The sequence below is a fragment of the Vibrio mytili genome, assembly GCF_000830505.1.
Taxonomy (GTDB): Bacteria; Pseudomonadota; Gammaproteobacteria; order Enterobacterales; family Vibrionaceae; genus Vibrio; species Vibrio mytili.
The window spans coordinates 57,672-115,342 of the sequence record NZ_JXOK01000010.1 but is presented as its reverse complement, the minus strand read 5'-3'; the positions used below and the strand labels follow the sequence as shown (position 1 = coordinate 115,342).

Sequence of the window (57,671 nt, the reverse complement as noted above, 5' to 3'; positions counted from 1 at the left end):
TCTTGTTCCATCTCAGCCAACAACGCTTCATACGTCGCTAGGTTGGTTGCCGCTTCCTGCTGGTTAATTTTGCTGATGGCGAACCCCACGTGAACAAGCAGATGGTCGCCGACGGCAACTGGGTCACTGATGAGATGTGTGCTGATCTCTTTGCATACACCCAAGGTGTCCACTTTGGCAGTCATCCCGTCTTCATCGACAGACAACACGCGGGAAGGAATACATAAACACATGGTGTTCTCACTTATTGATAATGAAGCCACGACGCCATTCGTCGCCGTAGCGTTATTCTTTAGGTTCGACTAAATGTCATAAGCCAATTGATGCCAGAGCTGACCCGCGGCGATTCCGGAATCATTGACCGGAATGTGACTTCCGGTGATAAACGGACACGCCGAATCGGGGAACAACGCGTCGATGGCATCCAGCAAGCAGCGATTTTGAAACACGCCGCCACTCAACACCAACGGTAAGTTAGCGTGTTGCTGTGCAATATCGACCACTGCCTGTGCCAACGCGCTGATAAAGGCGTCGCTACATATACACGCCCAACGTTCGGACGATAATTCGTGTTGCGCCAAACATTGCTGTAACGCCGGTGCCCAATCGAGTTGCTGATCACACCAAGGCAATGCCAGTGCAAACTGGTGCTCGCCAGCTTGACGCGCGGCATTCTCCATTTGCAGCCCGCTTTCGCCTTCGTAATCCGGTGTCATCACCAAGCCCAATAGGCATGCCCACGCATCAAACAGACGACCAACCGAGCTACACAGCGGAGAACGTTCCGCGTTGCGCCACAAGTGAAACAGGTTTTGGAAATGCGACGCAGACCACGACGCAAACGCTGGCAGATTTAGCTGCTGGATCTGTTCTGGCGTCATGATTTCAAGCAATAAGGCGTACAGCACGCGTTCAGGTTCACGGATCGCTTGTTCGCCCCCAATCAAACGAAAAGGTCGAAGGTGCGCGATGCGTTCATAACTGAGTCGGTCTGCGATCATCACTTCACCGCCCCATACCGTCCCGTCATCGCCCGCGCCAGTGCCGTCAAAACTTACCCCCAGAACAGGACCATTGAGTTGTGATTCAGCCATCACGGCTAAAATATGCGCGTAATGGTGCTGTACTTGTAGCGCTGAATCGGTTTGCTCATTAACCCACTGGGTTGAAAAATAACCCGGATGAGCGTCCGACACCCAACGCTCGGTCGATGCTTGGTAAAGATCAGGAAAATAACCAGTCGCATCGATAAAACGTTGCTGCGTATCGAGATCGTTGATATCCCCCAGGTAAGGCGACAAAAACCATTGATTGCGCACCGCAAATGCAACGGTCGATTTTTGTTGTGCGCCCACTGCTAGCGTGGCCGGTGCGTGATTCTCTAACGGAAAACTCAGAGGTCCATAACCACGCGCCATACGCAGCACACGCATGCTGCCAGCGGCCAACTGCACTAAGCTGTCGTCACAGGCATGAATGATTGGGCGATTGTGATCGAGCACGCTGTCGAGGGATGCCCCAAACATCGCAAACACCTGCTGCGCTTCGGTCGCTAATGGTAACCCCGACACATTAGCGCTGGTCATCACCAACGGCGCAAAACAGCCACGCAGTTGCAACGCCTCGATCAACAATAGGTGTAGTGGCGTGTAGGCCAGCATCACACCCAGGCAATCGACATTTGGGGCGACGTTGTCAGCGACAGACGTTCTGCCTCATCAGCACGCTCAGCCTTGCGCATCAATACTATAGGACTGGCTTGCGATTTCAGCGTTTGCCACTCCAACGCTTCACCCTGAACGTAATGCTTGGCTTGCGTCACATCGCTCACCATTACGGCCAACGGCTTTCTGGCGCGATGTTTTAACTCACGCAACCTCGCAACCGCTTGGTAAGACGTGGCATCACACACCAAATGAAATCCGCCAAGGCCTTTAAGCGCAATGATACCACCTGCGATAAGTTGCTCGGCTGCACGTTCAATCGCTTGGTGTTCTTTGGCGATACGTGTTTGTTGCGGGCTAAACAGAGCAACCGATGGGCCGCAGTGCGCGCAACTCACCGGTTGTGCATGATAACGGCGATCCATTGGATTTTGGTACGCGCGCGCGCAATCTGGGCAAAGCTTAAAACCCTTCATCGAGGTTTGATGACGGTCATATGGCAAGGCTTTGATGATGGTGTAACGCGGACCACAATGAGTGCAGTTGATAAATGGGTAGTGATAAAAGCGCGAGTTAGGATCAAACAGTTCCCGACGACAGTCCATACAAATCGCTTGGTCGGGCGGAACACTGACGCTAATTTCATTGTCCCCACGGCTCGGTAAAATGCGGAATTCTGTAAAATCTGCCAATGCCAATGGACGTAATTCTATATTATCAACACGCGCTAAGGGCGGTGTCTTAATCAATAGTTCACGATAAAATGCGTCAAATTGGCGCTGTTCACCTTGGACGTCAATCCGTACGCCCCGAGCATCATTGATCACCCAGCCTTTCAACTGGTGCTCAATGGCCAGACCGTACACAAAGGGCCGAAAACCAACCCCTTGTACCTGTCCTTTAATTTCAATCAGACAACGCATCATCGCTTCTATCCATTATGAAAACAGGAATGCGCCACCCAGCAGAGCAATCACCGCACCTGCCAGTTGATTCAAACGTTTGCTGGCTGCAAAACGCATTACCATTTCGCCTAACACGATACCTACAATGTGCAGACTGGCGGTGACAACGATAAAGCCAGAGAAGTAGCTGATCGCTTGACTGTTGATTGGCATTTCTGCACCGTGCGCCATACCGTGAAACACCGCAAACGCCATGATCAGCGTCGTCGCCATTTTTTGTGGCATGTTCGTACCGCGAAACAGCATGACGCCCATCATTATCACACTCAGCGCGATGAAGGTTTCGACACCTGGAACCACAAGCTAGAAATACCCATCACGCCACCAATCACCATAAAGGCGACAAAACTTAGGGGCATTGTCCAGCGGTTTTTACCCCCAAACAACGCCGCTAACAGACCCACACCAATCATGACAGTCAGGTGATCCAAGCCCGTCAACGGATGCATAAAGCCGCTTTCAAGCCCATGACTACCAAGGTGACCCGGGTGGGCAAACACCATTGGTGAGAAAAGAAGGCATAGACTGACGATTGCTGTATTTTTTTTACTCATAACGAAAAGCTCTTAAAAAATGAACGAGAAAATAAAAACTAAAAAGAAGACTCATAACTCTCGATATGCTGGGAACCCAGCAGCCATAAGCCTTACGACTAAATAACTCAACATGGTTAACTAACATCACGTTGGGCAGTACCCTGATAACGTACGCGCTCAGCGTGCGCGTAAACATTGAGGCGACCTTCGCGGCAATAGCCGCATAAGGTCACATTAAGACGGTCCGCCAACTCGACCGCCATTGAAGTGGGGCCCGATAGCGCAAGCAAAATTTCAAAACCGCACGCCGCCACTTTTTGCACCATTTCAAAGCTAGCGCGACTGGTCACCAACACCGCTCCGCCCTTCACTTGCTGGCGGCTCGCCCATCCAAGCAGTTTATCCAGCGCAATGTGGCGACCGACATCTTCAAACAACGCTTGAACTTCACCATGTTCATCAAGATAAGAAGCAGCATGCGTGGTACCAGTGAGTTGGTTCAAACGTTGGTACCGATTTAGCGACTCTAGCGAATGATCTAAATAGTCAAAGCAAAATTGCGCGGTGGTAGGTAAAGGCACCAGGCAACGCGTGATCTGATTGAGTTGTTCCGTGCCGCAAATCCCACATCCAGTGACGCCAGCCATTGAGCGGCGGCGCTCTTTCAAACGTGCAACGCAGCGATTGGCTAATTCAATCGACACTGTGCAGCCTTGCTCGTTGTGTGTGACCTCAATGTCGTGAACATCGCGAGGATGGGCGATGATGCCTTCACTGAGCGAGAACCCCAGCGCGAACGCTTCTAAATCTCGTGGAGTGCCCATCATGACGGTATAGGCGATGCCGTTGTATTCGAGCGCAATCGGCGTCTCTTCAATCAAAATATCATCTTGGCTCCACTGCCCGCGAGCCCGCTGATATTTGACGATACTTCTTGTTGTCACTTCGGAATGACAGACCATATGTTGTTCTTCGTACACCGTTAATACCTTTATTTGTTGTCTGTCGATTGAGCCAACCGCAATAAACGCGGCTTAGCATGCAGCAAGATAATCCTTACTGCTAATCTCCATTTTTTGCATACGTGACAACAGCGTTGTCCGTTTCAGCCCAAGTTTCACTGCCGCGCCTCTTGGCCCAGCCACAATGCCATTACTCTCTTTCAACGCTTGAATGATCGCTTCGCGAGAGATCGTTTCATCGTTCTTGTTAATCGATGCCGCGCTGGATTCAAGCGTCGACACTTGGCCCGGCAAGGGTTGTCCCATACCCACCAGTTCATGCACAGGGACATTCAGCACTTCACCACGGGTTAAAATCACTGAGCGTTCGATAAAGTTTTTCAACTGACGTACGTTGCCCGGCCATTGATATTCAGTCATGCAGCGCATCGACTCTTGGCTGATCGCGCGGATGTCTTTACCCATTTTTTTCGAAATCAGGCGCGCAAAATGTTTTACCAATAACGGAATGTCTTCCGCTCGTTCACGTAGAGGCGGCAACCGAATTGGGAAAATATTCATGCGGTAATACAGGTCGCTACGAAATTGCTTATCTTCCACCCGCGCGACCAAATCGACGTTGGTGGCCACTACCAGACGCACGTCTACATGAATCAACTGATTGTGACCCACCCGCTCTATTTCATGCTCTTGCAAAACCCGCAGTAGCTTAGGTTGCAGCTCCAGCGACAAATCGCCAATTTCATCCAAAAACAGCGTGCTTTGGTCTGCTAATTCAAAGCGACCCACTCGATTTTTTATCGCACCCGTAAACGCTCCTCGTTCGTGCCCAAACAGTTCACTTTCAAACAAACCATCCGGAATCGCCGCACAGTTCATTTTGATCATTTGACGATTGCAGCGACGGCTCATCTTGTGAATCGCTTGAGCAATCAGCTCTTTACCTGTGCCGGTCTCCCCTTCGATTAACACGGTGCTGTCACAGCTCGCAACCATGGCGACCTGATCCAACACGTGACTCATCACTTCACTTTGGCTTATGATGTCGTCAAAAATCTGGTAATGCTCGTACGTATCATCAATGAGGATGTCGGTGCTCTTTGGTAGCATCTGCGCACTGTGCTGACTTTCGCGTAAACTGTGCATGCTGAGCGCTACACGTGCAGCAATCTGTTGCAGCAGCGCAATATCAATCTCTTGCAACTGCACTACATCGCGCAACATATAAGCGATCCTTCCCACCAATCCCGACGGAAAATTAATGGGACTAGAATTAAACATTCAATATCATCTTCAATATTGAAATCTGTATGTTCCGCGCGTAATTGTTCTAGATCATGGCCAGTGACAATTTTGGTCTCTGGATAATAAATATCGAGTACGCTTCCAGAAATATCATTAAAGAAAAAACACTGTGTTTGAATATCATTTCCAACAATTCGTCCATCACGCTGAATACAGCGACCATTGTCCATATCGATAATAGACAACTCTTTGATTTTAAAATAAGGATGTAAACAGCTGAGTAATGATGTTAATAGATTTTCTTTACTGTTCTGACTAATAACGGCATTGGTGACATCCACCAGAATATGGTAATTATCTCTCTCATCACTAATATGTCGCGTTAATGTATTTGCATGTTGATGATCCAATACATGCGTAATAAAAGAAACCAACATACTATTAAATAGTTTAAATTGATTTTCCCCCCCATCTAATTGATCAAATTTCGGGTTAATCAGCTCAATAGCACCCAGTTGTTTATCTAAGGTATCCAGTGGAATCTTGTAATAACTGCGCACATTCTGGTAAGCCGGATGCTGAGCCAGTTTAGGGTGTGAATAGTAAAAATCGACGCCGTCAAGTCGATAAACGTGCTCTTCGTAACTTTGATGATAGTTATCAATATTATGATGGTATATCACATCACTTTGAATTTGCTGATTTGCATCAAGAAAATAAACGATTGCTTCACCTAGTCGTTCATCATTTAGAATGATATTTATTCTCTCTACATGTAAAAATTCGCACTCTTTTCCGTGAAGAAAAGTGAGCAGATCAGATATACCATGAATTAGCAGCATAGCCTTGGAAAATGCGGTTAATTCTTTCGCTGTTTTATTCATAATAGTAACAATAAATTATAGCCCTTCGTATTTGTCATCATTATAAACTCGGACGAAGGGCTATTGATTACCTAATTAAGCAAACTCAACTTGCGACTTTAATCGCGCTTTCATGTTGCTATATTCAGTTTGTACATAATTTTCAGCCCAAGCTTGATCGTCAATCTTTTCAACTTTCACGGCGCAATATTTAAACTCCGGCGTGCTTGAGATCGGATCCACGTGTTCAATAGTCAGCTCGTTACAGGCACCTATCCACCATTGGTAGGTCATGTACACCACACCTTTATTGGTACGCTCACTACAACTTGCACGAGAAATGACTTTGCCTCGGCGCGATGAAATCCAAACAAGTTGTTGATCTTTTATGCCTAATTTCTCTGCATCTTGCGGGTTCATCTGAACGTATCCTGGTTCATCAGCCAACGCTGACAATGCAGAACAGTTACCTGTCATTGAACGACAAGAGTAGTGGCCAACTTCACGCACGGTTGATAGTACCAATGGGTACTCTTCATCCGGTTGTTCTAGCGGCGCGCGCCACTCTGCTGCAATAAACTTCGCTTTACCTGATGGCGTAGAGAATTTATTGCCTTCAAACAAGAACGGTGTACCTGGGTGATCTTCGGTTGGACAAGGCCATTGTACCGACTTTAGATCCTCCATTTTCTCGTAAGTTGCCCCGGCGTAAAGCGGTGCTAATGAACGCAACTCATCCCAAATTTCTTGGGTATTATTGTAGTGCATTGGGTAACCCATGCGAGTCGCCAACAGACTGAAGATTTCCCAGTCAGGTTTCACGCCTTCTGGCGGGGTTACCGCTTTGTAGAAGCGCTGGAAACCACGGTCAGCGCTTGAGTACACACCTTCATGTTCGCCCCAACTGGTGGCTGGGAAGACCACATCGGCCATTTCAACCGTTTTGGTCATGAAGATGTCTTGTGCAATCACCAGTTCCATATTACGTAGCGTGTTACGCATTGCGTTCAGATCCGCTTCTGTCTGCGCAGGATCTTCACCGAAGATGTAGAAGGCTTTGCATTCGCCATCTTCTACTTTGTGTCCCACTTCAGTCAGGCGATAACCTGGCTTTGATGACAGTGATACGCCCCACGCTTTTTCAAATTTTGCACGTATCGCATCATCGGTCACATCCTGATAGCCTGGATATTGGTGAGGCAACATACCTAAGTCACAGGTACCTTGTACGTTGTTCTGACCACGTACCGGACCACAACCCACTCCACGACGTCCCCAGTTGCCGGTTAAGGTTGCTAGACCTGCCAAACCGCGAACAACGTCTACCGCTTGGCCGTATTGGGTCACACCCATGCCCCAAAGAATCATGGACTCTGGCGCTGTAGCATAAGTACGAGCCGCTAAACGAATCGATGCTGCGTCGAGACCAGTAATCGTTTCCACGGTTTCTGGCGCATAATTTTTAACGATGTCGTAAAACGCGTCGAACCCTTCTGTGTACTGTTTAACAAATGCCTTGTCGTACAGGTTTTCTTCGATAATGGTGTAAGCCAGTGCGTTCACCAGCGCCATGTTCGAACCGTTCTTCAGTGGTAACCACTGATCCGCAATACGCGCAGATTCGATCTTACGCGGATCACAAACGATGACTTTGGCACCATTCGCACGTGCTTTGATAATATGTCTTGCTACAACTGGGTGAGAATCCGCTGCGTTGTAACCGAAAATGAGCAAACATTTTGTTTCTTGAATTTCGGGAATGGCATTGCTCATAGCTCCATTACCTACTGTTGACTCCAGACCGGAGACTGATGGCGCGTGTCACACCCTAGCGCAGTGATCGACGTTATTGGTCCCAATGACCGCACGCGCCAACTTTTGCATAACAAAGTTAGCTTCGTTACCTGGTCCTCGAGCCGAACCCGTTGTCATGATGGCATCTGGGCCATATTTACTTTTAATTTCCATTAGCTTTTCAGCGGCGAAATCTAGTGCTTCATCCCAAGAGACCGCCTCCAATTTCGCGTCTTTAGTACGACGGATCATGGGTTTTTTAAGACGAGGAGTCAGCAAATTAGTATCGTTTAGGAAATCCCAACCGTAATAACCTTTCAGGCACAGTTGACCTTCATTAGTCCGGCCATCGGCCGGTTCTGCACCCACTACTTTGTTATTCTCAACAAGTAGCTTTAGTTTGCACCCCGTACCGCAGTACGGACAAACCACAATGGATTTTTTCATAGTTACCTTCTTAACTATTTCAAGAAATCAGACAGTAACAATCGCGATACGACTGGCAGCCGCTTCACGTTTGCTTTGACTGGTTTGATGAATTTCCTCTGGTTCAATCAGAGAAATCGCACCTGTCGGGCAAACTTCCACACACGCGGGGCCATTGGCGCGGTGAGAACATAAATCACATTTAATCGCTTGTGATTTAGGGACTTTTCGTGCGAACAAAGCACTACGTGATGTGTCTTCAACCATGGTTGTAACAACATTCATTGCTCCGTAAGGACAGGCAATGGCACAGGTTTTACAACCAATACATCGTGATTGAATTACTTTAATGTAACCGTCCTCGTGGACAATCGCGTTGTTAGGACACACTTGAGCACAAGGCGCATCGTCACATTGACGACACATCACCGGCGTGGTGACATGAGCATTTTTAATAACCTCGAATCGAGGTAGAAAACTCTCACGATCTTGCAGTGTCCCGATATCTTCATCTTGATGTGAAATCGCACAAGCCACTTCACACGTGCGACAACCAATACATTTATTAGCGTCCGCAAAGACAAATCGATTCATGGGATATCCTTCTGTGTCGATAGAACCGAGTCAACCACTCGACTCCTTATAAGCACAAGATGTGCCAATATGAAAAATAACAACAAAAATAATTTAACTTGTTGTTTTTAAATTACTAAAAATCCAAACCCAGTAAGAAAGATATTGAATAATTGCGGTGATTAAACTTATAGCTCAACAACGCCGACACTTGTGTCGACGGCTTCCGTCACAAGTGTCGACACTCAGAAAAATCACCGGTTAGCAGCTCTCGTAGCCTCCGTCTCCTTCCCATTCAGGAAGACGACGATGCAACTCAGTCACGGCATCGGTAACCATCTCGGTCATCGGAAAGGAGAACGCCACTATTGCAGGCTGAATGCCGACAAACTTGACTTCTGGGACGAACGTTTTCAGCTCATCAATCAGGAAATTGAGCGGTAAGCTGTGCGTTGATACCATGAACATATCAGCGATGGTATCGGACTCAATGATGCGCACTTCACCCGCCTTCTCTCCAAAATCGGCGGCATCCACAACTAATACGCGTTGTGGTTGAATTTTGCGAATCAAATGCAAGCTATCTTCTGGCATGGTGCCGCCTTCTATTACGCTCCATCCCACCGGTTCTCACGACACAGTTGCGCCAACAACGGGCCTGCGCCGTCATCCCCCATCATGTTGTTGCCAACGGTTAATAGTAGATTTTGGCTCATGCTCCACCCCGAATCATTAAGTACATGGTAGGCTCGTTATAGATCGCGTTCAAAATGGCGATCATGCCTTGCGTCAATTGTTGGCTTTTTTCTGATTGCGTAGCACTATCGATGCGGTCAAGCGCAATCGCCAGCATGTGTATGTGCTCGGGGAACACAGTGATCTCGCCAAACATCAGAAAACCTTTCAACTTGCGGTACGCTTCGCTGCTTTCATCAAGGCCGGAGATCCAAGTAAGATACTCTTGACCTGAACACTGCATTTCAGATTTCAGGCAATCGACAATGCCGAGATGATGGCCAATGGTCAGGCTGTAATACATGATCTGCTTCGCTTCCTCTGGTACATCGTATTTGTTGTCGACAAATTTACGGCTCAGACGGTAGAAGTAGACCTGACTATCCACATGACGTGATTCACTGACAGCCATGGCAAACCCCTTTCGGTTGATCGTTTCCGGTGATCTGCAGCATCACCGAACGCATCACGCTATTGACAATGTCGCTCAGGCGTGGGTCGTCATGTTCACCCAAGTAATGGCTAACATTGCTGTCGACATTGTCGCTCGTACTGTTTGCCAGTACATCCAGCAGTTCGTTGGCGATGCGTTTACCTTGACGGTAACCAGCCAACAGACGCGTTTCACGTTCCACTAACACACGAATATCCATCGGTATGCCAGTATGACGCAATGTGGCAGGAGTGGATTGCACATCATGTTGTTTGGCATGCATTTTTTGCTCAAGAAGACCAAGTGCGACCGCAAACCCGTAAAGCGTCGCCGCAGGCGTTGGAGGACAACCGGGAATATAAACATCGACAGGTACGATTTTGTCTGTCCCGCCCCACACGCAGTACAGGTCGTGGAAAATACCGCCGTCACAACCGCAAGCGCCGTAAGAGACCACGATTTTTGGATCCGGCGCCGCTTCATACGCACGTAGCGCAGGAGCGCGCATGGCACGCGTCACAGCACCAGTAAACAGCAGAATGTCGGCATGACGTGGCGACGCCACTACTTTGATACCAAAGCGTTCAGTATCGTATACCGGTGTGGTCGCGGCGAAGATTTCGATTTCGCAAGCGTTGCAACCGCCGCAGTCCACGCGGTAAACGTAAGCAGAACGTTTAATTTGGTTGATCAGCGTTTGTTTCAGTTTCTCATGCTGCGGAGAAACTTCGGCTGGCACGGCGGTGGTGTGTTTTTCACCAGAGAGTTGCTTGATACCTTTCACATATCCTCCGGGGTCATCAGGATTAAATCATTAGGACTGGTCATGTAGCGGTGTGTCGCCAGATTGGTGCCGTCCAACATGTTGTCTTCTCGGCGGCACGCCGGACAGGTTTCTAATTGACGGCGACGCATTGCTAACGCTTCACCGCGCAAGCCTGCTTGTTCCAGTGAATCCACTACGTAGTTGAGCAGTTTCTTCGCCACAAACGGACGACTGCAGCACGTGCAATTGGCCAACTCGAATTCTGCCCTTTCGTACAAATCTTCTTTTTTGGTCACGGCCAATTCGAACGCTTTGGAGAGTTCGATCGCGTGGGTTGGACACACCTCTTCACAGCGGCCGCAGTAAATGCATCGCGCCAGCGACAACTCCCAACAGCGGGTGCTGTTCTGCTCATCGTTTTCCATGATCAAGCATTTGCCGGACAGGCGCGCGTACACGCGCCGCACGAGATACATTGGCTCGCATTCAGCTCCGGTTTACCGCGAAAATCCTCGGCAACTTCAAATGGCGCAAAGGGATATTTCGCCGTAACGTCACCGGTTTTGAGAATGGTTTTGAGTAGTTTAATCATGACAGCCTCACAGTCCTTTCAGCGGCGAATTTTTGCGGCTCACGCTGTATTGTTCGATGGCTTTGTAGGGTACAGTTTGGCTGCGTTTTTTCTTGGTATCCACGATGGTCACACGGTCAGTACAAGAGTAACAAGGGTCCAAACTACCAATGATCAGCGGTGCATCGGCTACGGTATTACCACGCAACATGTAACGCAGCGTTGGCCAGTTGGCGTAAGTGGCCGCGCGGCAGCGCCAGCGAAATAGTTTTTGGTTATCGCCAGTCATACTCCAATGAACATTTTCGCCACGTGGCGCTTCGGTAAAGCCCAGCGCAAATTTGTTCGGTGTGTATTCGAAATCTTCCGTCAGGATTGCGCCAGCTGGCAGGCTATCCAAGCCATATTCAATGATGTTAAGAGAATCTAACACTTCTCGAATACGCACGATCACACGGGATTGGACGTCGCCGTTACCCATGTGTTGCAGTTCGATTGGCACATTCGCGTACGCTTCTAGCGATTGACCATGCACAACCCGTACATCACGCTCAAAACCGCTACCGCGGATCAGCGGACCAACTGGGCTGAAATCGCGCGCAATGTCTTTTGCCAACACGCCCACGCCTACCAAACGGCTATCAATGTTCGGTGTCGATAACAGCACTTCCACCAACTCTTGGAATGAATGGCGTACTTCACGTACCATCGCGATGCCTTTTTCGCGTTGCGTTTTCAAAAAGTCACGACGCACGCCACCGATTAGGTTCATGCCGTAAGTTTTACGTGCACCAGTCAATAGCTCAGCCAGCTCCATGGTTTTTTCGCGCACTCGGAAAAATTGCATGAAGCCCGAGTCAAAGCCCACAAAGTGGCTCGACAAACCAATGTTCAATAGGTGACTGTGCAGACGTTCCACTTCCAGCAAAATGGTACGAATCATTTTCGCGCGTAGTGGCACTTGTACATTCAGTGAGTTCTCAACGGTATTGGCGTACCCGACGCTGTGGGTGAAACCACAAATGCCGCACACTCGGTCTGCCAAGAAGCCCACTTCGTGATAACCCATGCGCGTTTCCGCCAGTTTTTCCATACCACGGTGAACGTAGAACATGCGGTAATCGGCATCCACGATATCTTCACCATCCACGAAAAGACGGAAGTGTCCAGGCTCATCAGAAGTAATGTGCATTGGGCCAACTGGTACGATGCGGTTTGAATCGTCTCCGCGCTCATTGATGAACGGATAAGTTTCAGTGTCTGTCGTTGGTTGTGGACGCTGACGGTAATCCATCGCATCTTTGCGCAGTGGGTGCAAATTTTCTGGCCAGTCATCGGGGAGGATCAAACGACGTTCATCAGGCAAGCCTACCGGGCGAAGACCATACATATCGCGAATTTCACGTTCGCCCCATACCGCTGCGGGAATGGTTGGCGTGATCGAAATAAACTCTTGGCTGTTGGCATCCACCAGCACTTTGACAGTAATCCAGCATTTCTCAACGCCTTCCATCGACAGCGCGTGGTACACTGCGAAGTGTCCATTAATACTTCGTTCGTCGTTACCAAACGACACGGTCAACCAGCCGCCTTGATCGTAGTAAAGCCATTGCATCACTTCGACCAACGAGGTCATTTTCACTGTAATGGTCACTTGGGTGTTGGTCTGCCACTCTTCCTCAAGGATGGCATTCGGGAACTTTTGCACCAACCCCGCCAGATAGTGTTTGCCTGTTTTAACCAAGGCATCGTTTTGTGTATTCATTATCATCATCTGTTACCAACCAAAAATAAAAAAGACCAACGCAAGAGCGGTGCCGCCAATTACGGGGAACACAGTTCGATGCATGTTGAGAAAGCGAATTCGCGCCATGCAGTTTTCGACGATGCCAGCTAACAAGAACACGACGAACAGTTTCACCAACAGGAGCAACGCAGCGCTCCATAGCTCAGCACCACCTAGATTCGCCGCGCGACCCCAAGGAATGAAAATGGCCAAAAACAGCTGCGCCACGACCAGTTGTTTCAAGCCCAAGCCCAGCTTTACCATCGCCAGACCCGCACCGGAATATTCCGTTGCAGGACCCTCTTGCAATTCTTGTTCAGCTTCAGCGCTGTCAAACGGCAGTTTGCCCATTTCCACAAACACCGCAAACGCGCACGCAATGCCTGCAAACAAGTAAGTAACAGGACGCACCCACTCGCCGCTTTGCACGACATGGCTGATCACACCCAGGTCGGTCGATCCTGCGCCCAGTGCCATTATGAAAATCGCGAGGATAAAGATCGGTTCAATCAAAATGCCCAGCGTTAACTCTCGGCTACTGCCCATACCGGCAAACATGCTGTTAGAGTCAATGCCCGACAATGAGAAGAAAAAACGGCCAATCGCCAACAGGTAGATGTCGGTGATCAGATCGCCCGACATAGGAAATGGCGACATGCTGGTGAAGGTTGGCAGCGACATACAGATCAGTAACAAGCTAGTTAGTAGCACCCATGGCATCATCCAAAACACAAAGCTGGCGTTGGCCGGCGCCACCGATTGGCGGCGTAACAACTTACCGATATCGCGATAGTCCTGCAGAATGCCAGGACCACGGCGAGAGTGAATTCTGGCTCGAATAACACGAGAAAAACCAGTCGCCAGCGGTGCCAAACATAACATCAGCAACGCTTGGAACACTGCAAAGATCACCCAGTTCAAGCTGGGAATTTCTAGTGAATACATTTAAATAACTCCAGAAATTAACGGGAAAAAGATCGTGCAAAGTACAACAAGGCCAATCCAGAACACCATGGTTCTGCGATACACCCCACGCGAGATTTCTTCCCCCACAGTCGGTTGTGAGCGTAAGAAACGCTCCGTCAAAGTGCGGTTAGGTCGAGATTGATAGATATAGCGGAACATGTGACGCATCGGCTGAGTGATGCCACCCGCAGAGACCGTCATTTTTTGTTCGTATTGGTAACCACACGCCCAAGGGTCACCTTGTTGTCGGTTAGCTAAGCGTTCACGTTTGTGGAAAGCCAGAATCGCCGTTGGCACCAACAGCAACAGTGTCAGTGCGCACAAAATCAGCGGCGTTGATAGGAGCGCCTGCATGTTGCTGGCAGGGAACAACGACATACCTTGCGCTACAGTGACTTCGCCCGTTTGTAGTGTTGCGCTGGCAATATCAGCGATGTACGGTGCAATCCATGGTGAAGCAATGCCCAACACCACACACAGCACAGATAGGCCAATGGTCGCATTCACCATCGCGTTGCCCACTTCGGTAGCACTTTCCGCAACTTCAGATTTCGGCGCGCCACCGAAACAGATGCCGTACACTTTGACAAAACACATGCACGCCAGTGCGCCGGTCAATGCCAGCATCACTGCACCAAACGGACCAAAGATTAGATGCGCCACACTACCTGTTTGGCTGATGGAAAATAAAGATTGGTAAATAAACCATTCACTGACAAAGCCGTTTAGCGGTGGCAGCGCAGAAATCGCCATGCTACCAATTAAAAAAGTCAGCGCGGTTTTGGGCATGCGTTTCGCCAAACCGCCCATTTTTTCCATGTCTTTGGTGTGCAGGCGGTAAACTAACGATCCCGACCCCAAACATAACAAGCCTTTGAACACTGCGTGGTTGAGCAAGTGATACAGCGCGCCCAGCAAGCCCAGCACTGCTATCACCATGTGATCGGTCGCAATGCCCATCATACTCACGCCCACGCCCATCAGGATGATCCCAATATTTTCAACGGAATGGTACGCCAACAGTTGTTTAATGTTGTGTTCAGCCAGCGCAAACATCACGCCCAAAACGGAAGACAGCGCACCAAAGATCAGCACGACCAAACCCCACCACCATTGAGTGGCACCAAGGAAAACAATGGCCACTTTCAACAAACCGTAAACGCCCAGTTTCACCATTACGCATGACATCAGCGTTGCACAATGTGACGGCGCCAATGGGTACGCTTTAGGCAGCCATTCGTGGAAGAAAATGCCAGCGGATTTAATGCCAAAACCAATTAACGCCAATACAAAGGTCAACGACGCTAATTCACCTTGAGGTGGTGTGGCAATCCAATCGCTAAACATCAGGCTGTTAGCGTGGTAAGCCAAAATTGCAAAGGTAGCGACGATAAACACGTTCGCCACATGGTCCATGACCAAGTAATGTAAACCTGCTTTACGGTGTGCAGCAGTGTTTCCTTGAATCACCAAAGCAAACGAGCTGATTGAGATGATTTCAACAATAATTAAGAACGCGATCGCTTGATTGGCTGCAACTAACGCAGTCATCGCACCAGCAAATAGGTTAAATAATACTGTAATGGAACCAGCACCTTTGCCTAGGTACTCATCAAGATAATTCATCGCGTATCCCGCTGCGGCGATGGAAACAATCGCAATCACCAGCAGCAACAACGCAGATAATTTATCCAATACAAATACATCGTAAAACAAGCTAAATTCGAGCGTATGACCCATCGGATGGACGATCACAGCCACAGCAGAAATCAGACTCAATATGCCCGCAAACATACTGATCACACTGGATAAACGCAGGTTTTCCCGCTCATGATTACGAGAGAACATGGCCACAAACGCCGCAGCGATATAACCACACAGCGATAACGCGGTAAGTACAAGAGGATTCATGGTTACGACTCCATTTTGACAACAGCGGAGACACTAGAGGCCGCTTCACGTTTCGCATCACGCGCTTGCAAAGCACTCGCTTCGTCCACCAGCACGATCGCGCCTGTTGGACACACTTCTATACACGCAGGGCCTTTATCGCGGAATCCGCACAAGTCACACTTCACGGCGATGCTTTTCACGCCCGGTTCCCAAGCCAAAAGATCATGGCCAAAGTTTTTTGGATTTGAAGTACAAGGATTACTAGAACGCGGCGTCGAAGGGATAAAGGTTTCGTAGCTATTTGACATCGCAACGGGGCGACTGCCATCTAGCGCGATCGCGCCAAACGGACACGCTACAGCACATAAGGTACAACCTATGCACAATGTTTCCTGTAAGAGGATGCGATCCTCTTCTTTTTTGATCGCGTTAACCGGACAAACCGTCGCACAAGGTGCGTCTTCACAATGTCGACACATAATCGGCGCAGTCGCGTCGTTATGCTTGACTACGGTTAAACGAGGATGACTTTGCAACCCTTGTTTCTTATGCACATCTGAACATGCTGCCATGCACGTTTGACAGCCAATGCATTTTGTTGGGTCGGCAACCACAAAGCTTTTCATAGTATACCCTGGTTGTTAATAGTACCCCTATTAAGCATAAAATATGCCAGGATAAAAAATCAAATTTAAACCATTTAAAAACAACAAGTTAACTAAAAGCAAAGTCTTATATTGTTCTCTATTTAAACGCATTATTTGGTGTCGACATCTCCCTCGACACTCCCAGTCGACACTTGTGACGACACGCACATTTTTCCGTCCAAAAAAATAAAACGGCAGAGGGGTTACCTCTGCGTTTTACTGTCCATGTTAATGTTATTTTATGATACGATTTAGCTTATTCTTCGGCGGATTTTAGGATTATTCGAACCTCATCATCTCGGCGGAACCAACCATCTTTTTCCATTCGATTCACAAACGGGATGAGGTATTTACGACTCAAATTCACGCGCTGTTTTATCTCTTGCAATGTAACTCGTTCGTAGGTTGATTGTCGCCAATAGCTTGGTTAACCAGCGCACGATACACGCCCATATCGAAGTAGATTTGCTCATCAATCGCAGTAATGTATTTCTGATGAGCGAGCTGCCGAAGCCACTTTTTATCATGACCAAGCGAAACTTTATTGAGCTCCAAACCCGCTTGTCCGGCTTCACGCGTAAGACGCAAAATGGTTTGCGCCACTTCGGGTAATTCATCTTCGCTTTGCCCGCTGCCTAACTGCCACTTAGCGTAACTGTAAAAAATACGTTCTTGCTGTTTTAGCTGTTGAGTCAGCACCTGCACGATTTCTGGTTCGATTTGCAGTGAACTCGACAGTTCACCCGGCCCCATCGCACGACCTTCAGACAATAGCTGAATGACGCGCGCTTGTGCCTCAGCCAGCCATTGCGGATCAAACACATATTGGCCTTCGACCACGCCTTGCGTCGCCGATTCACCACACAATAACTCAACCGAATAGTAGCCTTGCAGCTGCAGCAGCATATCCAGTTGCGCATGCGCCGTGAGCGTCTCGGGCAAGGTAGACAACGCTTGGTAGATCGCACGTTTACGCGCTTTCGCAATAAACGATGTCCACACCACATCCGCTTGAGCCAGCAATCCATGACCGCTGCTTTGAATAATCGCCAAACGCTGACCAAAGAACATCGGACGTGGCTCACGAAACAGCAAGCGCGCCAACTGGGTGTTGGGCAAAGGAATGCACTGCGCAAGGCCATGCCAGGTGCCCACCGCTACTTCCACTTCAGTTGCACGGGATAGACTCACATCGCTATAGCGATCGTTGAGCCGTACGATGCATGAGTCAGTGAGCGTCACAGGAGCCGAAGGCGCGCACAGCAAGTCACCTCGCTGCACCTGTTTTCGGCTTAAGCCTTTGATATTGAGCGCTACTCGACAAGTCGCCGTGACGTCGTTCACTTGTTGGTGATAACACTGAATCGAACGGATAGCGCCCACCGTGCCACAACTAGGGCTCAGTAATTTATCGCCAATGCTTACGGTGCCTTGGGCCAGAGTTCCGGTCACAATCGTGCCGACGCCATTGGCCACAAAAACGCGATCCACATACAGCAGCGGCGTGGCCGCATCACCCGGCATCACATCAGACAACTCAACTCGCGCAACCATCTCCAGCAAGGTTTGGCGCAATTTATCGACGTTGTGTCCCGTTAGCGCGCTGACGCACACCACTTCGGGCACGATGCCGGTAATGTCCATGATGCTTTCTAATGCTGACTCTTCAACTTCCGCCAGCACTTGATCACTGACGAGATCGCTTTTATTGATACACACCACGATGTCTTTAACGCCCATCGCGCGCGCCAATCGCATGTGAGCAAAGGTCATTGGCATGCATCCTTCAGTGGCGGAAATCACCAACAACAGAATATTGATATGCCAAACACCGGCCACCATGTTGCGCACATAACGCTCATGCCCCGGCACGTCGATGATGCCGATGGTGCGACCTTGTTCGTCCTCGAAATGTGCAAAGCCCAAATCCTGAGTCATACCCAGTTCTTGTTCATGCGGGCGAGCGGTCATCATGCCAGTCAGCGCTTTCACTAATGTGGTTTTACCGTGATCGACGTGCCCCGCCAAGCCAATCACCGTCTGTGGTAAGGTATTAACGCCGCTCATGAAAAGTCACCACGATCTAACTGGTGAAAAAAGGTATCCAAGCGGTCGACAAACGCAGCTTGATCTTCCTCAAGTACCGTGGTGAGATTCAGCACTACTTGATTATTGTGCAGATAACCTAAAATAGCGGGCGAACCAAGACGCAAATGGTCGAGCAGCGCTTGCGGTTTAAGCGGCGTGTTGAGCACTAAGCCGCATCCAGGGTACGTTTGAGCTGGTATGGTTCCACCGCCAACTTGGGTCGACAATTCGACAAATGTCACCCAATGATGCCAACGCTGCGCAAGCCCCTCACACCATTGACGTATATTCGACAAGTTGGCAAGCGTACGCTCTGCGATGCCCTGTCCGGAGGTTTCTTGATTGAGCTTGCGAACCAACAGCTCTTCTATCAGCGACAAAATGATGCGTCCACAACGAAATGCCCGCATCATCGGGTTACGACCCAAACGTTGGATGAGTTCGTCCCTGCCTGCGATCAGACCTGCTTGTGGACCGCCCAGAATTTTGTCCCCCGAAAAACAGACCAAATCCGCACCCATGTCTAAATAGGACGCCAGTTGCGTCTCATCCGGCGCAAAGCTTTCGTTCGACATACCTGACCCCTGATCAATCACCAAACTAACATGACTTGGCAAGCGACGTTTCACCTCGCGAATGTCGGGGGATTCTGTAAATCCACCGATAAAAAAGTTCGATTGATGCACCATCAAAACCAACGCCGTATCTTCGGTAATCGCGTTAATGTAGTCATCAGCCGTGGTAACGTTCGTCGTTCCCACTTCAACCAGTTTGCAGCCCGATAACATCAGAATATCAGGGATACGAAAGCCGCCACCGATTTGAACTTGCTCACCTCTAGATACAATCACCTCTTTGCCTTTCGCTAACTCCAGTAGCACCAAATACACCGACGCGGCATTGTTATTCACTAATAGTACGTTCTCTGCACCAAGCCAACTTCTTACTAAAGTAGGCAGTAGCCCATTTCGACCACCACGCTTGCCGTTTTCCAGCGTAATTTCCAAGTTGGTGTAACCAGTATTCACATCCGAGACCGCTTCCCATACGTTGGTGTGTAACGGAGAGCGGCCCAAATTAGTGTGTAGAACAATGCCGGTGGCATTAATGACTCGATGCTGGCGTTGCAATGTCACGCGCTCACAACGCTTTATAATGCGTAGATTGACATCAATGTCCTGAGTCCCTTTTTCCTTAAAATCTTCCGAACGACGAATGCTCTCAAGCTCAGTTCGAATAATATCGGTGACAACAGGACGGCTCAGTAGACCGATAAAAGGGGCAAGAATAGAGAGTTGTAGTAGTTGTTCGACTTGAGGAAGACGGTAATTGATGCGAGGAGCACTCACCTCTGAACGCTGCGGTGGCTGGGGTGATTGTGAGTTCAAAATGATTCCTTGTTATCTTATCAATGCAACAAGGTCACTACGAAGGCGATTGATATAGTGACAAAATTGGCGGAAGAGGCAGGAATCGAACCTACCAAAGCCTGTGCGGCTCACTTTGGTTTTGAAGACCAAGAGGGCCACCAGACCCCATCTCATTCCACAACGTTGTATAACAGTAAGTACATTCTTACACCAATTTCTTGATGCAAATCACTATTTATTAAGTTAATTCAATTTTTTTTAAATCTTTCAACTATTTTTGCATTTTATGCAAACGGTTAAATAGCGATTGCCAAATGTAGAGGTCGGAAAACGGTCATCAAGAACAATGCAAGTATTTGGAGTTTCGTTCTAGGTAATCACATTTTAGTACCAACAATAAAATGTTAAGATGTCCTCACCGATGCTGCTGTGGCAACAAGTGAATAGCAAAACACTCTGGTACCCTATGATGTTATTTGAATTTTTGGTACCCCACTTGATACCCCACCAGCTTAACCATAAAAACTAAAGGCATATTTTTCAAATGGTTAATAACTCAATCCAGTGGTTTCCGGGTCACATGCATAAAGCTCGTAAAGAGATCGAAGAAGCAATTCCACAAGTGGATGTGATCATTGAAGTACTGGATGCACGTATTCCTTTCAGCAGCGAAAACCCTTTGATCTCTCAAATTCGTGGCGATAAGCCCGTCGTCAAAGTATTAAATAAGCGTGACCTAGCTGATCCCGAGTTAACGCAACTATGGATCGAGCACCTTGAACAAGAGCAGCATGTCAAAGCAATGGCAATTACGACGTCAGAGCCTCAAGAAGTGCATAAGATCATGGAACTTTGTCGTAAACTTGCGCCGCATCGCGAAGAGATCGGTAAAAATATTCGTACCATGATCATGGGCATTCCAAACGTTGGGAAATCAACCATTATCAACACGCTTGCGGGTCGCACGATAGCCGTGACCGGGAACCAACCAGCAGTCACACGTCGTCAACAACGCATCAACTTGCAAAATGGCATCGTATTGTCTGATACGCCTGGAATTTTGTGGCCAAAGGTAGAAAATCCACATAGTGGTTTCCGCCTTGCAGCCACTGGTGCCGTAAAAGATACAGCGATGGAATATGACGAAGTGGCGTTCTATACCATTGAGTATTTAGCAGCAGAATATCCAGAAAAGATCAAAGACCGTTACCAAATTGAAGAGCTGCCAGAATCAGACATTGAAATTATGGAAGAAATTGGCCGTCGTCGTGGTGCATTGCGAGCAGGTGGCCGAGTCGACCTACACAAAGTATCCGAAATTCTTTTGCACGAGCTTCGTCAAGGTACACTAGGTCAAATTACCCTTGAACGTCCGGAAATGATCACACAAGAGTTGATCGAGGTTGAAGTGGAAACTGCTCGTAAAGAAGAAGAAAAAGCCAAGCGTAAAGAAGAGCGACGTAAACGTTATTTGCGTAATAAACGTTAACCAGTCTTTTTCTCAAAGGAACGGATAAAACGGCCAAGGCGCGGCAAAAATGTTCGCGCCTTTTTAGGCCTGTTTGTTCATGATTGATATTCATTCATAACCAATTTGATATTTTGTCGTAAAGACGATTCTTATCGGCCGGCTTTACAATAAAATCAGACATCCCCGACGCATTCACTTTATCCAAAGTCGGTGAAGAGCAATCTCCCGTATGAGCGATGATGGGAACACAAGAGTATGGCTTTTCAGAGTATCTGATCTGTTTTGATGCCTCTAGTCCATCCATGACCGGCATCTCCAGATCCATGAGTATCAAGTCGACTGACTCTGATTTTAACCAGTCCAGCGCTTGTCGCCCATTTGCTTTCTGAATCACGTCAAAGCCTAATTTTTCTAACAGTATAGCGGTATATTTTCGTACAGACTCATTATCATCCACCACCATAATACGACGTTTATCTGACATTTCTGACGGTAACACCTTACCGCTATACAATGAGTAATTAGGTTTGAACAGAAGTTGATCCATTACCTTTTCTGCGTCTGATAACCAGTGACGTGTTTTTATCCATATAGGTTGAAATCCATCCCTTTGGTTACTTTGGATGGTATTCCTGTCATATAGATAGACAATTCGAGCTTCGGTAAACGAGAATAAAACCACAATTCGAGCGAGCTCGTCACCTTGATCATCCAAACCGTCAATATCGAGATAAATTAAGTCAAACTCAAACTCATGTTCTTGCTTTTTAAGAACATCACGCGCATCAATCAGAGTCAACGAGAACCCCATTGCACGGCTCATTTCAACCATTTTATCAACCAGAGAACCTTGCTTGCTAACGAGTAACACTGTTTTTAACTTCGTTAATTCCGCTTTAATGTTCGTAACAGTATTAGAGTTTATCGGTGGGAATCTAAGTGTAAATTGAGACCAGGCGCCATGCTCGGACTGACACATGATATCGCCGCCAAAAGAACGCATCACTCGTTTACAAAATGGTAAACCGAGCCCATGTCGACCACGCTTTCCGGTAGTATAAAAGTCTTGAAAGACCTTTTCGATAACATCAGGACATATTCCCGACCCATTATCTGAGACAACAATTTGATTCACAAAATCATCGCTGTAGAGCGTTACTTGGATATGTAGTCCATCCGCTCGGCAATGTTGATAAGCGTTCTTAAACAAATTGTATAATGCATATTTAAGTAGCGTAGCACTACCTAAGAACTCAAAATCACGACGGACGTCCAGTGATATCACCTCTCGGTCTGTATGCCGATTGGCGCAAAAACTTGTAATTGCGTCTTCCACCACAAATTGAGCAGAGTGCCTTTTGAACGTAGAGCGAGATACGCGGTTTTCATCAATGGACGTCAAAAGTAGATCAATGGTCTCATTTCCTGAATGGATGAGCTTCATCGCGTCTTCACTCACTTCACGCAGTAAATTAATGTCGTCAACCGACATCATCACCGACGCTTTACTCGCGTTTTTTGTTGTCGGCAGCACGGATTGGATCACATCGATGGACGTACATAACGCACTGAGTGGATTGCGCATTTCATGTGCGATTCCTGCACCAAACGACTTTGCCAATGACACTTTGGCTTCATGCTCTATCTGGTTTCTAAAATAAAACAAATTGCCGAATATATAGATAAACACAAAAATGGGGATATGCGCCCATTCTATCGTTATGTCGAGTTTAAACCCGTTCGCTAACCATGCAAATAACGTCGCCAACGACAATCCTATGATGGTCTGGGCAAACATCACCCTAGTCACATGCGTCAATAATATCTGGAGAAAAATGGCGCTCATGAACGACATGACCCAAACGTTCGACCAATCATTCATTAGCAGCATATAAAAGAAGAAACAAGGCAAACACAAAGTAACGGTTACTAAATAGTAGATGTGCGCATACCGACGCAACCAGGTAGGAAACCGATTCCTGAAGATAATTCCAGCAAACAGCATTGAGCATAATAACCGTAATGGCAGGTTCTCGTAGCTTTGGGGGAATAAAAATTCCCATACCCAGTAGTAAAAGGGAAAACCGACCAACCCCATCCAGCCGACAATCGTTAGATTTGGCTCTGCATGTTGGTAGACTTTGCGTATCGCATCCATAAAAACTTACCACTTACTCCATGCCATCATATGAATTGATGAGCAACGGCTTATCATATTAACCTTATTGTTTGGGGTGGATTATATACCCAAATAACGTGAAGATGCAGAGTTGACAATTAAGGGCTTCATTACCCTTGTTTAAAACCTAAGATCTCTAAAAACCGAAAAGAGTAGCTAACGCTACTCTTTGTGAATGGTGAAAGTGCAATTAATCGTATACTACGAATAAATCACATGCTCTTCGATACCACTGACCAGTGATTCTGCATTTGGCCATAGGAACACTTTTTCCATGACCTCTGAACCGCCAGGAGCATGCCAAATTCGTTCTTGGCATTCCTGACCTCCTATATGTCTATAGAATTCAATAGCAGATGTGTTTTGTGAAACGACTTCAAGATACAACCCAGTATCTTTAAAATAATGTTGTACCCACTCAGCAACCGCAAGTAGCAGTTGTTTGCCAGTGCCACGTCCGCGATAGCTTTCGTCGACATGAAGCGACTCAATGAATGTACCACGCTCGAAATCGTGATTACCAAACACACACACGAAGCCAATCAGCAACCCACCCTCTTCGGCAAGCACGATATGTTGATTGAAAGGAGGGTTTGTGAGTCGAGTTTGCCAAATTAGTTGCTTGTCGTCAGCGGCCTGCTGATCTAGATACTCGTCGCTAAGAATTCCCCGATAATCTCGCTTCCAATTATCAGAGTGCAACTGCGCGATGCGCTCGTAGTCCTTATATTCTGCTAGTCGTAAATCCATTACGCATTCCTATTTAGTTATATCTTCTGCTTCTCTACACAGCATTGGCACTTTAAACCATATGTTCTGTAAATTTATGGCTAATTTTCCATTTTTAACGCCAAAGCCATGGTTTAATACTACCGATTATTTAATTAAAAGCAAAACCTCCGAATGATATTCCGATAGAAGTCAACAATACGTAAAGACAAAACCAAAATGACTTCAAGATTCTAAAATGAGTACTTTTCTACACCATTATCCAATCGTTACATAATACGAAACCAGACCAAATTTTCAGCATATAAAACCCGAGCGCAAACGATTGGCAAGATAAAAAGTCACCATTAAGGCCATTATTAAAAGTTATAATTTGTTTTAGATCATGCTAGTGCCAGATTGGTCTCGTGCCACAAGAAAGAATTCTGTACATTCCGTGTCATAATCTGAAACAGTTTTTTTCTTTTCTTTCATAACATCTGGAGACTTTATGTTAGAGCTATTAATTGGCTTGGTGGTAACCATCGCGGTTGGCTACTTCATTGTCAAAGGTTACAAGGCAGCAGGCGTTCTGCTAACTGCTGGTATTTCCTTATTACTACTAACTGGCGTTTTGGGCCATCAAGTTTTACCTGAACAGATCACCTCAACAGGCAGTATGGTGACGGATTCACTAGAATACGTGAAGTACATGCTTCAGTATCGCGGTGGTGGCTTAGGTATGCAAATCATGCTGCTATGTGGCTTTGCATCTTACATGACACACATCGGTGCAAATAACGTTGTCGTAAAACAGTTCTCAAAACCACTTTCTGTGATCAAGTCTCCCTACGTTTTACTAGTAGCTGCCTATATTGTTGCATGTTTGATGTCTCTAGCAGTAAGTTCAGCAACTGGTTTGGGTGTACTGTTAATGGCCACTCTATTCCCTATGATGGTAGCCATGGGTATTTCTCGTCCAGCAGCCGCAGCCGTGTGTGCATCACCTGCAGCAATCATTCTATCTCCTACGTCGGGAGATGTTGTTATTGCGGCAGAAAAGTCAGGTCTTGCTCTGGATGTTTTTGCTGTACAAACCGTACTTCCTGTTTCAATTAGCGCAATTATCGTCATGGCGGCAGCGGCTTTCTTCTGGAACAAATACCTAGATAAGAAACAAAATACGCCAATGGAAAAAATCGACGTTTCAGATATTGAAGCCGACGCACCCGCTTTCTACGCCGTGCTACCATTTTTGCCAATCTTCGGTGTTTTCTTATTCAATGGCCGTACGATTCCTGGTATCACGCTAGATATTTACACTATCGTTGTGCTTTCTATCTTTATTGGTGCGTTGATTCACTATGTCGTGAATAAATTTGATGGTAAGAAGTCACTAGAAGACTTGGATGCATGTTATGTGGGTATGGCAGATGCGTTTAAAGGCGTGGTTATGCTATTGGTCGCAGCTGGTGTATTTGCTCAAGGTCTTATGTCTATCGGCGCGATCGATAACCTACTTCATCTTGCAGACCAAGCGGGTGCCGGCGGTGTAGCACTAATGTTGCTGTTGACAGGTTTGACAGTTGCTGCAGCTATCGCAACAGGTTCTGGTAACGCGCCTTTCTATGCATTCGTAGAACTCGCTCCATCGCTAGCAGCGAAAATGGGGCTAAACCCTGCGTTCCTGATTATCCCAATGCTACAAGCATCTAACTTAGGTCGTACAATCTCTCCTGTATCTGGCGTTATCGTGGCAACATCCGGTATGGCAAACATCAGTCCTTTCGAAGTGGTTAAACGTACTTCGGTTCCTGTGATTGCAGGTTTGATTACTGTTATCTTCGGCACAATGGTACTGGTACCAATGACGCTATAAATTACGATTTTAAAGTCGCAATAAAAAGGCCGATAAGTGAAAACTCATCGGCCTTTTTTGAATCCTGTCTCGTCCTGAAATGTGTTTACACATTTACTTGGCAGTACCAAAACACTATAGATTATTTATGCTGTTTTCATACATTTAGGTACTGGAGTTATGCTTTGACGGTAACTGAACCACAAGTAAGTGACCGCCAGAGAGAAAAAGAAGTACGATAAGGCAAACACAATCGGAGACGTAATCACTTCAGCAGACATCCCCCACATCACGCCAGCAACGGTAATGCCCAACTTGGATAACATACCGCAGATCAGTAAAAGCAGCGCTAGCTGAGGAAAACGCGAGCTACGGAAAGCAAAAAAGTAGCAACTTCCCACCGCCAAAGACGCCACAGATAAACCGAGCATAAAGGAATGGAAATGATCGGCAGATGCAACACCCGCAGATACAGAAGCCATGAGCAATAAGAACATTTTCATAAGTCACCTCACAACAAATTTAAAAAAGCATCCCTTCATAAATGAAAACTCATTTTCCACTCCATTCTCGCTATCTAATGTCCAATTTCAAGTGCATTTTTTGCTCATTTTGTAACCAAAATCGACATTCCTTTTCTGTAATTACAACTAGTTAACATCTCAAATTCAAGAACTCCTTTGCATCCAGTAGTTAGCGTTCAGATAGGCCACTTCCATAAATCTATTTACAGATAGTTAACACAAAAAATAGCGTGATTATTTTTACTTAAAGTGTGAATTGGACACGCCCCCGCCAGTAGTGGATTGCAGTTGAGGTTGCTAAAGCTATAAACAAAGTTGCTATAGAAAAGCCTTATTCATTAAACAGTGAATGCCCTATCAGAAACACTTACGTTTACATCTTCAATTATTTTTTAAAATCGCAGCCAAAAAGAGATTCCAATCACATCTTTATCGGTTATAATCCGCGCCCATTGCGTTATATGTTGAAAAACGCAAACTAATTTTTAATAAATGAGTCTTTAAATAAACTTCCTTTTTGATAAGGCGTCCCAACTTTTGCGGCACTTTTTGCGAAGAAGGCACACTTATCCTTATCGAAAGCGACAATTGAGAATAGAAATGAGCAAGATTGATAAAGCAATGCGCATCCTGATTGCAGGGTTCTGCATCAACCTCTGCCTAGGCATCCTATACGCTTGGAGTGTGTTCAATAAAGCCTTGGTCACAGAATCCGGATGGAGCGCAGCAGAAGCCTCTGCCCCTTACGCAACAGCAACAATCACCTTTTCTATTTGCCTTCTTGTTGCTGGTATTCTCCAAGATCGAATGGGACCTCGATTAATTCTCATCTTGGGCACGGTATTAACTGGTCTGGGGATGATCGCTTCTAGCTTTGTGAGCACGCCTATGATGCTCAACGTGACGTTTGGCGTCATCACAGGTGCGGGCATTGGCTTCGGTTACGCTTGTCTATCTCCTTCCGCAATGAAATGGTTCCACTCCTCTAAGAAAGGCATGGTCAATGGCATTATTGCCGCAGGCTTTGGCTTGGCGGCTATTTATCTTGCTCCTGTCACAGCGTCTTTAATTGACAGTATGGGTATACAAACCAGCTTCTTAGTTCTTGGTGTTGGTATTTTGGCAATTGCGGTACCTCTGGCTGCAACCATCAATAACCCACCTGCTGACTACACTCCAGCAGCGCCAAAATTAAAACCTGGCCAAGAACCGCAAGCCGTTAAAAGCAGCGAAGATTTGAGCTGGAAAGCCATGCTAAAAACGCCTCAGTTTTACTCGCTTTGGATCATGTACGCGTTTGCAGCGTCGGTTGGCCTAATGATCATCGGTAACATCACGACCATAGCAAGCGTGCAAGCGAATCTGCCAAACGCGGTCTACCTCGCCTCTATTTTAGCCGTATTCAATTCGGGCGGTCGTGTGGCTGCGGGTATACTTGCCGACAAGATTGGCGGTGTGCGGACGTTGTTGCTGGCATTTGTTCTGCAAGGAATCAACATGGTTCTGTTCGCAACCTTTGACTCAGAGTTTACGCTGATCATCGGTACCGCGATCGCAGCGGTCGGATACGGTACCCTGCTTGCCGTCTTCCCGACACTGACTGCGGAGTTTTACGGACTGAAAAACTACGGCACAAACTATGGTGTACTTTACACAGCATGGGGAATTGGTGGTGCGATTGGCGCTGCTGTTGTTGGCTTCTCCATGACTAACGGAAATGCGTACAGTCTCGCCTATACTATTTCAGCAGCAATGATGGCCGTTTGTATTGTACTCGCGCTGATCACCAAACCACTTTCAGACGCAAAAGTCGCTGAATTGAAAAACGCCTAAGCGTATTAAGTTAGTCTGCGTACGTATTGAGTTGACGTGAGTACGGATTGAACGTAAGTATTAGTCAGTAAGCACGTTGATTTGTTGAAGAAAAAGCTTACCCTAACAAGGATAAGCTTTTTTAATTTTTGACGTATCAGATTATGGAACAAACCATCGACCTCGCTCCGGATTATTATCTGGATAACTTTTTCAAACTCATCCACCACGCAACAACGTGGTATAGTGATTTACTCTCTGAAGAAGAACATCAATGGCTTTCCGAGTTTCGTCAGCTAGACAAGAAGTCGCAGTGCTTGTTGGTGCGCTTATTCAGTCGGAAAGGACGCTGGTTCCGTAGTGATAAGCTCAACTATCCGGAAATCCCTTCTATTACAAGCGCACTCTCTACACTCAATACGTCTGGGTTTATTGAGCTCAACCCCACTATGACTCACCAAGAGTTAGCGGCACAATTGCTCACGAAACCCGAAATCTTAACTCTCTTTCCTGAACAGCAAAAATCTTTAAAAAAAAATGACTTAGTAGAACGCTTACCAAATACTGAGTTCGAACAGTACGCGGTACTTCAATTCGACATCGTCAAGCTAAATTCAGCACACATGATTGATGTATTGTTGACCCTGTTTTTTGCCAATACACACCAAGATCTCAGTCAGTTCGTCCTTGATGATCTCGGTTTACATCAGTTCGAGACATACCAACTTAGCAAAGAATGTCGGTTCTTTGAATCTCGTTCTCAAGTCGATCTCCTCATTGAATTGAGCCAGATATCCGCTTTGTATTGGCAGTTCGATAGAAAAGAAAAAGCAAATCTCGATCTCCTTATCGCAGCCCTACCCGCGGCAACAGACCATGATTATGTCAATCGCAAACGTGAGCACATCATCAACGATATCGCTCGAGACTATGAACGTATCAATGAACTCAGTATTGCACTCACCCTTTTTGAACAAACCAAGCTAGCACCTAGCAGAGAACGTCGAGCGCGCATTTACGACAAGCTCGAACAAAACGATTTCTTTAGTGACACTGTCACCGAAATACTCACCACGCCATTGAATATTTCTGAGTTTGAAGTCGGACAGAAACTAGAACAACGCGTTAAACGTAAGCTAGGGGAAAAAGTCCCCAGAATACCCAAGCCAAAATGCAATGAGTATCACCTTGAACTGGATTTATCCCACCAGCGGGTCGAACTCGCTACCAAAACGTACTTTGAGCGCCTTGGGTGGACAGTATTCTACGCAGAAAATACATTACTCAACGCACTATTAGGGCTGACGATATGGGATGCTATTTTTGCCCCTATTGAAGGCGCCTTCATTAATGCTTATCAGCACCGCCCTCTAGATTTGTACCACTCGGATTTCGTAGATAAACGCAAGACATTGATTGATGAAGCAATGCAGCAATTGGTTCATGACCACACCACTCTACTCACTCGATATGACGACAAATACGGTATCAGTAATCCCTTAGTTCAATGGTCCTATGTGAGTAAAGAATTAGTGAGCATGTCACTCACGACTATTCCAATCTCACTGTTACTGTCACTGTTCAAAGTACAGTTGAGCGACCTAAAGTTGTATCGTAATGGAATGCCAGATCTGATTATGTTTAAAGATGAGCAATTTGAGTGGATTGAAGTGAAAGGGCCCGGCGATAAACTCCAAGACAATCAGTGGCGTTGGATAAAAGAATTTCATCGCTTAAACGTGCCCTTTTCTGTGTGTTATATCAATCACAAGGCATCGCGCTAGCTGGTTAGGAGTAAACCAGAAAAGTACGCAAATCATGTTACTGATCAATTGGGTATGCCAACATTCTCTTCTGCTTTGACTAAACTTTATGTATCAAACCATATAGTGGAGTCTACCCATGGCGCAAAGACAGTTGCAAGTTGTGGTGACAGGTGGTCCGGGTGGAGGAAAAACCACCGCATTGGATTTATTTCGTCGAGAGCTCAAAGACCAAATCGTCGTCGTTCCCGAAGCTGCGACTTTGCTGTTCTCTGGTGGTGTCATGAGGTCAGGTACCGAGCCAGCGACAAAAATGGTGCAAAAAACCATTTTCCAGCTACAAAAAAATTTAGAAGACATTCATAGAATTCAATATCCCGATCGGTTACTGGTGTGTGACCGAGGTTCGTTAGACGGTCTCGCATACTGGCCTAACTCAGAAGAAGACTTTTTCGAACAAGTCAATTCAACCTTCGAAACCGAAATGTCACGCTATGATGCCGTGATATTTTTTGAAACGGCAGCGTCTTCTGGGCAAGACATCAGCAGTAATAACCCAACTAGAAACGAGACGTTAGCACAGGCAGCGGATCTGGATAAAAAACTGCAAAAAATATGGTCAAGACATCCTCATTTTTACTTTGTTGGCAGTTCTGAGTCGTTTGTAAGAAAGATAATGTTTGGAATTATGACATTGGAAAACGTCATAAACCGTTACCCTGTTCCTTAAGGGCAGTGGTTTTTCGTCATGAAGCGTAATGTTAATCCTGAGCAGTATTATTAATCCCGAGCAGTATTGCTAATCACGGATAACCTCGGTCGTGAAGGTGTAAAGCTTGATATGGTTATGCCAATACGATTGCGGCCATCCACCCTTTTGCTTTAATGCAGTTACAAATTGCTCTGCTGTCGGCAATACTTCCCAAACCGAAGGCAAAAACACGGCATGGTGAAACTCGTCCTCGAGCAAAAGTCCATCTTTACTTGGACGAAGCTTCGCCAATAACGCGGGTTCACCCTCATTTTTCATCGGGATAAGATCAGACAGTATAGAAATATCCAAGCTCAAACCAGCACGATCCTCCGCAGAGAGGGGTAAAAAGCGCCGATCCCGAAATCCACTCGAGTAAGTGTTATGACATACGTTTAACCACAAAGGTTCGGTTGCCTCCAGGGATCCAATACAGCCCCGAAGTTGCCCATTTTGGTGTAATGTCACAAAGCACGCGGCAGGAACGAGTAACTGTGGCTCTGTGGGCTCTGGCGGCAACTGGAGCCCATGGCCTTGCAGCGCGTTATCCAGCACTCGCCAAGCCATTTCTAACAATGAGCGACGAGCTTGTTCATTTAACTTAATACAAGACAAAACTGGCATACCCAACCACTTGATCTAACGGTGAAGGCGCACGATTTTCATGGTGAGCCATCACGTCCCCGGAATTCGTGTACTCTACACAATCAATCAGCCACTGTTGCGTCTTAGCGTAGTCAAGCAGCCCATTAATCGCATGGCAACCACATGCTTGATTTGGGTGAATATGGCTATCAAACGCTAAAGCATGTTTGATGGTGTCCGCGTCAATATTGTTTGCCTCTTTATATGGGTGGTAATGGCTAAGGTCGCTGCTAACCACAATCAACGTGTCGGGATCTTGAACGATGGTTGCGAATATTTGGCTCACGTTACCGGGCTGAACTTGCCCGACTACGATCGGCAACAATGTGAAATCATCTAGGCAATATTGCAAAAAGGGGAGCTGAACTTCTAATGAGTGCTCCCAATGGTGCGCCCGATCCGACTCGATGACTAAGCCGAGTGACACCAGAGCATCCACACTCTGACGATCAATAGCAACCTCTCCCATCGGGGTAACAAACACATCGCTAGTTGGAACGGCACAACCATTAAGAGCAACACAATGGCTTGGACCGAGCAACACGACGTGTGAACACCGATGCTGGCTATGGCTTAGTATCCGATATGCCTTGGCTGCTACTTCTCCAGAATAAAAATAGCCTGCGTGAGGCACAATCAGTGCCTTTGGTGTCACAGAGAAAAGAGATTGCTGAGAAAAATAGCTGGCCAGTTGGCTTCTAAGCTCATTATCTGTTGCGGGATAAAATTTTCCAGCCACCGCGGGTTCTCGATATTTCATAACACACCTACAGTACCAACTATACTTTCAGTGTAGGTCATTCGAGGACGAATTCACTATGCGAACTACACCTCCGGATTATTTTCCAACTCAGTACTGGCACGCTCTTGCAGACGGCCGTGTTTGCTGCGATGTATGCCCACGCAAATGCACTCTTCGAGAAGGCAAGCGTGGAGCGTGTTTTGTTCGCATGCATAAGGAAGGAGAGATTGTACTCACCAGCTACGGTCGGTCGTCGGGTTTTTGTATTGATCCAATAGAAAAGAAGCCTCTCAACCATTTTTTCCCTGGCTCCAGTGTACTGAGCTTTGGTACCGCAGGGTGCAATCTAAGCTGCCAATTCTGCCAGAACTGGGATATCAGTAAATCTCGTGAGTTTGATACCTTATGTGACACAGCCATGCCAGAAGAATTAGCGAATACAGCACTCAAATATGGCTGTAAAAGTTTGGCCTTTACCTACAACGACCCCGTTGTATTTATGGAGTACGCTGTCGATACAGCAGTCGCGGCCCATGCACTGGGGTTAAAGAGCGTTGCAGTGAGTGCTGGTTATATATGTGATGAGCCAAGAGAAGCATTCTACCGACATATGGATGCGGCAAACATCGACTTAAAAGGGTTTACTGAGCACTTCTACCACAAAATTTGCCATGGTCACTTACAACCCGTGCTTGATACCTTACTGTACGTGAAGCATGAAACGGATGTTTGGTTGGAGCTCACCACGCTGCTCATTCCCGGTGAAAACGACAGTGATGAAGAGCTCAACGCCATGTGTCAGTGGGTATTTGACAACTTAGGACCCGATGTTCCTATGCATTTCAGCGCCTTTCACCCTGACTTCAAAATGCTTAATAAAGAAAGAACACCGTTAAGCACATTGCATCGAGCACGCCACATAGCATGCTCGCACGGCATACATTTTGTGTACTGTGGTAATGTTCATGATCCTGATTCTGACGCCACATACTGCCCAAATTGCGGTAGCCAAGTTATTGAGAGAGACTGGTATCAGCTTGGTGAGTATGCCCTGAATGAAGCCGGACAGTGCATACATTGTGGCCATAAAATTCCGGGACGATTCGCTAGCTCAAAAGAAAACTTTGGCGCTCGACGGATTCCCGTGTCGATACATCGTAGCTAACCACCCCTATGTCTGATTGGACCATACTGATTGAGATTATTTGGGTATAGTTGTCTAGCTTGTAGTATGTTAAAAATACACCAGAGATACCGTATCTCTTTAAAGGACAGCCTCTTTGTATATGAGTGAAAAGTAAATGCAGGCAACACCGCCATCAGCCACACAATCGACCCAACCTCCAATTAGAATCGGTTTTATTCTTCAGCCGCACTTCTCCTTAATGGCTTTCACTGCGGCGATGGATGTACTGATTACCGCAAATCTAGTGCATGAAACAGAATTGTTTCATATCCAAACTTTTGGTATTGATTCCCGTAAGGTGCTTAGCGATATCGGAATAGATATCGCAACCGATGCAACCGTTGCATCTTTGAATCTGCACAATAGGGGCGCTCTAGATTGGTTATTTGTTTGTGGAGGTTATCGTTGCAGCACTTCACCGTCTGCAGACTTGAGCGATTGTTTATCTTCTGCCCATAAGCAACAGGTCAGCTTAGGAAGCATTTGGAACGGAACAGTTGCCTTAGCACATGCGGGGGTAATTGAAGATAAGACTGCTTGTGCCGTCCACCCAAACAGCCACCAGTTCATCCATACCACATTTCCCACATTGTCCCTGTCGACACACACTTATGAGGTCACAAACCAGAGTGCAAGTTGCGCGGGTCCAAACAGTGCCATGGAAATGATGCTCACCATTATTGAAGATCAATTTGATAAGACATTAGTACGTGCGGTAAGAGAAATTCTAAGCTGCGATCAAGCCTCCGAAGGGAGACAGGCGATTTTGCACAGTAAGACGAGTAACAAGCGAACAATGGATGCGTTGGCTCGGCCAGAAGCGTTAGAAGACGCAATATCTCTGATGGAGGCGAATATTGAAGAACCCCTGACTCCAGATGAGCTCGCGCGTTTTTTAAATATGTCGCGAAGACAGTTAGAGCGGCTGTTCCAAACCCATTTAGACATTTCACCTTCACGGTATTATTTGAAGCTGCGTCTGCTGTTTGCCCATACCGAATTAGAAGAAAAAAGAGAGCCTATTATCCAGGTGGGCCTGAGCTGTGGCTTTGTCAGCAGCAGCCACTTTAGCAACTGTTTTAAAGACTATTTTGGTTATACGCCAAGTCAACTGCGTCAAAATATCAAGAATAATCCAGCGCACCATTTCTCTCGCAGCTAAAAGAACAGCAGTTACACTAAAAGAGCACGCACGCTAAAAGAGCTCAAGCCGTTAGTAAAACACAAACGCTGAGCAAAAAAGATGAAGGCACAGATCACTCTGTGCCTTCTTGGCTTATCCCCGATTAAAGAATTGATATCTAGGGTCTGTTGATGTTTCGTGGTTAAATTTCGTTCGAGATAAAAGCGTTTTAATCGCGGCGAGAGGTTTGTAGCCTAGTCATTCTAAGCAAAACACCTCTCAACAAAGAGTAAAACGCTTTTAGCCGAACCCTTCGGGCAGCGTTTGTGGCTCCTTTCTACTGCGTTATCGGCTTATCAGGTAGGGCAACTACATTTCAAAGCCTCTGCCTTGTATAAAGAACCCACAAACTGCTGCAAAAATCATCTCGAAACGTCAACAGACCCTAAGACGAGAGAAAGATATCAACACTCGATCACATTAACAGCTAAGCCACCTGTTGATGTTTCTTTGTATTTGTCTTGCATATCAAGACCAGTATCACGCATGGTTTTGATCACTTTATCAAGAGAGACGAAATGTTCTCCATCACCTCTCAACGCCATCTGAGCCGCGTTAATGGCTTTCATTGCAGCAATCGCATTACGTTCGATGCAAGGCACTTGTACTAGCCCACCAACTGGGTCACAAGTTAATCCAAGGTTATGTTCCAATCCGATTTCTGCCGCATTTTCGATTTGCAGTGGATTACCACCAAGCACAGCACAAACACCCGCTGCCGCCATCGCGCAAGCGGAGCCAACTTCCCCCTGACACCCTACTTCAGCGCCTGAGATAGAGGCATTTTTCTTACACAAAATACCAATGGCAGCCGCCGTCAGCAAAAAGTCGACGACTTGTTCGTCAGAGCAATCAGGGGTAAATTCTTTAAAATACATTAATACCGCTGGAATGATCCCAGCAGCTCCATTTGTAGGAGCCGTAACCATACGACCACCAGCGGCATTTTCTTCATTAACCGCTAATGCGTATAAGTTCACCCAATCCATACCACTTAACGTCGAGCTGATGACGTTTGGGTTTTGGCAATAAACCAAAGAATCGAATAATTTCTTTGCCCGCCTCTTCACATTGAGCCCACCAGGCAATACGCCTTCAGCACTCAGTCCATTGGAAATACAAGACTTCATCGCATGCCAAATAGTCAGCAAGCCATCTCTGATTTCTTGCTCTGTTCGCCATACTTTTTCGTTCTCCAACATCAATTCACTGATACTTAATTGATGTTGTTTGCACAACTCAAGCAGCTCTTCGCCACTATTAAAGTCATAAGGAAGTAACGCTTCCTCAGAAGTTAAACTCTCCGAATTGGCTTCTTTCTTATCGAGAATGAATCCACCACCTACCGAGAAGTAAATATTTCTATATAGCGTTTTACCTGCATCACCGATGGCTATTATTTCCATCGCATTTGGGTGATAAGGATGAACTTCACGTAAAAACTTCATGTCATTTTCCCAATCGAAGTGCACAAGTTTTTTACGTTTTAGCCACAGGTCACCACCTTGTTTTAACTCTTTGGTGATCACCGGTATCATCGTGGTATCAACAGTGTCAGGGAGCTCTCCCATCAGCCCTACCACCACTGCAGAATCAGTTCCATGGCCGATGCCTGTCGCGCTCAGTGACCCCATTAACTTGACGACAACTCGCTGCGTTTGATCGATAAGATCTAACTCATCAAGCTCATCAGAAAAACGTTTAGCTGCGACCATAGGTCCAACGGTATGAGAACTCGATGGCCCTACGCCAATTTTAAACAAATCAAAAACACTGATAGACATCCTTATCACTCCTATCAATGACTAAGAATAATAGTGCGAGTACCGGATAAAAATACCCGTTTCTCCACATGGTGTTTGACCGCATTAAACAAGGTAATACGCTCAACATCTTGGCCTTTTGCAATCAAGTCTTCTGGATAGTGGGCATGCCCTACTTCTTGAAGACCCTGTGAAATGATCGGTCCTTCATCCAAATCATTGTTCACATAATGAGCCGTCGCACCGACCATCTTCACGCCTTTTTCCCAAGCCTGATGATAAGGACGCGCACCTTTAAAGCCAGGCAACAACGAATGGTGAATGTTAATCGCACGTCCGCTTAATCGCTCGCATAACCACGGAGACAGAATTTGCATGTAACGAGCGAGAACAACCAATTCGATGTCATACTCTTCGAGTAGGCGAACGATTTCCGCTTCTTGATCCGCCTTCGTTTCGGGCGTAATCGGCAAATGATGGTAAGGAATGCCATGCCACTTAGCCAACTCTTCTAAATCTGGGTGATTTGAGATGATTACAGGAACTTCGACATTCAACTGTCCTGTACGAAAGCGATAAAGTAAATCGTTCAAACAGTGATCGTATTTTGAAACCAAAATTGCCATGCGCATGCGGTGTCCGGATGCGGTGAGGTTCCATTCCATCGCAAAATCTTTCGCTCTGACACCAAACTCTGAATCAAATTGCTGAGGGTCAAAATCAGGTTCAGCAGGAATAAACTCAATACGAATAAAAAACTGCCCCGTAGCGCGATCATCAAATGATTGAATCTCATTGATATAGTGACCAACACTCGCCAGATAGCGCGTAACAACGTCTACCGTACCAGCGACACTTGGACAATGTGCGGTAAGGATCCAAGTTTGAGTTGAATTTTCCATAGTTCCCTCTACTCATGGTGTAGCCGGTACTTACCGTACCGGCTCGATAACAACCTAGTTAGGTTCAGTTTGCTTTCAGTTAGCATTAGCCAGTTGGCTATTTAGCAACGTCTATTTAGCGATGGACAAACCAAACTCTAAACTTGCATCTTGAATCCACAGCCATAAGTAGTCTGCAAAGCTACGGCGGACAACCAGCTCGAACTTGTCTTCTTCCAAGCGACGAATGATCGCGCCACTTTTCGCAAAGATAGTGGAAACCACTTTACCGACTGGGAACTCGTCGAGATGGACATCAATCGGTGTTGACTTTTTAAGTACATCAACAGCATGAGCGCCGGATAACTCTAAAATTGTCGAGCCACCACTGCCGTTAACCAACGAATAATGCCCTTTTACTTGCTCACGGAACGCAGTTTCCACATCAAATGCGGCTAGACCAGGCACGGTAATAAGCCATTCATCCGGAGATAACCAACGTGCGGTATACTCACCTTTTGACGTTGATGTTAATGGCTCCAATGGCAGCGAGAAACCTAGAATAGAAGACACCGTATCGATAATATCTTTGTTTTCTGGATTACAACGCAAAGTTAGGTGTCCCATCAGCTTGACTTCTTTCAAAATCACACCTTGGCGATCCGGTGGCATGCTTGCCAGTTTATCGAGATCAGCGTGATGCAAAGGAGACTCACCAAAAATCTCACCACCAGGGATTTGGTTCATCAGATCAACCAATGGTTGTGCATTTTCTTGTTCAATCAAAGTTGTATCAGACATGTTGGCGCTCTCCCTTTGGATCCAAAAATACAGTGCTGCAAATTTCCGCTTCAATCACGCTACCATCCGCTTGTGGATAGAAGACCTTCTCTCCCATTCGGTCCAAGCCACCTTTAACAAAGCCCATTGCAATACTGCGATTTAGGTTTGCACTCCAGTAACTTGAAGTAATGTGACCAACCATTGGTACAGGAATCGGCGCATTCGGATCAATCACACCCTGTGAGCCTTCTGGGATGACAACATTAGGGTCAATTGTTTTAAGGCCAACCAGCTGTTTACGGTTTTCTCTTACACAATCTTCACGAGCCATACCACGCTTACCAATGAAGCTAAATGGTTTGCTGTTCGCAACACACCAACCCATACCTAGGTCGTACGGATGGACACTGCCATCGGTATCTTGACCAGCAATGATGAAACCTTTTTCTGCACGTAATATATGCATCGTTTCTGTGCCGTACGGCGTAAGATCGAATTTAGCGCCATGTTCGAACAGTTTTTTCCAAACATGTAAGCCGTAGTTAGCTTGCACATTGATTTCGAAAGACAGTTCACCTGTGAATGAAATTCGGAATATACGAGCTGGTACACCAGCAACCGTCGCTTGTTTCCAATCCATAAACGCAAAGTTTTCTTTGCTTAAGTCACAATCGGTCAGCTCTTGAAGCAGTTTGCGGCTGTTTGGTCCAGAAATTGTCGCGGTTGCCCAGTGATCCGTCACTGATGTGAAATACACTTCAAGCTCTGGCCACTCTGTTTGATGGTACAGTTCCAACCACTCAAGAACACGGGCTGCACCACCTGTTGTGGTTGTCATCAGGAAGTGGTTCTCTGCGAGACAAGACGTTACGCCATCGTCGAATACCATTCCGTCTTCGCCACACATTAAGCCGTAGCGACACTTACCGACTGCAAGTTTGGCCCAAGCATTACTGTAGATACGACCTAAGAATTCACGAGCGTCTTTACCTTGAATATCAATCTTACCGAGCGTTGAGGCATCAAGAATACCGACAGAATTACGTACCGCCAGACATTCACGATCCAGGGTCTGTTGCATGGTTTCGCCAGATTTAGGGAAGTACCATGGACGTTTCCATTGACCTACATCTTCAAACTCTGCGCCATTGTCTAAATGCCACTGGTGCATTGCAGTGTAACGCTTAGGATCGAACAGCTCTTGACAGTGACGTCCCGCTATTGCACCGAAAGTAACCGGCGTGTAGTTCGGACGGAAGATCGTTGTGCCTGTTTCAGGAATCGACTTATTCAACGCGTTCGCAGCGATTGCCATACCGTTGATGTTGCCTAGTTTACCTTGGTCAGTACCAAAGCCCATGGCGGTATAACGCTTAACATGCTCGATAGACTCAAAACCTTCACGACAAGCTAACTCGATACCTGCAGCGGTTACATCGTTTTGGAAATCAACAAATTGTTTTGGTGCTTTCGATGTCTTTTTCGGATGTGGAATATGGAACAATGCCATTGGTTTTGCTACCGAAACGTCATCAGTCGTTGGCAACGTAACATCCACTGCACTTAGGCCAAGCTCTTGAATCGCTTTGTTGCCCGCTTCGATACCCTCTTGCATTGCGCCTTTGGTTGTAAAGTTGCCATTGATTGCACCAGCGATAAGCTGCTTCTGCTTCGTTTCGCCTGGAACAAAACCAATCACTTCTTCGTTCCATACTGGGCGGCTGCCTGTATGACAAGAAAGGTGCACGGCTGGGCTGTAGCCACCAGACGTTGCAACAGTATCGACTTGTAATGTCTCGCTCGAACCTTCGACTTTCTTGCCGCTTGCATCAAGCTTATTGATACGTACACCAGTCACGCGCTTGCTGCCTGTTGCTTCAATAATCGCAGCGCCTTTGATGACACGAATCCCTGCTTTAATCACACGCTGAATGAGTTCGCTGTCTGCATTTACACGTGTATCCACAACCGCACTCACCGTACGTCCAGCTTCGTGCCAATCCAGCGCTGTCTGATAACCGCTGTCATTAGTTGTCATTACAGCAAGCTTTTCGCCCGGAACGACAGCGTAACGGTTAATGTACGTAGATACTGCACTACATAGCATGCTGCCTGGCAAATCATTGTTACCAAAGACAAGTGGACGCTCATGCGACCCTGAGGCCAATACAACCCACTTAGCTCGAACTCGGTGAAGACGCTGACGAGCAGTATGTTTTGGAGCTAAATCCATAATGTGATCAGTGCAACGCTCATGAATCGTCAAGAAGTTATGATCGTGGTAACCGTTCACGGTTGAACGTGGTAAAAGCATCACTTCTGGACATGATTTTAGCTCAGTGAGAACCTCTTTCACCCACTCTGTTGCAGGCTGATTATCAACTTTTTCCTTAGTGTTGAGTAGGTTACCACCCATCTCGCTCTGCTCATCGGCAAGAATAACGCGTGCACCACTGCGTGCAGCAGTCAATGCAGCCATTAAACCAGCAGGGCCGGCACCAACAACAAGTACATCGCAATGCTGGTTAAGGTTTTCGTAACGGTCTGGGTCGTTCTCTAATGGTGAACGGCCTAAGCCCGCAGCACTACGAATGTATTTTTCGTAGGTTTCCCACATGGATTTAGGGTACATAAAGGTTTTGTAGTAAAACCCTGGCGGCATCATCGAACCACCGACTTTACCGACCAGTCCCATGAAGTCGTTATCAACGTTCGGCCAGCCGTTAGTTGATTGACACACTAGCCCGTCATAGAGCTCTTGTTGAGTCGCACGGATGTTAGGAACTTGAGTTGCTTCTGTCGCACCAAGCTGGAAGATTGCATTCGGCTCTTCTGCCCCTGCCGCGATGATGCCGCGTGGACGGCTATATTTAAAACTACGACCAACAACATCCACGCCGTTTGCGAGTAGTGCTGAAGCCAGTGTGTCACCAGTGTGACCTTGGTATGACTTACCATTGAATTCAAAAGTGATCGACTTGGACTGATCGACTCGACTTTGTGATGAAATACGATTTACTTGTGTCATCCTTAACACTCCTTACTCTGCAGCCAGTGAAGGTTGCTCTCCGATCTTGTAGACTTCTTTAATTTCGTAAGTCTGTGTGTCGCGTGTCATATTAAAGAACTTGCGACACCCCGCTGAGTGCACCCACATCTCATGGTGAAGACCACGTGGGTTTTTACGGAAGAATAAGTATTGGCCCCATTCTTCATCAGTACAGCTGTCTGCATCTACCGGACGTGTAATGTGAGCCTGTCCTTTGGCATGAAATTCTTCTTCTTCGCGATACTCACAGCAGTGAGGGCAATAAATCAGAAACATAATTCTTCTCCTGTTAGTGCGCTACGCCCGCAGCACCGTGTTCATCGATCAATGCACCATTGTTGAAACGGAACATTGAGAAAGGTGCTGCAAGTTCGTGCATTTCACCTTTAGCCAAGCTCGCAGCAAATACATTGCCAGATCCAGGGGTTGCTTTAAATCCACCGGTACCCCAACCACAGTTGAAGAATAAGTTTTCAACTGGTGTTTTCGTCATAATCGGACATGCATCAGCAGTGGTGTCAACGATACCGCCCCATTGACGGTTCATGCGTACTCGAGAGAAAATTGGGAACATCTCAACGATCGCCTGTACCGTATGTTCGATAGTGGAATAAGAGCCACGTTGACCGTAACCGTTATAACCATCGATACCAGCACCAATAACCAAATCACCTTTGTCTGATTGACTCACGTAACCGTGTACGTGGTTTGACATGACGACCGTATCTAGAATTGGTTTAATTGGCTCAGATACCAACGCTTGCAGAGGGTGAGATTCCAATGGCATTTCAAAACCCGCCATTTTTGCTAACACGCCAGAGTTACCTGCAACCACACAACCTACTTTGTCAGCCTTGATTTCACCGTAGCGGTTCGTTTTCACACCAACAATAGCACCGTCTTCGATGATCATGTCGACCACTTCAGTTTGTTGGATAAGGTCAACACCCATGCTGTCAGCGCCACGAGCGAAGCCCCACGCTACCGCATCGTGTCGAGCGACCCCTGCGTTTGCCTGCCAAGATGCACCAAGAATTGGGTAACGAGTGTTCGCAGAACAGTCCATGTGCGGAACCAGTTCTTTTACTTGTTGTGTGTCAAGCACTTCACCTTGGATGCCATTTAGACGGTTCGCTGCAACGCGACGCTCGATGTCACGCATGTCTTGTAACGTGTGGCCTAAGTTGAGACAGCCACGTCGAGAGAACATCACGTTGTAGTTGAGGTCTTGTGACAAGCCATCCCACAACTTCAGTGAATGTTCATACAGAAATGCAGCTTCATCCCATAAATAGTTAGAACGAACGATGGTTGTATTACGAGCTGTATTACCGCCACCTAAATAACCTTTTTCAATAACCGCAACGTTAGTAATCCCGTGCTCTTTCGCTAGATAGTAAGCCGTCGCCAAACCGTGACCGCCACCACCAATGATGATCACATCATATTTCTTTTTCGGAGTAGGATTGCGCCAAACACTTTGCCAGTTTTCATGGTGAGATAATGAGTGTTTAAGTAGACCAAAACCAGAATAATGCTGCATTTGTCTGTTCCTTCATTTCAGCTAAAACAAAATATCTTCTGCTATTTTTAGTACGCAGGTGATTGTTAGTACCCAGGTTATTGGTATGCAGGGAAATCACGACAGAGTGACTTAACCTTGCCTCCTACTAGTTCAATCGTACTTGCTAGCGCTTGAGGGTCATCAAGTACATCAAGAATGTCGGCAATCCAACCAGCTAACATTTCACACTCAGACTCACCAAAGTTACGTGTAGTAATTACGGGCGTACCGATACGTAGGCCTGAAGTGACGAATGGCGATTGTGGATCATCCGGTACCGCATTTTTGTTCACGGTAATGCCAGCCAAACCCAGTGCTGCATCAGCTGCTTTACCCGTCAGTTTTTGGCGAATTAGCTAAGCAAAAATAGGTGGTTGTCTGTACCGCCAGAGACAACATCAAAACCACGCTCAATAAAGACTTTTGCCATTGCTTGTGCGTTAACCACGACTTGTTTCTGATATTCAGCAAATTCTGGCTCTAACGCCTCTTTAAACGCCACTGCTTTTGCTGCAATTACGTGCATCAGTGGGCCACCTTGACCACCAGGGAAAACAGCAGAATTGATCTTTTTCTCTAGCTCTGCGTCGCGAGAAACAATCAAACCACCGCGAGGACCGCGTAGAGTTTTATGAGTCGTTGTGGTTACGACATCCGCAAAAGGGACTGGGCTTGGGTAAACGCCTGCAGCAACCAAACCTGCGACGTGTGCCATATCAACAAATAGGTAAGCTCCAACTTTGTCGGCGATATCGCGGAAACGTTGCCAATCAACCACTCGAGAGTATGCCGAGAAACCAGCGACAATCATTTTTGGTTTGTGCTCTAGCGCCAATTGTTCTACTTGCTCGTAGTCAATTTCACCCGTTTCAGCATTTAGACCATACTGAACCGCGTTATAAATTTTTCCTGAAAAGTTAACATGGGAACCATGCGTCAAGTGACCACCGTGAGCAAGACTCATACCTAACACAGTGTCACCCGGTTCACATAAAGCCATGTAAACGGCAGCGTTTGCTTGAGAGCCAGAGTGTGGCTGTACGTTGGCATATTCCGCACCAAACAGCTGTTTTGCTCGTTCGATCGCCAGAACTTCCACATCATCAACGTATTTACAGCCGCCGTAGTAGCGTTTTGCTGGGTAGCCTTCCGCATACTTGTTGGTTAATTTTGTGCCTTGCGCTTGCATAACGCGAGGGCTGGTGTAGTTCTCAGACGCAATCAACTCGATGTGATCTTCTTGTCTCTCTTCTTCTTTTACAATCGCCGCCCACAACTCATTGTCGTACGTTTCGATATTTTGGTTTTTGTTAAACATATCTTCTCCTTGAAACTTATTTCCCTTGAAGGTTTACGGCACGACAACGAATTTAAATCGTTACGAATGAAACCTAATCGACAACTCAATAGTAATTAATTTGCAATATCGCGCTTGCGTAAATACGACAAAATCTGCGGATTTGCGACATCATTAAATTTATTATTAAACAAAAAAAAGCAGGCTTGCGCCCTGCTAAAATCCCGATATAAATCAATATCTAATACATTTAACAACATACCCAAACCTCATCAATATTACGAAGGTTTTTGGTATATTTATTACAAATCATTCTGCATTACATGCATTAATATTACAGAAGTTCATATTTCCAATGTAATTACATGACGGAAAGTTTAACACTCAATAACGACATTTCCGTTCGGTACACTACAGCAAGAAAGAATATATCCTTCAGCGACATCTTCATCGGTAATTCCTCCGTTATGACTCATTTCGACATCACCTTTTACTTTCTTCACTTTACATGTACCACAAATACCCATACCGCATGCTTTGGGTATTGTCAGCCCAGCTTTGGCGGCTGCGGCATGGACTGTTTCACCCGGAGCAACCTGGACTTGTTTGTCACTTTCGGTGAACATCACTTCGATAAGATCGCTATCCTGTAATAGATCCGCTTCTTCTGCTGCAATTTCTGCATCTTGAACCGCTTGTTCTTCTACCCCAGCAGGTGCTTCACCGAACGCTTCCTCATGGTAACGTTCCATGTTAAAACCAAGTTTCACCAAGATGTTTTTCACCGCGCGCATATACGGCGTTGGTCCACAACAGAAAATTTCGCGCTCATGCAAATCTGGGGTGATCATCAAAAGCTTAATATCATCTAAGTAACCGCGATATCCCGACCAATTTTGTCCGGATTCCAAACGCTCACAGATGAGATGAAGTTGGAAGTTCGCGATGCGCGAAGACATGAACTCCAGTTCGCGATGGAAGATGATGTCTCTTGGTGTACGCGCACTATGGACAAAGGTTACATCGACATCACTATTGGTGTCATAAATCCAGCGTGCCATTGACATCAGTGGCGTGACGCCGACTCCTCCTGACAACAAAAGTACCTTTTCAGAAGGGAAGTCAATACTATTGAAGTTCCCTACCGGTCCATGAACTGCAAGCTCGGAGCCTTCATCTAAATTATCGTGAATCCAGTTTGAGACAAAACCTCCTGGTACACGCTTCACGGTAATTGAAAAACTGTAAGGCACAGAAGGTGAGCTAGAGATAGTGTAAGAACGGAACACTTGTTCGCCTTCAATATCCAGTTCAAGCGTGACAAATTGTCCAGGTTTGAAGAAAAACATCGTCGGCTGATCGGCCATGAAACAAAATGTTTTGGTGTCCCAAGTCTCTTGAATGGTTTTTACGCAGCGAACAGCATGACGACCATTATCCCAAATTTGAGTTTCTACAGGTATAAAAGAGCCACTGGTGGCTAGAGAGTTAGTTGGGGTATTCATATCCGGCTTCTCCGCAACGGTTCATTTTCAAGCACTTCCAACATTGACCTAGTCGTTCTTGCTGGCACTGGTAGTATTGGGTTCCCTCCATGGGTTGTGCTTATTTTGATTAAAATGACCCTTGCTAATTGTCTATTAACGACACGGCCTTATCCAAAACAGTCACCTCAAATAAAATATATGATTCGGTGTCTTAAATAGGCATAGTCAGTGTCGCATTTAGACCACTTCTTAACCTACCAATAATGGCAGGATATCTCCGAGCCAGCCATCGACCTACTATTAGTAAGGCTGTTAGCCAAAACTAATAATAAGGCTGTTGTCCCAAACGCATGGAAGCCCCTAGTCGGGCATATCGTCCACATTTTCTGGAAGAAGATAGACAATGACACAAAACGATATTCTCAACATAAGCTACTCGAGCATCGAAGTCGCTCGAGAAGAAATGAAAAAAATGCTCAGTGAGCGACGTCCAGATTATTCACTACCGCGTCCACTGTACAATGACCCACTGCTGTTCAAAATTGATGTGGAAGAGATCTTCCAGAAAGAGTGGCTATTTGTCGGTATGACAAGTGAAGTGCCAACCAAAGGTGATTACTTTACGGTAGAAATCGCGCAGAACCCTGTGTTGATTGTCCGCGATGCCGAAGGCCAAGTGAACGCATTTCACAATGCTTGTCGTCACCGTGGCTCTCGTATTTGTTTAGAGCACAGAGGTAAAGTGGCCAACTTAGTTTGTCCTTATCACCAATGGACTTACGACACCAAAGGTAACTTATTGTTTGCCGGTACTGAAATGGGCGATGAGTTTGATATGCAAAAACATAAACTCAAACCAGTTCATTGTAAGACCGCTGGTGGCTTTATTTTTGTTTGCCTTGGTGACAATCCACCAGAATCAGACTTTGATGAGTTTCTCGCTACATTAGAAGAGTACATGGAACCGTACGACGTCGAAAACACCAAGATTGCCGTCGAGTCGAATATGTATGAAAAAGCTAACTGGAAGCTAGTTCTTGAAAACAACCGTGAATGTTATCACTGCAACGGTAGCCACCCTGAACTGCTCAATACGCTTCTGGAATGGGACGACACCAACGACCCTCGCGCAACAGAAGAATTCTTAAAATACTACGAACGTATGGCGGCGGAATGGGACGCAGAGTCGATCCCGCACGAACACAAAAAGTATGGCAGCAGAAACCGTCTTGTGCGTATGCCTCTGAAAGAAGGTAGCTCGGTCATGACGATCGATGGCGCACCGAGCTCTAAAAAGATGCTAGGTCGCATTAAAAACGACAAGTTGGGTTCACTACGTATTTTGCACCTGCCGAATTCTTGGAACCATATGCAAAGCGACCATTTTATCGTTTTCCGCGTGCTGCCAATCTCAGCTCAGGAATCTATGGTTACCACCAAATGGTTCGTTCACAAAGATGCGATTGAAGGCGTGGATTACGATCCTGAAAATCTTCGTCGTGTATGGGATGCAACTAACGAACAAGACCGTCGATTAGGTGAAGAGAACCAACGTGGGATCAACTCTCTCAGCTACGAACCTGGACCTTATTCGAAAACTTACGAGTTTGGTGTCATTGATTTCGTTAACTGGTACTCAGACAGAATTCAAGAAAAGCTGTAGTTAACGATCTATCGCTAACCATCTATCGTTAGCAATCTATCGTCAATAAACTGCAGCTCAGCAATGCTCCACACCCACCAAAGCCCTATCACTCTGATGATAGGGCTTTTTTCATCTCTCTGCAGTGAAACGGGACCACCGTAAGTTTTATCCCCAGAAGTGGAAAATTAAGAAAGCGCTAACGGATATCAAACAACCACACTTTTACTGTCATTCAGCGCAATTCATTTCGTTTTTTGCATACTTGAGCTCTATTAATACGAATCGATTACCATGTAGCGATTCTACACTGTTGCTTCTTTCGCTTGCAGTTGAACCTCTGACGACTCTTGTTGTGCTTCTTTGCCTTTTAGTTGCATCATTAACTGCTTCACCAAAATGGCGTAAATGAACATCATTGGCAGTCCCGCGACAACACATAACGATTTTATGGTATTTATGCCGCCGCCACTCAAAAAGACACTGAAACTGATCAGGGCTATGGCGCCAGCCACAATAGTTTGACCTTGTTATCGGGATCACCGCTCAACGAAAGCTGGTTAGTTGTGAGCATGGAAGTCGCCACACTTGCACTCGACATGGTCGTCAGCATTAAGAAAAACTGAATCACCAAGAAAACCGTAAGAATTACACCATTGGCTGGCAGCGTTTTAATGAGTGACACCACGGCAAAAGTCAGTCCACCGTCACTCATCCATTCCTGCACTGGGTATCCACCAATAAGCTGCGCCCAAATGGCATACCCACCAAAAATAGAAATAAAGAACGCGCAACCCAGAGAGCCCATCGAGATGGTGTACAAAATCACTTCGCGAATCGTTCGACCCCGTGATATGCGGGTGATAAATAACCCCATCATGATGAGGTACGCGTAGTACCAAAACCAGTAATATTGCGTCCAGCCCTGAGGGAAACCACTCTGCTGAACTGGGTCAGTCCAAAGTGACATACGGAAAAAGCTATCCAGCATGACTCCCAAAGAGTCCGTGAAATTGTTCAGAATAAATGGTGTGTTTGTCGTAAATAACACAAACAAGGCAAAACCAATCGCCGAAATTACAGTGTAGTCCGAGACCTTATTGATCCCTTTATTGAAACCCACCAACGTAACCACAAACAAAACCGCGACAAACAGGAAGATAATCCCGCCTTGCAGCATCAAAGTATTTTCAATACCCAATAACTCAGATACACCCGTACTTAACAACGTTACCGTTAAGGCAAGCGAACTCGCAAACGCCGCCAGGGTGCCAAAGATAGCAACCAGATCAATACACTTTGCCAGTATCGGGTTGTTCCCTACCACAGGCTCACAGAGCGTAGACAGCTTTAGTGTCCGTTTCTTTTGCACATAGAAAGCATAAGCAAATGGAATGGCAGGGAAGCAATAAATCGCCCAGCCAGTAATGCCCCAATGGAAAATAGAATATGTGACTGACCATGCTGCGGCAGCATAGCTGTTTGCTTCAGCAAATAAGGGAGGAGACTGTAAGTAATACATAGGCTCTCCAATCCCCCAATAGATCAACGAAGCGCCTACCCCGCAGTAAAGATCATCCCGCCGTAGGAGAAGTTTGAGTATTCAGGCTCGTCATCACTTAAACGGATATCACCGTATTTCGAAAACGCCAGCCAGAATAGAAAGCCCACTAAAGCTAAACTCGCTAACTGCACTAACCAACCAAACCAATGGTTTACGAAGGCCATTGCATTACCAGCCATTGCCTGAGATTGTTCAGGGAGCATGGAAGAAACGAACAATAAAAGGATCACTAACACTATCGCGGGGATAGTAAGGCCAAAATTAAGATTCTTCATCCGTATTCCCCCACTCTGCCAACACTTTTATGTGAGCGGGTTCAATACCACAGCACCCACCAATAATGGACGCTCCGAGTTGATGCCATGTTTTTGCAAACTCTAGATATTCTTGTGGTGAGAAGGTTCTCATCTCTTGAATGGTATCATTGGCTTGGTGACCACTTTTGATAGGTGCAAAGCTGTTAGCAAAAACGCCAATAGTCAGAGTTTTTCCTGTGCGATCAAGTATTTGGTTTACATCTTTAATGGCTTGCTCAATCACCTCAGGGACCGAACAGTTAAAGAAAACACCCGCCGCATTGGTATCTAAAAGTGCTTCAACGGCACTCGTCACCGGTTCTCCAGAACGAAGACACGACGCACTTTCCGCATCATCTTTTAAAGTGAATGAAATATAACAAGGCTTATCTGTTTTATCTAACACCGACGCGATCACCTCAGCTTCAGCAAGACTCGCTACCGTTTCGGCAAGCCAGACATCCACATATTGGTCTTGAGCATCAAACAACTCCGCACTGATTTCACGCGCTTTTTCGGCTTCAAACAGATCTGGGCGATATGAGCCAAAGGCTGGAGGAAGCGAACCTGCGACCCAGACTTCTTGCTGAGATTCTGCCGCCACTTCACGGGCAATCTTCGCAGCACTTTGCGCAAGTTCGAACCCACGCTCAGCATACAACTCATCTCCTAAATGAAAAGGGACACAGGCGTAGCTGTTGACAGTGATAATTTGTGCGCCTGCATCAATAAAACCTTGATGAGCTTGCTTCACAAACTGAGGAGATTCGATCAGTGCCTGAGCACTCCATAGTGGTTGAGAAAAAGGGGCGCCAATACGTTTGAGTTCGCGCCCCATGCCACCATCCAAAATTATTACCTTTGCCATTGTAGACTTCTGTACTGCTAAATAATCAGACTGCTATTGAATCACAATCTGCAATAAGCAAAAGTGATTCTTGCTCATTATCAACATGAAGAAAATTCATCTTAAGCCACTATCCGGAACGCAAAGCAGACTGCATCGAAAAAGACCTCCTAATCTTGTTCATGCACAGGACCTTAGCGTAAACGTCCCTTTTAAACATGATGAGCTTTTGCATGAAAAATGTGCCTTACTATTTTGGCTGTCAGATTGTTCATTAACGCTGCAATAATGATGAGTGCAATCCCTATCAGCTGATAGTTAGAAAATTTCTCATCAAAAAACAGGATCTGCCATACCGCCGTAAACAACAGATTGGTAAATATTAGCGATGCAAGCTGGGAATTGCTTTCTGCCAATGTGTATGCTTTTGAACGTAAGAGTTGATTGGCTACTACGCACAACGATAGTCCTGACAAACATACCCACACCAATGTGTTGTCTTTGGGGTGTAGCATTATCTGCATGTCCAGTTCAGGCAAGCCTGAGATAAACAACAACGGCAGTACGCTTATAGCGGCGATAAGAAATGTCCAACTATTAAGCACAGAAGGCTTCACGTCATCTTTGCTGGCACGAAACAAACTCACTTGTGAACCAGCACTAAAAAAGCCTGAGGCTAAACCGATCAAAAGTTCCGGCCGAAACTGAATACCTGAGACATCCCCAGTTAACATCAAAACGCCAACAAAAGTAGCCACTAAACTAAATTTCGTTTCAACCTTAATCCTTATCTTAAAAAGTAACTTTTCTAAAACGGCAATAAAGATCGGTCCCGTTGCAAAAAGTACCGAACTTTCCACCAGTGTGAGCGAATTCAATGATGCAATAAAGCAGAGTTGGCATGCAGCAATACAAAGTGCTCGAATCACAATTGGCTTGACTACTTTGCGAGACGGTAGTGGATGCTTTGCAGCCAGCACGATCGCAAACAGTAATAGTGCTGGAATGATTAAACGCAGAAACGTAAGAAGCTCCATACTCATCATTTCAGTTAGTTTTTTTAAAAGAAGACCTATCAACGACAGACTGAACGTTGAAGCAAGCATATAAGGTACAGCGTGGTTCTTAAACAAGATGATATCCTCCCTATTGGCAGGCTCATACTAGTTCAATGACAATGACGAAAAAAACGAATATATTTAAACAAACCTGTTAGAAAAGCTTACACATGAACAGAAGACCACCTTTGAAGTCTCTTTACGCGTTCGTCGCTGTTGCAGAGACCGGAAGTATGACCGAAGCCGCCAACTTACTTAGCGTAAGCCACTCGGCAATCAGCCAAGCGATAAAAAGTCTTGAGTCACTCATCGACCAACCATTGTTTCAACGCGTTGGCAGACATGTTCAGTTAAACGCCACTGGCCAGAAGTACTACAATGACATTGCCCCTGCATTGAAAACGATTGTCACTGCAACTGAAGCCGTAACTCATCAGCCTCAATCAAATCGAATTACACTTAATATGGTCAATTCACTGGCAATACATTGGTGGGTACCAAGAGTCGATAGCTTCCAACGTTACGCACCCGATGTGGATATTCGTCTCTCAAACTTAATCGGTTCTTTTGACCTAAACCAAGAAGGCATAGACGTTGCTATCATTCACGGGACAACTGACGAATGGGAAGACTACTATTGCGAAAAGCTCGGAGACGATGAACTGTTGCTAGTGTGCAATCCAGATTTATTGGATGACTTTCAGGAAGCTCCTTCCGCGGCTAAGTTATTACAACATTACCCCGCGATTTATGCGGAAAACCTTCGCAGAAAAGATGATTGGAATGTCTGGTGTCAGGGCAACTCACTCCCAGTCCCTAAGCAGCATAATTATTTGAGTTTTACCGCATCAATCCATGCGGTTCAGGCAGCAATTCGCAAATTGGGCGTTTTTGTCACGCACCGCCTATTCGTTCGCGATGAAATTAAACATGGCTTGCTAATAGAATTAGGAACTTCAGTTAAAAATCCTCACCAGGAATTTTTCTTTGTGTGCAAACCTGAGAAGCTTCGCAACAAAAATGTTCTCGCTCTAAAATCTTGGTTAAGCCGTGAGTTTAATGACGACGTTAGCCCTACTTGAGATAACCGTCAGCAACCAGGGTCTTGCTTTATCGCCATTACGCTAGAAATTGCAGCTGTCAATGAGTCAGTTGTGCGCCAACATGCGAGTTATCCGAAATCCGAAAATTGACTAAGGTAGGTAATTTACCAACAGAGCGACACCGAAACAAATCAGAACGACCCCCGCACTTCTTTCTATTATGTGTATACCTTGCTTTAGGTATGTTTGTACGCGAGGTTGTCCAATTGTGGTAGCAATCAATAAATTCCAAAGCAAAACGACAAGGAACATCCATACACCACAAGATATTTGCTGAGTTAGCGTAACTTCATTTCCTAGAATGACTGCCATAATACTCATATAAAACAATGCATTTTTTGGATTCAACAGTGCTGAATTGAGCCCCAATATCAGTTGATTCATCGCTGAGGGGACTTTCTTTTGTTCTGCATCCAAAAGAGAGTTATTTCTTTTACTTTTTAATAGCTTTGTACCAATCCACAAAAGGTAAATAGCCCCAAATATCTCAACCACTGAAAAGACGACTTGATTGTCACGAATACTCGTCCAACCCAGTATCGCTATCGCAATATAGATTGCATTTCCTAACGCAACACCAAGGCAGATATAACGACTTCCGTACAACCTGTGTCGAATTGAATGAGCTACAATTAGGAAAAAATCTTGCCCAGGACTCAATAACGCAACGAAATGCGCCAAGGCTAGCACTGGGAATGCGACGGGGAAAAGGGTTGAGAACAGCATTAATGGTTACCTATAATCAAATTGTTCTCAGACTATAGTTTTTTACGTTTACGAATTATTGTCGAAAATTGACGTAATCTGCTGATATTGTCTTGGTGTAGAAGCCGTATAGTTAACAAAAGCGCGATGAAGTTGGCTTTGATCTGAAAAGCCAACTTCAGTGGCAACATCAACGATGTTCATACCGCATTTCAATAAAAACTTTGCCTTTTCAACACGGTTGTTATTTAGAAATGACTTAGGGGTTATACCAAAACGGCTCTTGAAATTACGGATTAGTGATTCCTTTGGTCGCCCGAATTCTTGAGAAATAATGTCTAGTGAGGAAGGTTGGGCTATGTCCCTCAATAAGCGATTTCTCACCTTATAAGCCAATTCATAGTCGCTTTCTTGATTGCGTTGCGGAGAACAGTAATGACTCAACAGATTGAACAAATGACTATTTATTTCTGCAGCCAGCTCTTGAGACCCGCATTCTATTAGTCTGCAGATTAAACCTGATAAATGAGAGTCACTTTCTACGTCAGAGAGCAGGTTTTGGTCACAAGTAAATTGAGTAACCTTATATCCATATAAGGTTGACAGCACTTCACAGCACCACTCGTTATCGACATAAAGCATATGATAACTGCGAGGCTTACCGTCAACAGGATTGCAGGCATGAACCATATTAGGCTCGATGAGAACAATATCCCCCTCATGTAGGACAATCTGCTCCTTTGGCATAGATAAGCGAGTCACGCCCGCCTCAATGATCCCAATTGACAGTTCCGTGTGGCTGTGAGCTTTGTAACCCTGAACGCTGTTATATGTGGTGCGGATAGTCAGATGTGGAAGCGCTTTGTTGAGCCAAAAATGCTGATTAATGTCACGAACAGTATTACCCACAGTAATCTCCAAATTTAACAGTTCAGTTATCGTATTTCACAGGGTCACTTTGCGCAATGGTGGAAGTGCGAATAAAGATGCAAAAATGAAGTAAAGAGTTTCGTGACACAACGAACGCCTTTTGGTAAAAACCCATCAATATGTGATGTATGGGTTTGCGTAATGGAAGGTTAGGTTACTTTCTGATGTTAAAACCCTCACCCTGTTGTACAAACTCGTTTTTAGCCAAATTCAATTAATACTGTTTTGAGCAATTTAGTTAATTGCGTTATGCTTTAAGCCTTTATTAATAGTCTTATATTATATGGTTGAATCGGAATTTAATAATTTACTCGCAGAATCTATATCCTCTCTGAAATCACCGAGTTTTACGTCTAAGTTAATCGCTTTACTCGCTTCGATAGTCAGTCATGACTGTTCCGTGATCCTCGGTCTACGTAAAGGCAAACACCCTATTTACCTTTACGATTCTATTGAAAATAACCGTGAATTGCTTTTCGACCGATACCTCACTTCCGCATTTCAAGATGACCCATTCTACAAAATGCTCACCATTGATGAGCAACAAGGTGTTTTTTCACTAAAAGACGTAGTCAAACGAGATATGGATTATCAAACATACTGTAACCAATTTTACCTACAAACTGGATGGAAAGATGAAGTAAGTATTCTGATTAAAGTTGAATCAGATCGCTGGGTAGTTATCTATTTAGGTTGCACCCATACAAGCAATTCATTTTCGCGATCAAACGTTGAGACATTAAAATCATACTTCGCAATCATTCAATCACTATGTCAGCAACACTGGAAACAAACAGAATTCCTTCTTGCAGAACCGGTCTTTTCTCCTGAATCCTACTCAGAAAAAAGACGCGAGTTCATAGAGGATAGCCTTGATTCTTTTGGCAGAGATTTGCTTTCAACTAGAGAAAAGCAAGTCGTCCGTTTAATCTTACAAGGGCTTGATACTAAAGAAATAGCCAAACAGTTAAACATTACTGAAGGAACGGTAAAAAATCACCGAAAGCGTATCTATGCTCAACTACGGGTGGCATCCCTCAGTGAACTTTTCCAAATTTTCCTCAACCATATTATTACCCACTAAATTAACCTATTATCCCTTTAGGGATATATCGCACATCAGTTTCTATTCTTAATCTGTATATCACATTATTCATACAGATAAGACGCTATAGATGACATTCATTCAGGAACTACAGGCGCGCGGTTTGATTGCACAAGCCAGTGATTTAGACCAAATACAGCAACAACTTAACCAGCCTCAAACGGTTTACTGCGGTTTCGATCCTACCGCAGGCAGCCTTCATATTGGACATTTAGTTCCACTCATCATGCTCAAACGTTTTCAAGACGCTGGACATCAAGCCTTAGCGCTTATTGGTGGCGCGACGGGTATGATTGGCGACCCCAGTTTTAAAGCCGTCGAGCGCAGTTTGAATACTGAAGAAACTGTAGCTGGTTGGGTCAAAGATCTTACCGTTCAAATTGAGCAATTATTGAAACCTCATTTAAACCACCCCATGACCATCGTCAATAACGCCGACTGGATGAAAGATATTAATGTCGTTGATTTTTTCCGAGATGTCGGTAAGTATTTTTCGGTCAACAATATGATCAATCGTGAGTCGGTAAAGCAACGATTACAAAGGGCTGAACAAGGCATTTCATTTACAGAGTTTAGTTACAGCTTACTCCAGTCTTATGACTTTGCAGTGCTTAATCGAAACCATGGTTGCAGCTTACAAATTGGTGGCAATGACCAATGGGGGAATATCGTCAGCGGTATTGATTTAACACGTCGTCAGAATGGCGAACAAGTGTTTGGTTTAACCCTACCTTTGATAACTAAATCTGACGGTTCTAAATTTGGTAAAACAGAAGGTGGAGCAGTTTGGCTCGATTCGGAAAAAACATCGCCATATATGTTTTATCAGTTCTGGTTATCCACAGAGGATTCTGATGTTTATAACCTTCTTCGATACTACACATTCTTATCATGTGAGGAAATCGATCAGATAGAAGCTCTGGATAAGACCAATAAAGGTAAACCCAAGGCACAAAGAATTTTGGCACAAAATATGACTCGTTTTGTTCATGGCGAATCAGGGCTACTCAGCGCAGAGCGTATTACGCAAGCTTTGTTCACAGGCAGTGTCGACAATCTGAGTTCTAATGAACTCAAACAGCTAGAGTTAGATGGTATTCCAAGCATCGAAAGCACTCAGCAGGACATTGTAGAATTGTTGATCGAATCAGGATTAGCGAAATCAAAACGCATCGCCAGAGAGCTAATCGAAGATAGTGCGATTAGTGTAAATGGTGAAAAAATAGCACCTGACAACTCACAGTTAGGTTTTCCACTATTTGATCAATACTGGTTAATTCAACGCGGTAAGAAGCATTTTTGCTTAATTAAACGCATATAAAGTAGAAAATGTAGTGCGCTCAGCTCTATCGTATGAGGGTGGAACGCATTACTTTAACTATCTCAATATTTGACTGCGTAACAACTAATTGAAGAATCCTGAAAAAGAAATGGGGGCACTTCTGAGCCAGATGTACCCGCCGTTAGGTTTTTTTTGGATGCAAGTAAGCCAGCATGTCACGTTGGCTTATAGTCGCATTAAGCAAACACTCGCAAGCGATGCCCATCAGGATCTAATGCAACAAAGTTGATACCATATACAGACTCTTCGCGCTCTTGAGCAAAGATCACGCCTTGTTGTTTCCATTTTTCAAATAGCTTATCCAGATCAACGCGATTAGTTGCAGGAATAGAAAGCTCTGTTCCTCCACCTCGAATTGGGCTAGCTGGTGTTAACGCGTCAGCTTGTTTTAGGGTGATTTTTACGTTTTTAGCAAACTCGACCACAGCGAAAGTCGGCGATAAAAGCTTGGAGTCACACTCAAATGCTCGCGTATAAAAAGCCATGCTAAGTTGAACGTTTTCTACATAAAGAACAATGGAATCAATAGTTAACATAGTTATAAATCTTCACTTTCAAATTGGATGAATTAAGTGTAACCATAAGTACTGACAGTTTTTGTCAGTAGCGAAAACGTTTGTGTTCAATTCCTTCCAGGGATTCCCACTCAGAAAGTAAAGCATGACGAGAACGCGTGTATTTAGATTCAAGTTGCGAAAATGATTGGATTCTATCGAGACGGAAATTACGGTAATCGTTTCGTGTTTCGCACCATGCAACCAAAATATTGTGTTGCTCAAACATACCTATAAGTATGGGCCACACAACCCTTTTGCTTATAAGTCCTTTTGCATCTTCGTAATGTATTTCTGCTTTATGTCCTTTCTGTATCGTTGTTTTCAACTCGGCTAGCTTAACTGTCAGTCTGGTACTTTGAAAGCTGAAGCAACTCTAATGACACTCTCAGTATGCTTAGCTTCATGCTCAGGAGGCAAAACGGCTGAAATTTTAGCAAGAGCATTTATAGCGGCTTCACTAAACTCTCCGTTTGCTTGCTTTACCACCCATTCCGCTCCTAATCTAAGGGCTTCAAGCTCTTCTAAGCTAAACATCATCGGTGGTAAATCAAAGCTCGGCTTTAAAATATAGCCAAGCCCAGCTTCTCCCTCGA

The 57,671-nt window shown here is 45.7% G+C and carries 50 protein-coding genes, 1 tRNA gene and 4 pseudogenes (2 of these 55 cut by a window edge); 11 read left to right on the top strand and 44 right to left on the bottom strand.

From position 1 onward, the window contains the following. The 24 genes and pseudogenes from SU60_RS04890 to SU60_RS21930 all read right to left on the bottom strand — a co-directional run. Window positions 1-233 carry the 5' portion of a HypC/HybG/HupF family hydrogenase formation chaperone gene (locus SU60_RS04890; RefSeq protein WP_041154585.1) on the bottom strand. The gene continues 25 nt to the left of window position 1, outside the view, so the window shows 233 of its 258 coding nt (coding positions 1-233); its start codon is at window positions 231-233; its stop codon lies off the left edge, out of view. A 69-nt stretch (window positions 234-302) separates the two neighbouring features. Next, window positions 303-1,661: a Kae1-like domain-containing protein gene (locus tag SU60_RS22280; RefSeq protein ID WP_280806694.1), complete on the bottom strand. Its 1,359-nt coding sequence runs from the start codon at window positions 1,659-1,661 to the stop codon at window positions 303-305. Then, window positions 1,661-2,590, bottom strand: coding sequence for an acylphosphatase (locus tag SU60_RS22275; protein WP_280806693.1), 930 nt, complete (start codon window positions 2,588-2,590; stop codon window positions 1,661-1,663). Before SU60_RS22275 ends, SU60_RS22280 begins: the two co-directional genes overlap by 1 nt. 12 nt (window positions 2,591-2,602) lie before the next feature. After that, a complete protein-coding gene (locus SU60_RS22860; RefSeq protein ID WP_280806692.1) occupies window positions 2,603-2,887 on the bottom strand; it encodes a HupE/UreJ family protein in 285 nt (94 codons plus the stop codon). An 8-nt stretch (window positions 2,888-2,895) separates the two neighbouring features. After that, window positions 2,896-3,183 (bottom strand): HupE/UreJ family protein, encoded by a 288-nt coding sequence (locus SU60_RS22855; RefSeq protein WP_280806691.1) that lies wholly within the window; start codon window positions 3,181-3,183, stop codon window positions 2,896-2,898. Window positions 3,184-3,299: 116 nt separating this feature from the next. Continuing rightward, window positions 3,300-4,145, bottom strand: coding sequence for a formate dehydrogenase accessory sulfurtransferase FdhD (gene fdhD / locus SU60_RS04875; RefSeq protein WP_041154584.1), 846 nt, complete (start codon window positions 4,143-4,145; stop codon window positions 3,300-3,302). Window positions 4,146-4,199: 54 nt separating this feature from the next. Beyond that, the gene (locus tag SU60_RS22270) at window positions 4,200-5,351 is read right to left on the bottom strand and encodes a sigma-54 interaction domain-containing protein (protein WP_245228360.1); all 1,152 of its coding nucleotides are present in this window, start codon (window positions 5,349-5,351) and stop codon (window positions 4,200-4,202) included. Then, a complete protein-coding gene (locus SU60_RS22265) occupies window positions 5,336-6,256 on the bottom strand; it encodes a hypothetical protein (RefSeq protein ID WP_245228359.1) in 921 nt (306 codons plus the stop codon). The genes SU60_RS22270 and SU60_RS22265 overlap by 16 nt, the downstream gene beginning before the upstream one ends. 75 nt (window positions 6,257-6,331) lie before the next feature. Beyond that, window positions 6,332-8,476 (bottom strand): formate dehydrogenase subunit alpha, encoded by a 2,145-nt coding sequence (fdhF, locus tag SU60_RS04865; protein ID WP_084735612.1) that lies wholly within the window; start codon window positions 8,474-8,476, stop codon window positions 6,332-6,334. A gap of 27 nt (window positions 8,477-8,503) precedes the next feature. Further along, the gene (locus SU60_RS04855) at window positions 8,504-9,049 is read right to left on the bottom strand and encodes a 4Fe-4S dicluster domain-containing protein (RefSeq protein WP_041154582.1); all 546 of its coding nucleotides are present in this window, start codon (window positions 9,047-9,049) and stop codon (window positions 8,504-8,506) included. 240 nt (window positions 9,050-9,289) lie between these two features. Next, window positions 9,290-9,622: a hydrogenase maturation protease gene (locus SU60_RS04850; protein ID WP_245228358.1), complete on the bottom strand. Its 333-nt coding sequence runs from the start codon at window positions 9,620-9,622 to the stop codon at window positions 9,290-9,292. A gap of 118 nt (window positions 9,623-9,740) precedes the next feature. Continuing rightward, the gene (locus tag SU60_RS04845) at window positions 9,741-10,175 is read right to left on the bottom strand and encodes a formate hydrogenlyase maturation HycH family protein (protein ID WP_041154581.1); all 435 of its coding nucleotides are present in this window, start codon (window positions 10,173-10,175) and stop codon (window positions 9,741-9,743) included. Continuing rightward, window positions 10,162-10,935 carry an NADH-quinone oxidoreductase subunit B family protein gene (locus SU60_RS04840; RefSeq protein ID WP_245228363.1) on the bottom strand — a complete coding sequence of 258 codons (774 nt, stop codon included), beginning with the start codon at window positions 10,933-10,935 and terminating at the stop codon, window positions 10,162-10,164. Before SU60_RS04840 ends, SU60_RS04845 begins: the two co-directional genes overlap by 14 nt. A gap of 41 nt (window positions 10,936-10,976) precedes the next feature. Then, a complete protein-coding gene (locus SU60_RS22260) occupies window positions 10,977-11,264 on the bottom strand; it encodes a hypothetical protein (RefSeq protein WP_245228365.1) in 288 nt (95 codons plus the stop codon). A 42-nt stretch (window positions 11,265-11,306) separates the two neighbouring features. Then, window positions 11,307-11,387 (bottom strand): annotated as a pseudogene (locus SU60_RS22255) (formate hydrogenlyase complex iron-sulfur subunit); the annotation flags it as partial. Between the two features lie 2 nt (window positions 11,388-11,389). Then, a complete protein-coding gene (locus SU60_RS22250; protein ID WP_245228357.1) occupies window positions 11,390-11,554 on the bottom strand; it encodes a 4Fe-4S binding protein in 165 nt (54 codons plus the stop codon). 7 nt (window positions 11,555-11,561) lie between these two features. Then, a complete protein-coding gene (locus SU60_RS04830; RefSeq protein ID WP_084735609.1) occupies window positions 11,562-13,307 on the bottom strand; it encodes an NADH-quinone oxidoreductase subunit D-related protein in 1,746 nt (581 codons plus the stop codon). 3 nt (window positions 13,308-13,310) lie between these two features. Then, window positions 13,311-14,264 (bottom strand): respiratory chain complex I subunit 1 family protein, encoded by a 954-nt coding sequence (locus SU60_RS04825; RefSeq protein ID WP_041154578.1) that lies wholly within the window; start codon window positions 14,262-14,264, stop codon window positions 13,311-13,313. After that, complete coding sequence (locus tag SU60_RS04820; RefSeq protein WP_041154577.1) at window positions 14,265-16,196, bottom strand: proton-conducting transporter transmembrane domain-containing protein; 1,932 nt, start codon at window positions 16,194-16,196, stop codon at window positions 14,265-14,267. A gap of 2 nt (window positions 16,197-16,198) precedes the next feature. Beyond that, entirely contained in the window at window positions 16,199-16,804 is a 606-nt protein-coding gene (locus SU60_RS04815; RefSeq protein ID WP_041154576.1) for a 4Fe-4S dicluster domain-containing protein, read from the bottom strand. Between the two features lie 277 nt (window positions 16,805-17,081). Continuing rightward, on the bottom strand, window positions 17,082-17,192 hold the full coding sequence (locus SU60_RS22720) for a SelB domain-containing protein (protein WP_342418107.1): 111 nt from the start codon (window positions 17,190-17,192) through the stop codon (window positions 17,082-17,084). Between the two features lie 8 nt (window positions 17,193-17,200). Further along, window positions 17,201-18,892 (bottom strand): selenocysteine-specific translation elongation factor, encoded by a 1,692-nt coding sequence (gene selB / locus SU60_RS04810; RefSeq protein WP_342418104.1) that lies wholly within the window; start codon window positions 18,890-18,892, stop codon window positions 17,201-17,203. Then, on the bottom strand, window positions 18,889-20,301 hold the full coding sequence (gene selA / locus SU60_RS04805) for an L-seryl-tRNA(Sec) selenium transferase (RefSeq protein WP_041154575.1): 1,413 nt from the start codon (window positions 20,299-20,301) through the stop codon (window positions 18,889-18,891). The genes selB and selA overlap by 4 nt, the downstream gene beginning before the upstream one ends. A 67-nt stretch (window positions 20,302-20,368) precedes the next feature. Continuing rightward, window positions 20,369-20,460 (bottom strand) — tRNA-Sec (locus tag SU60_RS21930). Between the two features lie 367 nt (window positions 20,461-20,827). Between SU60_RS21930 and ylqF the strand changes: the two genes are divergently transcribed. After that, window positions 20,828-21,772: a ribosome biogenesis GTPase YlqF gene (ylqF, locus tag SU60_RS04800; RefSeq protein WP_041154574.1), complete on the top strand. Its 945-nt coding sequence runs from the start codon at window positions 20,828-20,830 to the stop codon at window positions 21,770-21,772. A gap of 94 nt (window positions 21,773-21,866) precedes the next feature. Here ylqF and SU60_RS04795 read toward each other — a convergent pair whose 3' ends face one another. Together SU60_RS04795 and SU60_RS04790 are read right to left on the bottom strand one after the other, a co-directional pair. Further along, window positions 21,867-23,912, bottom strand: coding sequence for a hybrid sensor histidine kinase/response regulator (locus SU60_RS04795; RefSeq protein ID WP_041154573.1), 2,046 nt, complete (start codon window positions 23,910-23,912; stop codon window positions 21,867-21,869). A 222-nt stretch (window positions 23,913-24,134) separates the two neighbouring features. Then, window positions 24,135-24,683, bottom strand: a complete 549-nt coding sequence (locus SU60_RS04790) for a GNAT family N-acetyltransferase (protein ID WP_041154572.1) — start codon at window positions 24,681-24,683, stop codon at window positions 24,135-24,137. A 469-nt stretch (window positions 24,684-25,152) separates the two neighbouring features. Between SU60_RS04790 and dcuC the strand changes: the two genes are divergently transcribed. Further along, a complete protein-coding gene (gene dcuC / locus SU60_RS04785) occupies window positions 25,153-26,520 on the top strand; it encodes an anaerobic C4-dicarboxylate transporter DcuC (RefSeq protein WP_041154571.1) in 1,368 nt (455 codons plus the stop codon). A 125-nt stretch (window positions 26,521-26,645) separates the two neighbouring features. On the opposite strand, the gene SU60_RS04780 is transcribed toward dcuC, so the two are convergent. Then, a complete protein-coding gene (locus SU60_RS04780) occupies window positions 26,646-27,002 on the bottom strand; it encodes a hypothetical protein (protein ID WP_041154570.1) in 357 nt (118 codons plus the stop codon). 621 nt (window positions 27,003-27,623) lie between these two features. Between SU60_RS04780 and SU60_RS04775 the strand changes: the two genes are divergently transcribed. The 3 genes from SU60_RS04775 (at window position 27,624) to SU60_RS04765 (ending at window position 31,328) form a co-directional block, all read left to right on the top strand. Further along, the gene (locus SU60_RS04775) at window positions 27,624-28,856 is read left to right on the top strand and encodes an L-lactate MFS transporter (RefSeq protein WP_041154569.1); all 1,233 of its coding nucleotides are present in this window, start codon (window positions 27,624-27,626) and stop codon (window positions 28,854-28,856) included. A gap of 143 nt (window positions 28,857-28,999) precedes the next feature. Then, entirely contained in the window at window positions 29,000-30,619 is a 1,620-nt protein-coding gene (locus tag SU60_RS04770) for a VRR-NUC domain-containing protein (protein WP_041154568.1), read from the top strand. Window positions 30,620-30,737: 118 nt separating this feature from the next. After that, window positions 30,738-31,328 carry an AAA family ATPase gene (locus tag SU60_RS04765; RefSeq protein ID WP_041154567.1) on the top strand — a complete coding sequence of 197 codons (591 nt, stop codon included), beginning with the start codon at window positions 30,738-30,740 and terminating at the stop codon, window positions 31,326-31,328. Window positions 31,329-31,397: 69 nt separating this feature from the next. Here the strand turns inward: SU60_RS04765 and amrA are convergent, their stop codons facing one another. Together amrA and amrB are read right to left on the bottom strand one after the other, a co-directional pair. Next, the gene (gene amrA, locus SU60_RS04760) at window positions 31,398-31,973 is read right to left on the bottom strand and encodes an AmmeMemoRadiSam system protein A (RefSeq protein WP_041154566.1); all 576 of its coding nucleotides are present in this window, start codon (window positions 31,971-31,973) and stop codon (window positions 31,398-31,400) included. Beyond that, window positions 31,951-32,754 (bottom strand): AmmeMemoRadiSam system protein B, encoded by an 804-nt coding sequence (amrB, locus tag SU60_RS04755; protein ID WP_041154565.1) that lies wholly within the window; start codon window positions 32,752-32,754, stop codon window positions 31,951-31,953. The genes amrA and amrB overlap by 23 nt, the downstream gene beginning before the upstream one ends. A gap of 58 nt (window positions 32,755-32,812) precedes the next feature. On the opposite strand from amrB, the gene amrS reads away from it, so the two are divergent. Together amrS and SU60_RS04745 are read left to right on the top strand one after the other, a co-directional pair. After that, complete coding sequence (amrS, locus tag SU60_RS04750) at window positions 32,813-33,901, top strand: AmmeMemoRadiSam system radical SAM enzyme (protein WP_041154564.1); 1,089 nt, start codon at window positions 32,813-32,815, stop codon at window positions 33,899-33,901. A 136-nt stretch (window positions 33,902-34,037) separates the two neighbouring features. Beyond that, window positions 34,038-35,084 (top strand): GlxA family transcriptional regulator, encoded by a 1,047-nt coding sequence (locus tag SU60_RS04745; protein WP_128814610.1) that lies wholly within the window; start codon window positions 34,038-34,040, stop codon window positions 35,082-35,084. 425 nt (window positions 35,085-35,509) lie between these two features. Here the strand turns inward: SU60_RS04745 and SU60_RS04740 are convergent, their stop codons facing one another. The 8 genes and pseudogenes from SU60_RS04740 to SU60_RS04705 form a co-directional block, all read right to left on the bottom strand. Then, complete coding sequence (locus SU60_RS04740; protein WP_041154563.1) at window positions 35,510-36,889, bottom strand: L-serine ammonia-lyase; 1,380 nt, start codon at window positions 36,887-36,889, stop codon at window positions 35,510-35,512. A 14-nt stretch (window positions 36,890-36,903) separates the two neighbouring features. Continuing rightward, window positions 36,904-37,770 carry a formyltetrahydrofolate deformylase gene (purU, locus tag SU60_RS04735; protein ID WP_041154562.1) on the bottom strand — a complete coding sequence of 289 codons (867 nt, stop codon included), beginning with the start codon at window positions 37,768-37,770 and terminating at the stop codon, window positions 36,904-36,906. A gap of 111 nt (window positions 37,771-37,881) precedes the next feature. Beyond that, complete coding sequence (locus SU60_RS04730) at window positions 37,882-38,550, bottom strand: sarcosine oxidase subunit gamma (protein ID WP_041154561.1); 669 nt, start codon at window positions 38,548-38,550, stop codon at window positions 37,882-37,884. Further along, window positions 38,543-41,560, bottom strand: coding sequence for a sarcosine oxidase subunit alpha (locus SU60_RS04725; RefSeq protein WP_041154560.1), 3,018 nt, complete (start codon window positions 41,558-41,560; stop codon window positions 38,543-38,545). The genes SU60_RS04730 and SU60_RS04725 overlap by 8 nt, the downstream gene beginning before the upstream one ends. Window positions 41,561-41,572: 12 nt before the next feature. Beyond that, window positions 41,573-41,857 carry a sarcosine oxidase subunit delta gene (locus SU60_RS04720; protein WP_041154559.1) on the bottom strand — a complete coding sequence of 95 codons (285 nt, stop codon included), beginning with the start codon at window positions 41,855-41,857 and terminating at the stop codon, window positions 41,573-41,575. A 13-nt stretch (window positions 41,858-41,870) separates the two neighbouring features. Next, window positions 41,871-43,124: a sarcosine oxidase subunit beta family protein gene (locus tag SU60_RS04715; protein WP_041154558.1), complete on the bottom strand. Its 1,254-nt coding sequence runs from the start codon at window positions 43,122-43,124 to the stop codon at window positions 41,871-41,873. A gap of 77 nt (window positions 43,125-43,201) precedes the next feature. Continuing rightward, window positions 43,202-44,463 (bottom strand): annotated as a pseudogene (glyA, locus tag SU60_RS04710) (serine hydroxymethyltransferase). 356 nt (window positions 44,464-44,819) lie between these two features. After that, window positions 44,820-45,947: an FAD-binding oxidoreductase gene (locus tag SU60_RS04705; protein ID WP_041154557.1), complete on the bottom strand. Its 1,128-nt coding sequence runs from the start codon at window positions 45,945-45,947 to the stop codon at window positions 44,820-44,822. Between the two features lie 385 nt (window positions 45,948-46,332). Here SU60_RS04705 and SU60_RS04700 point away from each other — a divergent pair, with 385 nt between their 5' ends. After that, a complete protein-coding gene (locus SU60_RS04700) occupies window positions 46,333-47,592 on the top strand; it encodes an aromatic ring-hydroxylating oxygenase subunit alpha (RefSeq protein ID WP_041154556.1) in 1,260 nt (419 codons plus the stop codon). Window positions 47,593-47,876: 284 nt separating this feature from the next. Here SU60_RS04700 and SU60_RS04695 read toward each other — a convergent pair. The 3 genes and pseudogenes from SU60_RS04695 to SU60_RS04685 all read right to left on the bottom strand — a co-directional run bounded on the left by SU60_RS04695 (window position 47,877) and on the right by SU60_RS04685 (window position 51,411). Further along, window positions 47,877-49,410: pseudogene (locus SU60_RS04695) on the bottom strand (BCCT family transporter). After that, window positions 49,397-50,299 carry a homocysteine S-methyltransferase family protein gene (locus SU60_RS04690; RefSeq protein WP_041154555.1) on the bottom strand — a complete coding sequence of 301 codons (903 nt, stop codon included), beginning with the start codon at window positions 50,297-50,299 and terminating at the stop codon, window positions 49,397-49,399. Before SU60_RS04690 ends, SU60_RS04695 begins: the two are co-directional and overlap by 14 nt. Window positions 50,300-50,490: 191 nt before the next feature. Next, a complete protein-coding gene (locus SU60_RS04685; protein ID WP_245228355.1) occupies window positions 50,491-51,411 on the bottom strand; it encodes a DMT family transporter in 921 nt (306 codons plus the stop codon). A 95-nt stretch (window positions 51,412-51,506) separates the two neighbouring features. Between SU60_RS04685 and SU60_RS04680 the strand changes: the two genes are divergently transcribed. Further along, complete coding sequence (locus SU60_RS04680; RefSeq protein ID WP_041154553.1) at window positions 51,507-52,418, top strand: LysR substrate-binding domain-containing protein; 912 nt, start codon at window positions 51,507-51,509, stop codon at window positions 52,416-52,418. A 111-nt stretch (window positions 52,419-52,529) separates the two neighbouring features. On the opposite strand, the gene SU60_RS04675 is transcribed toward SU60_RS04680, so the two are convergent. Beyond that, window positions 52,530-53,165, bottom strand: coding sequence for a LysE family translocator (locus SU60_RS04675; protein WP_041154552.1), 636 nt, complete (start codon window positions 53,163-53,165; stop codon window positions 52,530-52,532). A 48-nt stretch (window positions 53,166-53,213) separates the two neighbouring features. Further along, window positions 53,214-54,053 carry an AraC family transcriptional regulator gene (locus SU60_RS04670; protein WP_041154551.1) on the bottom strand — a complete coding sequence of 280 codons (840 nt, stop codon included), beginning with the start codon at window positions 54,051-54,053 and terminating at the stop codon, window positions 53,214-53,216. A 304-nt stretch (window positions 54,054-54,357) separates the two neighbouring features. On the opposite strand from SU60_RS04670, the gene SU60_RS04665 reads away from it, so the two are divergent. Then, window positions 54,358-55,158 carry a LuxR C-terminal-related transcriptional regulator gene (locus SU60_RS04665; protein WP_041154550.1) on the top strand — a complete coding sequence of 267 codons (801 nt, stop codon included), beginning with the start codon at window positions 54,358-54,360 and terminating at the stop codon, window positions 55,156-55,158. 91 nt (window positions 55,159-55,249) lie between these two features. Next, complete coding sequence (gene tyrS, locus SU60_RS04660) at window positions 55,250-56,500, top strand: tyrosine--tRNA ligase (RefSeq protein ID WP_041154549.1); 1,251 nt, start codon at window positions 55,250-55,252, stop codon at window positions 56,498-56,500. Between the two features lie 197 nt (window positions 56,501-56,697). On the opposite strand, the gene SU60_RS04655 is transcribed toward tyrS, so the two are convergent. Next, window positions 56,698-57,057, bottom strand: coding sequence for a VOC family protein (locus SU60_RS04655; RefSeq protein ID WP_041154548.1), 360 nt, complete (start codon window positions 57,055-57,057; stop codon window positions 56,698-56,700). A gap of 64 nt (window positions 57,058-57,121) precedes the next feature. Next, a pseudogene (locus tag SU60_RS04650) lies at window positions 57,122-57,671 on the bottom strand (helix-turn-helix transcriptional regulator); it runs 151 nt beyond the window's last position.

Coding starts and splice junctions, on each gene's coding strand:
- SU60_RS04765 (WP_041154567.1), top strand. CDS start 30,738: ATGGCGCAAAGACAGTTGCAAGTTGTGGTGACAGGTGGTCCGGGTGGA.
- amrB (WP_041154565.1), bottom strand. CDS start 32,754: ATGAAATATCGAGAACCCGCGGTGGCTGGAAAATTTTATCCCGCAACA.
- SU60_RS22860 (WP_280806692.1), bottom strand. CDS start 2,887: ATGATGGGCGTCATGCTGTTTCGCGGTACGAACATGCCACAAAAAATG.
- SU60_RS04680 (WP_041154553.1), top strand. CDS start 51,507: ATGAACAGAAGACCACCTTTGAAGTCTCTTTACGCGTTCGTCGCTGTT.
- SU60_RS04845 (WP_041154581.1), bottom strand. CDS start 10,175: ATGGCTGTCAGTGAATCACGTCATGTGGATAGTCAGGTCTACTTCTAC.
- SU60_RS22270 (WP_245228360.1), bottom strand. CDS start 5,351: ATGTTGCGCGATGTAGTGCAGTTGCAAGAGATTGATATTGCGCTGCTG.
- SU60_RS04815 (WP_041154576.1), bottom strand. CDS start 16,804: ATGAAAAGCTTTGTGGTTGCCGACCCAACAAAATGCATTGGCTGTCAA.
- SU60_RS04780 (WP_041154570.1), bottom strand. CDS start 27,002: ATGAAAATGTTCTTATTGCTCATGGCTTCTGTATCTGCGGGTGTTGCA.
- SU60_RS04655 (WP_041154548.1), bottom strand. CDS start 57,057: ATGTTAACTATTGATTCCATTGTTCTTTATGTAGAAAACGTTCAACTT.
- SU60_RS04665 (WP_041154550.1), top strand. CDS start 54,358: ATGGTTGAATCGGAATTTAATAATTTACTCGCAGAATCTATATCCTCT.
- SU60_RS04690 (WP_041154555.1), bottom strand. CDS start 50,299: ATGGCAAAGGTAATAATTTTGGATGGTGGCATGGGGCGCGAACTCAAA.
- purU (WP_041154562.1), bottom strand. CDS start 37,770: ATGGAAAATTCAACTCAAACTTGGATCCTTACCGCACATTGTCCAAGT.
- SU60_RS04855 (WP_041154582.1), bottom strand. CDS start 9,049: ATGAATCGATTTGTCTTTGCGGACGCTAATAAATGTATTGGTTGTCGC.
- SU60_RS22265 (WP_245228359.1), bottom strand. CDS start 6,256: ATGAATAAAACAGCGAAAGAATTAACCGCATTTTCCAAGGCTATGCTG.
- ylqF (WP_041154574.1), top strand. CDS start 20,828: ATGGTTAATAACTCAATCCAGTGGTTTCCGGGTCACATGCATAAAGCT.
- SU60_RS04725 (WP_041154560.1), bottom strand. CDS start 41,560: ATGACACAAGTAAATCGTATTTCATCACAAAGTCGAGTCGATCAGTCC.
- SU60_RS04730 (WP_041154561.1), bottom strand. CDS start 38,550: ATGTCTGATACAACTTTGATTGAACAAGAAAATGCACAACCATTGGTT.
- SU60_RS04775 (WP_041154569.1), top strand. CDS start 27,624: ATGAGCAAGATTGATAAAGCAATGCGCATCCTGATTGCAGGGTTCTGC.
- SU60_RS22275 (WP_280806693.1), bottom strand. CDS start 2,590: ATGATGCGTTGTCTGATTGAAATTAAAGGACAGGTACAAGGGGTTGGT.
- SU60_RS04720 (WP_041154559.1), bottom strand. CDS start 41,857: ATGTTTCTGATTTATTGCCCTCACTGCTGTGAGTATCGCGAAGAAGAA.
- SU60_RS04790 (WP_041154572.1), bottom strand. CDS start 24,683: ATGGATTTACGACTAGCAGAATATAAGGACTACGAGCGCATCGCGCAG.
- amrA (WP_041154566.1), bottom strand. CDS start 31,973: ATGCCAGTTTTGTCTTGTATTAAGTTAAATGAACAAGCTCGTCGCTCA.
- SU60_RS04795 (WP_041154573.1), bottom strand. CDS start 23,912: ATGGATGCGATACGCAAAGTCTACCAACATGCAGAGCCAAATCTAACG.
- SU60_RS04830 (WP_084735609.1), bottom strand. CDS start 13,307: ATGATGATAATGAATACACAAAACGATGCCTTGGTTAAAACAGGCAAA.
- selB (WP_342418104.1), bottom strand. CDS start 18,892: ATGAGCGGCGTTAATACCTTACCACAGACGGTGATTGGCTTGGCGGGG.
- SU60_RS22855 (WP_280806691.1), bottom strand. CDS start 3,183: ATGAGTAAAAAAAATACAGCAATCGTCAGTCTATGCCTTCTTTTCTCA.
- SU60_RS04820 (WP_041154577.1), bottom strand. CDS start 16,196: ATGAATCCTCTTGTACTTACCGCGTTATCGCTGTGTGGTTATATCGCT.
- SU60_RS04745 (WP_128814610.1), top strand. CDS start 34,038: ATGCAGGCAACACCGCCATCAGCCACACAATCGACCCAACCTCCAATT.
- SU60_RS04700 (WP_041154556.1), top strand. CDS start 46,333: ATGACACAAAACGATATTCTCAACATAAGCTACTCGAGCATCGAAGTC.
- SU60_RS04740 (WP_041154563.1), bottom strand. CDS start 36,889: ATGTCTATCAGTGTTTTTGATTTGTTTAAAATTGGCGTAGGGCCATCG.
- tyrS (WP_041154549.1), top strand. CDS start 55,250: ATGACATTCATTCAGGAACTACAGGCGCGCGGTTTGATTGCACAAGCC.
- SU60_RS04675 (WP_041154552.1), bottom strand. CDS start 53,165: ATGCTGTTCTCAACCCTTTTCCCCGTCGCATTCCCAGTGCTAGCCTTG.
- amrS (WP_041154564.1), top strand. CDS start 32,813: ATGCGAACTACACCTCCGGATTATTTTCCAACTCAGTACTGGCACGCT.
- SU60_RS22250 (WP_245228357.1), bottom strand. CDS start 11,554: ATGATTAAACTACTCAAAACCATTCTCAAAACCGGTGACGTTACGGCG.
- SU60_RS04705 (WP_041154557.1), bottom strand. CDS start 45,947: ATGAATACCCCAACTAACTCTCTAGCCACCAGTGGCTCTTTTATACCT.
- SU60_RS04825 (WP_041154578.1), bottom strand. CDS start 14,264: ATGTATTCACTAGAAATTCCCAGCTTGAACTGGGTGATCTTTGCAGTG.
- SU60_RS04770 (WP_041154568.1), top strand. CDS start 29,000: ATGGAACAAACCATCGACCTCGCTCCGGATTATTATCTGGATAACTTT.
- dcuC (WP_041154571.1), top strand. CDS start 25,153: ATGTTAGAGCTATTAATTGGCTTGGTGGTAACCATCGCGGTTGGCTAC.
- SU60_RS04850 (WP_245228358.1), bottom strand. CDS start 9,622: ATGCCAGAAGATAGCTTGCATTTGATTCGCAAAATTCAACCACAACGC.
- SU60_RS22280 (WP_280806694.1), bottom strand. CDS start 1,661: ATGCTGGCCTACACGCCACTACACCTATTGTTGATCGAGGCGTTGCAA.
- SU60_RS04715 (WP_041154558.1), bottom strand. CDS start 43,124: ATGCAGCATTATTCTGGTTTTGGTCTACTTAAACACTCATTATCTCAC.